The sequence below is a fragment of the Pseudomonas sp. MD330_10 genome (genome assembly GCF_042610415.1).
Classification (GTDB): Bacteria; Pseudomonadota; Gammaproteobacteria; order Pseudomonadales; family Pseudomonadaceae; genus Aquipseudomonas; species Aquipseudomonas rhodesiae.
This window is the reverse complement of record NZ_JBHGZU010000001.1, coordinates 227,377-285,047: the sequence shown is the minus strand read 5'-3', so window position 1 is coordinate 285,047 and position 57,671 is coordinate 227,377. Positions and strand designations below refer to the sequence as shown.

The following is a 57,671-nucleotide window of genomic DNA, read 5'->3' as shown; positions in this document are numbered from 1 at the left end:
ACCGCCGGCGACTACCCGCTCTACGACTACCCCGGCACCTATGTGCAAAGCGAAGACGGCGAGCACTACGCGCGTACCCGCATCGAAGCGCTGCAAACCCTGCACGAACAGATCGAGTTCGCCGGCAATGCGCGCGGCCTGGGTTCGGGCCATCTGTTCAGCCTCACCGGCTTCAGCCGCCAGGACCAGAATCGCGAATACCTGATCGTTGGCATCCGCTACTACATCGTCCAGGAAAACCTCGAAAGCGGCGGCGGTTCGGCCTCGGCGCAGTTCGAAAGCAGCCTGACCTGCATCGACGCCCAGCAAAGCTTCCGCCCGTTGGCCACCACTCACCGGCCCATCGTCAAAGGCCCGCAGACTGCGCTGGTGGTCGGCCCCAAAGGCGAGGAAATCTGGACCGACCAGTACGGCCGCGTAAAGGTGCATTTCTATTGGGACCGTCACGACCAATCCAACGAAAACAGCTCGTGCTGGATTCGTGTGTCGCAGTCCTGGGCCGGCAAGAACTGGGGCTCGATGCAGATTCCGCGGATCGGCCAGGAAGTGATTGTGAGCTTTCTGGAAGGCGACCCGGACCGACCGATCATCACCGGGCGGGTGTACAACGCCGAGCAGACCGTGCCCTACGACCTGCCCGAGAACGCAACCCAGAGCGGCATGAAAAGCCGCTCCAGCAAGGGCGGCACGCCGGCCAACTTCAATGAAATCCGCATGGAGGACAAGAAGGGCCTGGAGCAGCTGTATATCCATGCCGAGCGCAACCAGGACATCGTGGTGGAGGTGGATGAGAGCCACTCCGTCGGGCACGACCGCAACAAGAGCATTGGCCATAACGAGACGGTAACCATTGGCAACAACCGCCTGCGCATCGTCAAGCAGGAAGACATCCTTTCGGTGGGCCAGCGCAAGACCGACAGCATCAGCCAGAGTTACGTGATCGAAGTGGGCGAAAACCTGCGCCTGGTCTGCGGCGAAAGCATCCTGGAGTTGAATGCCAGCGGGCAGATCAACCTCACCGGCGTAAACATCAGCTTCTATGCCAGCGGCGATGCCGAGATCAATACCAAAGGCGTGCTGCACCTCAATAACGGCGGCGGCCCTGGCGCCACGCCCGATGGACAGGGCCAGAAAACCAGCATCGACGCCAATATCAAAGCCGCGTTCCCCGCGCCGAAAAGCTCCTGACGAGACCCGTTTGCCATGACGTACCGAATCAACGAATTCCAGTTCCAACTGCCGGCGAGCGAGCTGCAGGATGCGACGATCAACATCCTCAAGTTCCCGGAGCTGGGCACATCCCTGATCGTCAGCCGCAGCCAACTGGCCGACGGCGAAACCCTGCACAGCAACTTCAATGACCAGCTCCAGCGCCTGGAAAAACAGGTGCAGGATCTGCGCTATCAACCGGGCGTGGACGTGCGCTTGGGCGCCGCGCAGGAAGTGGAAGGCATCGAGCTGCGCAGCCAGTTCAACAAGGGCAACGACAAGGTGTTCCAATACCAGCTGGCGCTGGTGATACCGGGCACGCGCAAGATGCTCGCCTTGAGTTATGTGAAGGCCGAGAAGCTTGGGGAGGCCGAAGCGGCGCATTGGGCGCTGATCAAGAACTCGCTGTCGTTCGACGCCATTTCCTAATGAGCTGCCTGCATGTCTGACGCGCTTTGGGCGGCCCGCATGGGCGATGCGCTCTCCCACACTTCGATGATGGCCGATATCCTCGGCGGTGTGCTGGAAGTGGCGGCCAACATCGCGATCACGGCGGTGGCGACGGCGGCGGTGGTTGCCGCCACCGGGATTACCGTGGCCACTGGCGGGCTCGGTTGCTTCCTGTTGGGCGCCGTGGTGGGCACGGTTGTCGGCCTGGCCATGAGCAAGACCGGCGCGGACAAAGGCTTATCGAATTTATGCGAAAGCTTCAGCAACGCCCTGTTTCCGCCCACGGTGCAGGCGAACATCCTCACCGGTTCCACCAACACCCTGACCAATAACATTCCGGCCGCTCGCGCCGCCGGGGCTATCACCTCTCACGTCGCACCCGCCGGCACTGAGCTGGAAGAGCACGCGCCCGAGCCAGAAGCCAGCTTCCTGGACATGGCCGAGAGCTTCTTCTCGCAGATGTGGCGCCCCACGGTTGCCACGCCTGCCCCAGGCGCCGAACCCAAGCCGCTGGATCAGGTGACGTGCACAAAACATCCACCGATGCCGCCGCAGTTTCTGGCCGAGGGTTCGGAAAAAGTCACCATCAATGGCCAACCGGCGGTGCGCAGCGGTGACCGCAGCACCTGCGATGCAACGGTGGTGTCGTCGGGGCTGATCTCCTCCAATGTGACCATTGGCGGCGGCTCGGTGGTGGTGCGCGAGATTCGCAGCGGCAAGACACCGGGCGTCGGGCTGGCGGTGACGGCGTTGCTGATGCTCAAGGGCGGCAAGGGCAAGTTCTTCAGCAAGTTGCCCTGCATGTTGATCGGCGGCGCGGCCTCGATGGCCGTCAGCAGTGCGATGGGGGCGATGGCCAACGCGGCGATGGGCTCGTCGAACCCGGTGCACGCGGCCACCGGCGCCAAGGTGCTGGGCGGTGACGAAGAGCTGGATTTCGTCCTGCCCGGCATCCTGCCGATTGATTGGCAGCGGTTCTACAACAGCCGTGACGAACGCACGGGCAGCCTGTTCGGCCCAGGCTGGAGCGTGCCGTATGAAGTCTGCGTCGCCATCCAGCCTCACCCCGACGGCGGTGAAACGCTGATCTACACCGATGAACAGGGTCGGCCTATCGACATGGGCAGCATCCCCCTGGGCGGCGCGGTGTTCAGCGCCGGTGAAGGGCTGGCCGTGCGCCGACATCTTAACGGGCAGTTGCTGATCGAGAGCGATGACGGCCTGTATCGTTTGTTCGAACCCTCCGCCAATCCGGCATTGCTGCGCCTCAGCCAGCTCGGCGACCGTAACGAAAACCGCATCTATGTCGATTATGACGACGCTGGGCGCCTGGTCCGACTGCGCGATACCTTCGATCTGGTGCAAGTGGAGTTGATCCGTGATCAAGGTCACGTGGTGCGGCTCGAACGGCTGTACCCGGACCAGCGCCGCGAAGTGCTGGTCAGCTATGGCTACGACGCTATCGGCAACCTGGCAGAGGTCCGCGATGCCACTGGCCAAGTGCAGCGCCGCTTCAGCTACGATGCTGGCCGGCGCATGATGGAGCACCAGCTACCGACCGGGTTGCGCTGTTTCTATGAGTGGGCCTTGGTTGAAAACGCGGAATGGCGCGTGGTCCGGCACTGGACCGACGAAGGCGACACCTACCAGTTCGACTATGACTTGCAGGCCGGTATCACGCGGATTACCGACGGCTTGCAACGCGTCAGTACCCGCCACTGGAACACCCAGCACCAGATCGTTCGGTACAGCGACAACCTCGGGCAAACCTGGCTGTTCGAGTGGAACGACGAACGCCAATTGCTCAGCGCCACCGATCCGCTGGGCGGGCGCTATACGTACAGCTACGACGATGCCGGCAACCTGATCGGCGAGACTGACCCGCTGGGCCGCAGCGACTCGACCTTGTGGCTTGAGCATTGGGCACTGCCGCTGGTGGAGACCGACGCCGCCGACAATAGCTGGGCGTATCGCTACGATCAGCGCGGCAACTGCATCGCCGAAACCGACCCGCTGGGCTATGTCACTCGCTATCGCTATGACGATCACGGCCAGCCCGTAGAAATTATCGACGCCACAGGCAAAAGCAAGAAGCTGCGCTGGAACCCGTTCGGGCAGTTGGTCGAGCACGTGGATTGCTCCGGCTACCCCACCCGCTTCAGCTACGACGAACGCGGCAATTTGCAGGTCATCACCGACGCCCTTGGCGAGCGCACCCTGTTCAGCTATGACGCCCAGGGGCGCCTGCTCAGCAGCCAATTGCCGGACGGGCGCACCGAGCAATACCAACGCAACACCAGCGGCCAACTGGTGGGTTACACCGACCCGGCCGGGCATACCACCCTGTACCAGCACAACCGTCGCGGCCAGGTGCGCCAGCGCATCGACGCCCATGGTCGGCAGGTGCAGTTCGGCTATGACAGCTATGGGCGCCTGCAAGCGCTGATCAACGAAAACGGTGAGCGTTATCGGTTTGCCTGGGACGCCGGCGATCGGTTGACCGAGCAGCAGGACCTGGATGGCAGCGCCAAGCGCTACCGCTACGATCCGCTGGACAATGTGATTGCGGTGAGCGCTGTACCGGCCCCGTATGGCAGTGGCTTGGCGGTCGTCCCCGAGACAGCGCCCGCGCCCATCGTCCATCGATTGGAGCGCGACGCCGTTGGCCGCCTGATCGCCAAGACCACCGACGATGGCCGCACGGACTACAGCTACGACGCCGTGGATCAGCTTACGGCGGTGACGTTCACCGACCTGCACGGCAACACCCAGGCCCTGAGCTTCGCCTACGACGCCCTTGGCCAGTTACTCACCGAACAGAGCTCAGCGGGCAGCCTGCACCACCACTACGACGAACTCGGCAACCTGATCCAGACCCAACTGCCCGACGGCCGCTGGCTCAACCGCCTGTACTACGGCAGCGGCCACCTGCATCAGATCAACCTCGATGGCCAGGTGATCAGCGACTTCGAACGCGACCGCCTGCACCGCGAAGTGCTGCGCACCCAAGGTCAGCTCAGCACCCGCAGCGAATACGACCGCAGCGGCCGCCTGCGCGCACGTCAACGTCGCCTGGCGGGCCAACCATCGCTGTTACCGGCAGCCGCACAAAAACAATTCGAATACGACCCCGCCGACAACCTGATCGGCAAACTCGACCAGCAGCCCGCCACACAACACCGCCAACTGCTGCACTACGACGCCACCGGCCGCATCATCGCCAGCCAGGACAACCTGCACGGCCAACGCGAAACCTTCGCCTACGACGCCGCCGCCAACCTGCTCGACGGCCCGCAGGCGGGTGCCGGGTTAGTGGTGCATAACAAGCTGCTGACTTATCAGGACAAGCGTTATCGCTATGACGCCTTTGGCCGCACAATCGAAAAACGCAGCACCGCGCGCGGCCTGCAACGCTTTGCCTACGACGCCGAAAGCCGCCTGATCGAAGTACGCAATGAAAACGGCAGCGTGGTCAGAATGACCTACGACCCGCTGGGCCGACGCATCGCGAAAACCGAGCACGGCGGTGACGGGTATCCGCTGGGGGAAACGCGTTTTGTGTGGGATGGCTTGCGGTTGTTGCAGGAGCATAGACACAGTCAGACCAGTCTTTACATCTACCAAGACGAAGGCTACGAGCCTATTGCCCGCATTGACGGCAGCGGGCCTCTGCAAAAAATCCGCTACTACCACAACGACCTGAACGGCTTGCCGGAACAACTCACCGAAGCGGATGGGCACACAGTTTGGCAGGCGACGTATCGGGTGTGGGGCAACACACTGGAAGAGGTGCGCGAGCCTTATTACATTGAAGAGCAGAACCTGCGGTTTCAGGGGCAGTATCTGGATCGGGAGACGGGGCTGCACTACAACACGTTCAGGTTTTATGATCCGGATGTGGGGCGGTTTACTACGCCGGATCCGATTGGGTTGGCGGGAGGGTTGAACCTCTATCAATATGCGCCGAATCCCTTTACTTGGATTGATCCGTGGGGATGGGCTTGCAAAAGTGCAGTCAGCGGTAATAAAGGTCGGACCAAGGCGATTCATGACTTGAAACGGAACGGGTTCAAGGTCGTAGCTGAAGAAGTCACCATGAAGGTAAACGGAAAACGTATTCGGGCTGACTTCGTCGCCAAGGACCGTAACGGTAAGTTACATGTATTTGAAGTTAAACATGGCACTGGAAAGCTAACTCCTAACCAAACAGACTCCAAGGTCTTCGACATGACCAAGCCGGCCAACACCACACAACACTTGGGAGGTGGCACGATCAAGCCCTCCGCTGGAACGAAGGGATCGTTCAAGGTTGATACCAAAGGCAAACCGGGCGTTCCGCTGGGTGGAAAAGGCGCACAGCACAACGCAACCTTCAATCTTCTAATCTACAAGTGAATAACATGAGCCTTGAAGTTCGTAAAAATATGGAAGTGGAATTACTGGCAGCGCTGAAGCAAATAACCTCTCCCCACTTCAACCTAAAGGCAAGCAAAAATAAAATTAGCCTACTGGCAGAAAAAGAAAAATTTGGAGAAATCTATCTCCAGCATTTGACAAAAGCCGATGGCTACTATGCCGGAATGGAGATCTATACGTGTGAGGCATTTAGCTTCTGTAAAAACCAGTCTCCTCCCTATCAAAGCCGGCTGTTCAACACATCATTTTTATCGAAGAGCTCTTTGTCGGAAGAAACAAAACAGTTCGGCGACGAGTTGGGCGGAATCATCAAAACTCCGTCAGCTCAGGATATAAATGCTACAGTCAAAAAAATCAGTGACCGGCTAAGTTTATATTTCCTGTCAAAGGCAGAAAACTGCATCTTGGGTACGACGAAATTAATTGATGATGTGTTGTCCGAACCCGACAGCTATGCATTCCCATTTCTAACGATCCTCTTTGTCGCACATAAAAACAATATGAGCCTGGATTCGGATGTAATGAGAAAAGTGCTCGCAATGAAATCGATCCTCGGGAACAAGAAATTCGACTTAGAGTTAGCAAATAAAATTTTATAAACCTCAGCCAGATCATTATTAAAAATAACATGAAAAGTAAATAAATCAGGGCGAATTTATTTAATAACTGCACAACCAAATAGGCAATTAAATAAATTCACTCCCTTTTTTCGAGAGAACTGGATGACTAACAACCCGCTAAAGAAACTCAAGCCTTGGCGCTGTTCATGACTGGAGGATCCCGCCGACTTTATCGGGCCGGCTGAGCAGCCTAAATATTAGTAAGGATTATTGTATGAAAGACTTGGCAGATGAGAATCCTGACCTCGCAGAAAAGATCATGAACATTATGGCGTCAGGTAATGATCTCGATGACCAGAACAAAAAATCTGAAGCCCAGGCTATGTATCAGCAGGCATGGAATTTACTTCCTGAGCCAAAGCTTGAGTGGACGCCTCTGTCATCATGGGTCACAGGTTCTTTTTTCAATCTTTACTTTGACAGCGGTGATTTCACGGCAGCTGAACAGTGGGCGCAGAAAACGTTGGATGGGCGCGAGTCCGATATTGATACGGGTCCATTGATCAATTTGGGAATGGCATTTCTAGAGTTAGAAAGAAAGGCCGATGCATTTAAGTGCTTTGATGAAGCTTATAACTTTGGTAAAGCACGAGCTTTTCAAGACCGCCCCAAAAAATATCTGAATTTCTATTTGGATGAGAAAAAGAAGGGCCATTGATTTAACCCCACAAAAAATGGGCACCCAACCCCGTCGGCGTGCCCACTTTTCCTACCACCCCGCCTCCCTTCGGACGGTACTGCGCTTACGGGTTGACGCTGTCTTTGAGCGACTTGCCCGGCTTGAACGCAACGGTATTGCTGGCCTTGATCTTCACAGGCTCGCCGGTTTGCGGGTTTTTGCCGGTGCGGGCGCCGCGGTGGCGTTGCAGGAAGGTGCCGAAGCCTACCAGGGTGACGCTGTCCTTGCGGTGCAGGGCGCCGGTGATTTCTTCGAGAATGGCGTTGAGGACGCGGTTGGCCTGCTCTTTGGTGAGATCCGCTTTTTCAGCGATGGCGGCTGCGAGTTCGGGTTTACGCATAAGTGAAGCCTCTTTGACGGTTTTTTGTTGTTATGTCCGTGCCGCTCTCTGACGGAGCGGCGCCCAAAGCGCCGCAGGCTCTACTCTGCGGCAGACGGGAGTGAGGATGGCATGCCCTCGCACGCTCCGCCAGTCTCGCGGCGACCTTTCTAGAGGGAAAAATGTGCTTATTCCGACAGAACGACCGGTATTTACGCCAGCAACGGCGGAAGTTCTTTGTTGAGCGCGAGTTTTTCCATCACGGCGGTGCCAGTCAGCGCATAGCCCAGCAGGCGGCCACTGGCGTCGCGGCACAGCGCCTTGATATCGCCACCCTGCCCTTCGACATTCCACACCCCTTCGGTGCCGCGTGGCGGTGGGGAAACCACCAACGGGCACACCGGTGTTTTTACGGTGACCGGCATCGGGCCATAGCTGACGGCGGTGGCGTTGCCGGCCAGCGTCTGGGCCAGGGCGCGCGCGCAGGTCATCAGAGGCATGACGTACAACAGATTGAGGCCGTCCACCTCGGCGCAGTCGCCCAGGGCGTAGATGTTGGCGTGGGAGGTCTTGAGGTGGCGGTCCACCATGATTCCACGGTTGACCTGCAGGCCCGCCGCGGCTGCCAGGTCGATGCGCGGGCGTAGACCGATGGCCGAGACCACCAGGTCGCAACGGATCACTTCACCGTCCGACAGATGCGCTTCCAGGCCGTCGGCCGTGCGATGTAGGCGGTTGAGCACCGGACCCAGATGGAAGCGTGCGCCAAGGCTTTCCAGGCCGGCTTGCACCGCCGCAGCCGCAGCCGGGTGCAGCAGAGTGGGCATGACTTGCTCGCACGGCGCGACCAGATCGATCTCATAACCACCCAGGATCAGGTCATTGGCGAATTCGCAGCCGATCAGGCCGGCGCCGAGCAGCAGTACGCGGCGCTTGCCGGCAGCGGCGGCGCGAAAACGTGCATAGTCTTCCAGGTCGTTGATCGGGAAAATCAGCTCGGCGGCGTCGCCCTCGACCGGTACGCGCACGGTTTCGGCGCCCCAGGCCAGGATCAGGTCACGGTAAGCCACCGCTTCCTCGCCGATCCACAGGCGCTTGTGGCCAGGGTCGATGCCGCTGACGCGGGTATGGGTGCGCACTTCGGCCTTGAGTTGCTCGGCCATGGCGCCCGGTTCAGCCATGCTCAGGCCATCGGCTTCCTTGTTCTTGCCAAAGCCGGTGGAGAGCATGGGCTTGGAGTAGGAGCGCCCGTCATCCGCGGTGATCAGCAGCAATGGGGTTTCGCTGTCGAGCTTGCGAAACTCCCGGGCCACGTTGTAGCCGGCCAATCCTGTGCCGATGATCACGACAGGTGCGTTCATTCCTTTCTCCTTGTAGTACGTTTCTTAAATTTCAGATCAGCCGATTTGGATCATTTCGAAATCCATTTTGCCCACGCCGCAATCCGGGCACAGCCAGTCTTGCGGGACGTCCTCCCAACGCGTGCCCGGCGCGATGCCATCATCAGGCCAGCCGTCTGCTTCGTTGTAGATAAGGCCGCAGACGATACATTGCCACTTCTTCATTACTTACTTCCTCAAGGTCCAGGCAAATTGGCCGGCGGTCGATGGATCCAGCATTGCCACGCGGCTCAGGGCGTTTTGTACTGACCGGGGCGTGCAGATGCAAGCGTCATCGACTCAACGGGCCGGTTGAGCCCGGCAAAAGACCGGGACGCCATGGTAAGCTCGCCGCCTCTTTTACTGCCCATACCGACTCGCCGTGCCGCACTCAATCGCCCGCCCCGCTGCTTGCCAATGGCTGCCCCAGAGCCTTCTGAACCCTGCGCCCGCGCCGTTGACCCTCGACTGGTTGTTCGACGAAGGCTCACTGACGCGGCGACTGACCGAGCTGTCCAACGAGGGCTTCAGCGTCACGCCGCTGTTCGAAGGCTGGCAGCCGCTACGCGAGGATGAGTGTGTTGCGCTGCAGCTGGCGCCGGCCAGTATCGGCTGGGTACGCGAGGTGTATTTGCGCGGGCACGGCCAACCCTGGGTGTTTGCCCGCAGCGTGGCGGCGCGCAGCGCCTTGCAGGGCGATGGGCTGCAGATGGACGAATTGGGCAGCCGTTCGCTGGGTGAGTTGCTGTTCTGCGACCGCGCGTTCACCCGCCAGGCCATTGAAGTGTGCCGCTACCCCCGGCACTGGCTGCCCGCGGCGGATCAGGCCGATGGGTTGTGGGCCCGCCGCTCACGTTTCGACCGCGGCGCATTGAGCGTGCTGGTGGCGGAAATCTTCCTGCCGAGCTTCTGGCATGCGCTGCATGATCCTTCGGAGAACCGCTGATGTATCAACGCCTGCTCCAATCCTTCAACCGCCTGAATCCCAGGGCCTGGGACTTCATTCAATTAACCCGCATGGACAAGCCCATCGGCATTTACCTGCTGCTGTGGCCGACGCTATGGGCGCTGTGGATTGCCGGCGAGGGCTCGCCGTCCTTGGCCAATATCGTGATTTTCGTGCTGGGCGTGACGCTGACGCGCGCTGCCGGCTGCGTGATCAATGACTGGGCCGACCGCAAGGTTGACGGGCACGTGAAACGCACCGCGCAACGCCCGTTGGCCAGCGGCAAAATCAGTTCCAAAGAAGCGCTGGTGTTCTTTGCGGTCCTGATGCTGATCAGTTTCCTGCTGGTATTGCTGACCAATGCCACAACCATCTGGCTGTCCCTTGGCGGCCTGGCGCTAGCGGTCAGCTATCCCTTTATGAAGCGTTACACCTATTACCCGCAGGTGGTGCTGGGGGCCGCGTTTTCCTGGGGCATGCCGATGGCATTCACCGCCGAAACCGGCCATCTGCCCGCCACCGCTTGGCTGCTGTATATCGCCAACCTGCTGTGGACGGTGGCCTATGACACTTATTACGCCATGACTGACCGGGATGACGATCTGAAAATCGGCGTTAAATCCACCGCGATTCTGTTTGGCGATGCCGACCGCGCAATCATCCTGACCTTGCAAGGTCTTTCACTGGCGTGCCTGCTGCTGGCCGGCGCGCGCTTCGAATTGGGCGGCTGGTTCCACTTGGGGCTGCTGGCGGCTGCGGGGTGTTTTGCCTGGGAGTTCTGGTACACCCGCGATCGCGATCGCCTCAAATGTTTCAAGGCGTTTTTGCACAACCACTGGGCGGGGCTGGCGATTTTTGTCGGGATTGTGGCGGATTACGGGTTTCGCTGAGTTTTGCGGTGTTTGGCAGGGACTCATCGGGGGCAAGCCCCCTCCCACATTTGACTGTATTCACACACCAAGTGGTGGGAGGGGGCTTGCCCCCGATGGCTTGAGCAGCGCCCAACGATCAGGGCTTGATCACATGCCACGCGCCACCCTTGCCATCGCCGGTCTTGTCACCGGCCTTTTTGTCATCCTTGTAGGTGTACACCGGCTTGCCTTTGTAGGCCCACTGGCTGGTCTGGTCGTCACGGGTGATGACCTTCCAATCGCCCGTCGCCGTGTCGGTGGACTCAGCCTTCAGCGGCGGCCAATTGGTCGCGCACTTGTCATTGCACACTGAATTGCCGTCGGCGTCCTTGTCGAAGGTATAGAGAGTCATGCCTTTGTGATCCACCAACATCCCACCTTGGGTCATCGCCGGCTCCGCCGCGAATGCTAGGCCGGGCAGGGTCAACGCCGCCGCTACCAACAGGGCTTTCCAGAAAACAGTGCTGTGAGTCATCGGAACCTTCCTTTTGTGGTTGTCAGGATTCGGACTCAAAGGGTAGTCCAGAGTGCCGTGAATTGCCCAAGCGACTAAATTACTGTCACACGACTGCAATAATTCCGTTATCTAATGCGGCGCAAGACAGTTAAATGACAAGAGGATTTTTGAGCATGGTTGGCAGGAGCATTCTGATTGTTGACGACGAAGCGCCCATTCGCGAAATGATCGCCGTTGCGTTGGAAATGGCCGGCTATGACTGCCTGGAGGCCGAGAACTCCCAGCAGGCCCATGCCATTATCGTCGACCGCAAGCCGGACCTGATCCTGCTCGACTGGATGCTACCCGGCACCTCCGGCATCGAGCTGGCCCGCCGCCTCAAGCGCGATGAGCTGACCGGGGATATCCCGATCATCATGCTTACCGCCAAGGGCGAAGAGGACAACAAGATCCAGGGCCTGGAAGTCGGTGCCGATGACTACATCACCAAACCCTTTTCCCCACGGGAACTGGTCGCCCGACTCAAGGCTGTGTTGCGCCGTGCCGGCCCTACCGACGGCGAAGCGCCTATTGAAGTCGGTGGCCTGCTGCTGGACCCGATCAGCCACCGCGTGACCATCGATGGCAAACCGGCCGAGATGGGCCCTACCGAATACCGTCTGCTGCAATTTTTCATGACTCACCAAGAGCGCGCCTACACCCGCGGCCAACTGTTGGACCAAGTGTGGGGCGGCAACGTATACGTGGAGGAGCGCACCGTGGACGTGCATATCCGCCGCCTGCGCAAAGCCTTGGGCGATGCTTACGAGAATCTGGTACAAACCGTGCGCGGTACCGGCTATCGGTTTTCAACCAAGGGTTGAACCGCAAGCGGTCAGCTACAAGCGGCAAGAGATGCCGCATCGCTCTAACTTGAAGCTTGCAGCTTGAAACTTGAAGCTGCCCCCCAAGGACGTATTTTCAAGTGAATTCGAATTGGCATGGCACCTTGATCCGCCACATGCTCCTGTTGGTCACCGGCTGCCTGTTGGTGGGCCTGATCAGTGGCTATTACGGCTGGAGCCTGGCCATCGGCATCGGCTTGTACTTGGGCTGGACCCTCAAACAACTCCTTCGCCTGCATGAATGGCTGCGCCAGCACAAACCCGACGAAGCGCCACCCGACGGCTATGGCCTGTGGGGCGAGGTGTTCGACAGCATCTACCACCTGCAACGCCGCGACCAGCGGGTGCGCGGGCGTCTGCAAGCGGTGATCGACCGCGTGCAGGAGTCCACCGCCGCGTTGAAAGACGCGGTAATCATGCTCGACAGCGATGGCAACCTGGAATGGTGGAACCGCGCCGCCGAGACCCTGCTGGGCCTCAAGACGCCCCAGGACAGCGGCCAGCCGGTGACCAACCTGGTGCGCCACCCGCGCTTCAAGGAATATTTCGAGCAGGACAATTACGACGAAGCGCTGGAAATCCCCTCGCCCACCAACGACCGGGTGCGCATCCAGCTATACCTGACGCGCTATGGCAACAACGAACACCTGATGCTGGTACGCGATGTCACGCGCATCCATCAGCTGGAACAGATGCGCAAGGACTTCGTCGCCAACGTCTCCCACGAGTTGCGCACACCATTGACGGTGATCTGCGGATACCTGGAGACGCTGTTGGACAACGTCGACGAGATCAATCCGCGCTGGGGCCGCGCCTTGCAACAGATGCAGCAGCAGGGCTCACGCATGCAGACCCTGCTCAACGACCTGCTGCTGCTGGCCAAGTTGGAAGCCACCGATTACCCCTCGGACAACCAGCCCGTGGCGGTCCCGAGCCTGTTGAAAACCATCAAGAATGACGCTCTGGCCCTGTCGGGCGAGCGCGGGCAGCAGATCAGCCTGGAGGCCGACCCGGCGGTGCTGCTCAAGGGCAGCGAGGGCGAGTTGCGCAGCGCGTTCTCCAACCTGGTGTTCAACGCGGTGAAATACACCCAGGACCAGGGCACCATTCGCATCCGTTGGTGGGCCGATGAGCAAGGCGCACACCTGAGCGTGCAGGACTCCGGCATCGGCATCGACGCTAAGCACCTGCCGCGCCTGACCGAACGTTTCTACCGTGTCGACTCCAGCCGCAACTCCAATACCGGCGGCACCGGGCTCGGCCTGGCGATCGTCAAACACGTTCTGCTGCGCCACCGCGCGCGCCTGGAGATCAGCAGCGTGCTGGGGCATGGCAGTACGTTCACCTGCCACTTTCCACCCGCTCAGATGACCCGTTCGCGGGCCATCGGCCTAGATGAATAACCCAAAAACGCCATAAGACTAATGTGGGAGGGGGCTTGCCCCGATGACCACAGGTATCTACACATCTTCGGCGTAAACATAACTCGAGAAAATAAGGTTGTTGTGGTGAGCAGGCTTGCCCTGCGCTGGGCTGCGAAGCAGCCCCATTCCAGGCGATGTGGTTTTATCTGGCAAAGCGAGGCGCCTGGGTTTGGGGCCGCTTCGCAGCCCAGCGCGGGGCAAGCCCGCTCTCCACAGAGTTATCTGTGAGCCTTTTAGATTTGTGTAGATACCTATGCCCCGAGGGCGGGAAGACAGTCAACTTATCCATAACTGATCCACCGCCATCGGGGGCAAGCCCCCTCACACAATGGATCTTCAGTGCCTTGGGAAGTAGATTCCACGCCCCGCCCGGCACCGAGCACTAGGCAAGCGCCCCGTCAGCCGCTACATTGGCCGACTTGCGCCTGCCTTTCAGGCCCGCCTGACACCCCTTACTGAACACACGGAACCTGCACAACTCCATCATGGACCCTTCCCCTGGTATCACCCTCGCGACACTCTTCGCCGATTTCGGCATGATCCTCTTTGCACTGATCCTGGTACTGCTCAACGGTTTCTTCGTTGCGGCCGAGTTCGCCATGGTCAAACTGCGAGCCACCCGGGTCGAGGCCATCGCCCACACGAACGGCTGGCGCGGGCAGATCCTGCGCACCGTACACAGCCAGCTCGACGCGTACCTGTCGGCCTGCCAGCTGGGTATCACCCTCGCCTCCCTGGGCCTGGGCTGGGTCGGTGAGCCGGCGTTTGCGCACATCCTGGAGCCGTTGCTGGGCGCGGTGGGCGTTGAGTCGCCGGAAGTGATCAAGGGCGTGTCGTTCTTTGCGGCATTTTTCGTGATTTCCTACCTGCACATCGTGGTCGGCGAGCTGGCGCCCAAGTCTTGGGCCATTCGCAAGCCCGAGTTGCTGTCGCTGTGGACGGCCGTGCCGCTGTATCTGTTTTACTGGGCCATGTACCCGGCTATCTATCTGCTCAACGCCAGCGCCAACGCGATCCTGCGTATCGCCGGCCAAGGCGAGCCTGGCCCGCACCACGAACACCATTACAGCCGCGAAGAACTCAAGCTGATCCTGCATTCCAGCCGTGGCCAGGACCCGAGCGACCAAGGCATGCGAGTGCTGGCCTCGGCCGTGGAAATGGGCGAGTTGGAAGTGGTGGACTGGGCCAATTCCCGCGAAGACCTGGTGACTCTGGACTTCAACGCGCCGCTCAAGGAAATCCTCGCGCAGTTCCGCCGCCACAAATTCAGCCGCTACCCGGTGTATGACGCCGAGCGCAATGAGTTCGTCGGCCTGCTGCATATCAAGGATCTGCTGCTGGAGCTGGCGGCGCTGGACCATATCCCCGAATCGTTCAACCTGGCCGAGCTGACCCGCCCGCTGGAGCGCGTATCCCGGCACATGCCGCTGTCTCAGTTGCTGGAGCAGTTCCGCAAAGGCGGCGCACACTTTGCGCTGGTGGAAGAAGCCGACGGCAAGGTCATTGGCTACCTGACCATGGAAGACGTGCTGGAGGTGCTGGTCGGCGATATCCAGGACGAACACCGCAAGGCCGAACGCGGCATCCTCGCGTATCAGCCGGGCAAGCTGCTGGTACGCGGCGATACCCCGCTGTTCAAGGTGGAACGCCTGCTGGGCGTGGACCTGGACCACATCGAAGCCGAGACCCTGGCCGGGCTGATCTACGACACGCTCAAGCGCGTGCCGGAGGAAGAGGAAGTGCTGGAGGTCGAAGGGCTGCGGATCATCATCAAGAAGATGAAAGGTCCGAAGATCGTACTGGCCAAGGTGCTGCTGCTGGATTGACCGTCAGTTGCCCAACGCAAAGTTGGGCAACGCGCCCACCGGCTGGTTGAACTCATACGGGATCGACACCAGCCCCGCTTCGGTGGCGCGTTGAACCACAAAATGCAGATGAGGCCCGCTGCTGTTGCCGGTATTGCCGGACAACCCCAGCGGGCTGCCAACCACCACACGCTGACCCACCTTCACACTGACCGAACCCTGCCGTAGATGCAGATAGACACCCTGGGTGCCGTCGTCGTGCTGGACGCGCACGAAATTGCCCGACGCATCACCGCCCCGCCCCGCCTGCTGATTTTCGGTCTTCACCACCACACCGCCCCGCGCGGCAATGATCGGCGTGCCCTCGGGCATGGCGATGTCCATGGCGTAGCGGCTCTTGGGATCGGTATGGCTGAAGCTGCCGTTAGGTCCCTGGGTCAAACGGAACGGCCCGCCACGCCACGGCAACGGGTAGCGATAAGCATGCGGGGTGTCACGAGGTATGGGCTCCTGCGGTAGCGGCCTGTGTACGCGCTCAACGCTGCGCTGCTGAATCACGAACGCCTGGGCGCCGGGGGTATGCCAGTCGCTGTAAATCACCACGCCATTGGCATCGATGGACTTATACAGCGTCATGGCCAGGGTCGACGGCGCGGCCGTTACCAGCGCGCCGCACAACAGCAGGCGAATGAACATGGCGTGCACCTGTCGGGATGACTGAACGGCAGGCTAACAAGGGTTCATGACAATCTTGTAGCCCGCTTACGACAGGTATTGCGCTGGTCCTACGGGTTACGCACCCGGCACAAAGTGCTTCTGCGCCGTGCCCCGTGCGATCAGGCGCGAGATGTAGTCCATCTTCTGCGCGTCCTGATCGATGAAGCGGAAAGTCAGTTGCAGCCAGTCGCTGTCCGGCCTCGGCTCAAAGGCGACGACGGCGTGCAGGTAGCCGTTAAGGCGCGCCACTTCGGCGTTGTCGCCTTGCTCCAGGTCCAGCACCGCGCTTTCCAGTACTTGCGGCAGGACTTCACCACGGCGCACCACCAACAGCGCTTCCTTGATGCTCAGCGCCTTGATGACGCATTGCTGGGTGCCGCTGGACAGCCGCAGTTGGCCCTGGCCACGGCCCGCTTGGGCAGATGCAGATGCAGATGCAGATGCAGCCGGGGCTTTTACCGGCTGCGTATTGAGCAGGCCGCGATTGGGCGTCGCAGCGGCCGCGGGGGCAGCCTTGATGGCTTCGGGCTTGCCGCCGGTCAGGGCGCTGAGGGAGTCGTTGCCGAAAGCCGAATTCATCTTGGTCGGCGCACTGGCGACCAACGCATCGAGGCGACCGACTTTGTGCAGGGCCTGCTTGACCTTGTTCAGCAACTGCTCGTTGGTGAACGGTTTGCTGACGTACCCGGACACACCGGCCTGGATCGCCTGGACCACGTTTTCCTTATCGCCACGGCTGGTCACCATCACGAACGGCATGGCTTTGAGATGGGTCTGTTCGCGGCACCAGGTCAGCAGCTCCAAGCCGGACATTTCCGGCATTTCCCAGTCGCACAGCACCAGGTCGAAGGTCTCGCGCATCAGAATGGCCTGGGCCTTTTTGCCGTTCACCGCATCTTCAATCTTGATCCCAGGGAAGTAGTTGCGCAGGCACTTCTTCACCAGGTCGCGAATAAACGAGGCGTCATCCACCACCAATACACTGACTTTACTCATCGACCCTTTATCCTATAAAAACCGCGGCACGCAGAACGCCTAACTGATGGCATTTTGCCAAAACTCTGTAGTCACGTCGGGACTTTCTTTCACCCGCCGCGCAAATAATTCAGCTGCCACAAACAAAAACGCCCGACCAAAGGCCGGGCGTTAATTTCTCGGGCAACCTTACTTATCGTCAGTTTCGCCCGGAACATTAGGTATTTGATCGGTTGAGCCTTCAACTTCGGCTTTCATGCGTTTGAGCCCCATGTGCCGCACGTCGGTACCGCGCACCAGGTAAATCACCAGCTCCGAGATGTTGCGCGCGTGGTCGCCGATGCGCTCCAGCGAACGCAGCACCCAGATAATGCTCAAGACCCGCGAGATAGAGCGCGGGTCTTCCATCATGTAGGTGGCCAGCTCACGCAGCGCGGTTTTGTACTCGCGGTCGATGACTTTGTCGTACTGGGCCACGGACAGCGCCAGCTCGGCGTCGAAACGGGCAAAGGCGTCGAGGGCATCACGCACCATGTTGCGCACCTGGTCGCCAATGTGGCGAACTTCCACGTAACCGCGCGGCGCTTCGCCTTCTTCGCAGAGTTGGATGGCACGGCGCGCGATCTTGGTGGCTTCGTCGCCGATCCGCTCAAGATCGATCACGGATTTGGAAATGCTGATGATCAATCGCAGGTCGGATGCCGCCGGCTGTCGACGGGCCAGAATGCGCAGGCATTCTTCGTCGATGTTGCGCTCCATCTGGTTGATCTGGTCGTCGATTTCACGCACTTGCTGGGCCAGGCCCGAGTCGGCCTCGATCAGGGCGGTGACGGCGTCGTTGACTTGCTTCTCCACCAGCCCGCCCATCGCCAGGAGGTGGCTGCGCACTTCCTCAAGCTCGGCGTTGAACTGCGCGGAGATGTGATGGGTAAGGCCTTCTTTGCTAATCATGTTGGCGTCCTTGGAGCGTCCGGTAAGGTGCGGAGAACCGCAGCGTCAGTGCAATGAGAACCACAGCGTCCTAGCCATAGCGACCGGTGATGTAGTCTTCGGTCTGTTTCTTTGCCGGATTGGTGAACAGGGTATCGGTGTCGCCGAACTCCACCAGCTTGCCCATGTACATGAACGCGGTGTAATCGGAAACCCGCGCCGCCTGCTGCATGTTGTGGGTCACGATGACGATGGTGAACTTGGATTTAAGCTCGTAGATCAGTTCTTCCACTTTCAGCGTCGAGATCGGGTCCAGCGCCGAGCAGGGTTCGTCGAGCAACAACACTTCCGGCTCCACGGCGATGGTCCGCGCGATCACCAGACGTTGTTGCTGGCCGCCGGACAAACCGAGCGCCGAATCGTGCAGGCGGTCCTTGACCTCATCCCACAGCGCCGCGCCCTTGAGTGCCCACTCGACCGCTTCGTCAAGAATGCGCTTCTTGTTGATGCCCTGGATGCGCAGGCCGTAGACCACGTTTTCGTAGATGGTCTTGGGGAACGGGTTGGGCTTCTGGAATACCATGCCCACCCGGCGACGCAGCTCGGCCACGTCCTCGCCCTTGCGGTAGATGTTGCTGCCATAGAGGTTGATGGCACCTTCCACGCGGCAGCCGTCCACCAGGTCGTTCATGCGGTTGAAGGTGCGCAGCAGGGTGGACTTGCCGCAGCCCGACGGGCCGATGAAGGCGGTCACGCGCTGCTTGGGAATGTTCATGCTGACGTCGAACAGCGCCTGCTTTTCACCGTAGTACAGGCTCAGGCCCGGCACTTCGATGGCCACGGTTTCTTGAGCCAGGCTCAGGCTCTGCTTGTCGCGACCCAAGGCAGACATGTTGATGCCGTGGGAATGGGTTTCATGTTGCATGGGATGCTCCCTGTGCTGTTGTGTGGGAGGGGGCTTGCCCCCGATAGCGGTGCATCAGGAACATGTGTGCTGGCTGGCACACCGCAATCGGGGGCAAGCCCCCTCCCACAAATAAGTCCGCGTTCAATTCAGATCAGCTGTCCAACGCCTTGTACTTCTCGCGCAGGTGGTTACGAATCCACACCGCCGACAGGTTGAGCGTGGCGATCACCAGTACCAGCAGCAGCGCGGTGGCGTACACCAGCGGTCGCGCGGCTTCGACGTTGGGGCTCTGGAAGCCGACGTCATAAATATGGAAGCCCAGGTGCATGATCTTTTGATCCAGGTGCAAGTACGGGTAGTTGCCGTCCAGCGGCAGCGACGGCGCCAGTTTCACCACACCTACCAGCATCAGCGGCGCCACTTCACCGGCGGCACGGGCCACGGCGAGGATCATGCCGGTCATCATGGCCGGGCTGGCCATCGGCAGTACGATTTTCCACAGCGTTTCCGCCTTCGTCGCGCCCAGGGCCAGGGACCCTTCGCGCACTGTCCGCGGGATCCGCGCCAGGCCTTCCTCGGTGGCTACGATCACCACCGGCACCGCCAGCAGCGCCAGGGTCAGCGAGGCCCACAACAGGCCCGGGGTGCCGAAGGTCGGCGCCGGCAGGGCTTCGGCGAAGAACAGCCGGTCAACCGAACCCCCCAATACATACACGAAGAAGCCCAGGCCGAACACGCCGTAGACGATGGCCGGTACACCGGCCAGGTTGTTCACGGCGATCCGGATAATGCGGGTCAGGGTGTTCTGCTTGGCGTACTCGCGCAGATACACCGCTGCCAGCACACCGAACGGGGTCACGATCATCGCCATGATCAGCGTCATCATCACGGTGCCGAAGATAGCCGGGAAGATCCCGCCTTCGGTGTTGGCTTCCCGTGGGTCATCGCTGAGGAATTCCCAGACCTTGCTGAAGTAGAAGCCGATCTTGGTCATGGTGCCCATGGCGTTCGGCTGGTAAGCGTGCACCACTTTGCCGATGCCGATTTCCACTTCCTTGCCGTTGGCGTCACGGGCCGTCAGCGCATCGCGGTTGAACTGGGCGTGCAGGTCGGCCAGGCGTGCTTCGATGTCTTGGTAGCGCGCATTCAGCTCGGCGCGGTCGGCGTCCATGTCGGCCTGGGCGGCGGCGTCGAGCTTGCCTTCCAGTTCCAGTTTACGGCCGTGCAGGCGGATACGTTCCAGGCCGGCGTTGATTGCGCCGATGTCGGTTTTTTCCAGGCTCTTGAGCTGAGCGGCCAGCTTGTTGACGCGGTCGACCCGGGCCTGCAGCTCCGGCCACGCGGCCTCGCCTTCTGCGATGACCTTGCCGTCCTGCTTGACGTTGACCAGGGTGCCGTAGAAGTTGCCCCACTCACGACGCTCAATCGCCATCAGCTCTTTAGGCTTGGTCTGGTCCTTCAACCACTCGCCGACGATCCAGGTGAAGTCGTTGCCGTTCAGGTCGCGGTTACCGACCTTGATCAGCTCGCGGGTCATGAACTCCGGGCCTTCGTCGGGCACCGGCAGACCGGCGCTTTTAAGGCGCTCGCGCGGCACTTCTTCTTTCTGCACCACTTCGCCTATGACGATGTGGTTGGCCTGGCCAGGCACGCTGTAGTTGGCCTGGATCAGGTCGGCCGGCCAGAAGTGGCCCAGGCCCCGCACCGCGATCACGGCCAACAGGCCAATGGTCATGATGACCGCGATGGACACCGCGCCACCGCTGATCCAGACGCCAGGGGCGCCGCTCTTGAACCATCCATTCAGGGAGTTCTGTTTCACAGACTTCTACCTTTCTTAAAGCGACGAGTATTTCTTGCGCAGACGCTGACGAATCAGCTCCGCGAGGGTGTTCATGATGAAGGTGAACAGCAGCAGTACCAGCGCCGAGAGGAACAGCACACGGTAGTGACTGCCGCCCACTTCCGACTCGGGCATTTCCACCGCGACGTTGGCCGCCAGGGTGCGCAGGCCTTCGAACAGGTTCATCTCCATCACCGGGGTGTTGCCGGTGGCCATCAGCACGATCATGGTCTCGCCGACGGCGCGGCCCATGCCGATCATCAGCGCCGAGAAGATGCCCGGGCTAGCGGTGAGGATCACCACGCGAGTCATGGTCTGCCACGGCGTGGCGCCCAGGGCCAGGGAGCCCAGGGTCAGCCCGCGCGGCACGCTGAACACGGCGTCTTCGGCGATGGAGTAGATGTTCGGAATCACCGCAAAACCCATGGCCAAGCCCACCACCAGAGCGTTGCGCTGGTCGTAGGTGATGCCCAGGTCGTGGGAGATCCACATGCGCATGTCGCCGCCGAAGAACCAGGTTTCCAGGTACGGGCTCATGTACAGCGACAGCCAGCCCACGAACAGGATCACCGGGATCAGGATCGCGCTTTCCCAACCGTCGGGTACACGCAGACGCAGGGATTCAGGCAGGCGACTGAAGATAAAACCAGCCACCAGGATGCCAATCGGCAACAACATCAGCAGGCTGAAAATCCCCGGTAGATGCCCTTCGACATACGGCGCCAGGAACAGACCGGCGAAGAAGCCCAGGATCACCGTCGGCATTGCTTCCATCAGCTCGATCACCGGCTTGACCTTGCGACGCAGGCTCGGCGCCATGAAGTAGGCGGTGTAGATCGCCGCCGCAACGGCCAGCGGCGCGGCCAGCAGCATGGCGTAGAACGCAGCCTTGAGCGTGCCGAAAGTCAGCGGCGCCAGGCTCATCTTGGGTTCGAAATCGGTGTTGGCGGCGGTCGATTGCCAGACGTACTTAGGCTCGTCGTAGTTCTCGTACCAGACCTTGCTCCACAACGCGCTCCAGGAGACTTCCGGGTGCGGGTTATCCAGCAGCAGCGGTTGCAGCTTGCCGCCGGCTTCCACGATCACGCGGTTGGCCCGTGGCGACATACCGAACAGGCCTTGGCCGTCGACTACCGGGTCCACCAGCAGGGTGCGGTGCGCGGTGCTGTGGAACACACCGAACTTGCCGGAAGCATCCAGGGCGGTGAAGCCCTTACGACGTTCTTCGGCGGTGATTTCCACAATCGGCGCGCTGCCCATCTGGAAGGTACGGATCTGCTTGAAGCGCTGCTCGCCGTCCGGGTCGCGGGCCATGAACCACTGGGCCAGGCCGCCCTTGGAGTTACCGAAGATCAGCGAAATGCCGCCCACCAACTGCGTGCTGGCGGTGATTTCGGCGTTGCCATCTTCCAACAATTTGTATCGACCGTTGAGGCTCTTGTCGCGCAGGCTGAACACGTCGGCCAGGGCGCGGCCGTTGATCACGTACAACCACTGCTGGCGTGGGTCGATAAAGATCGCCTTCACCGGCTCGGTCATTTGCGGCAGCTCGATACGCTTCTGCTCGCTGGTGACTTCACCGGTCATCATGTTTTCTTCGCGGCTCAGGGTCAGCACGTTCAAGTACGAACCGGACGAACCAGCGGCCACCAACGAGGAGTCGGTGGCGTTGAGCGCGACATGCTCCAGTGGGCGACCGGCCTCGTCCAGCACGATCGGAGTTTCACCGTAGGGGTATTCGATCGCGGGGGTGATGGTTTTCTTACCGTCCGGGTAGGACACCTTATAGGTGTGGCGGAACACCATGGCCTGGCCATTGGACAAACCGAGGATCACCAACGGGCTGCCCGGTTGATCCTTACCGATGGACGCCACGCTCACACCGGCCGGCAGCGGCAGGTCGATGCGCTTGAGTTCGGCACCGGTGTCCACTTCAAAGAACAACGCCTGGCCTTTGTCGGAAACCCGCATGGCGACTTGATTCTGTTCTTCCAGAGAGATCAGCAACGGCTTGCCAGCGTCTTGCATCCACGCGGGCGTGAGCGCGTCTTCCTTGGTCAGCGAAGCACCTTGGAACAACGGCGCTACCACGTAGGCCAGGAAGAAGAAGATCAGGGTAATGGCGGCCAGCACGGCAAGGCCGCCGACCAGCACATACCAGCGAGTGAAGCGATCTTTGAGCGCGCGGATGCGGCGCTTGCGTTGCAGCTCAGGCGTATTGAAATCAATGCGCTTGGGAGGAGAAGTCGTCGTCATGGTGGAATTGGCCAGATCATTCATGCGCACACCCTAGCGATCCTGTATGACAGAAAGATGACAATGCAGTGACGCAGGAAATCCGCCGCGTAGCAGGGCTGGCAGCGGACTAGAAATTAGGAGGCGAGGTCCAGCTCCTTCGGACCTGCCCGGGCCTTGAACCCAGCCAAGCGGCGGGTTCAAGGCGATTTGACCGGTGGCTTACTTGCCGCCTTCTTTCAGACCCAGATCAGCCAGTGCCTTGGCGGCAACTTTGGCTGGCAGTGGGATGTAACCGTCTTTGACCACCACTTCCTGGCCCTGCTTGGACAGCACCAGCTTCACGAACTCAGCTTCCAGCGGAGCCAGAGGCTTGTTCGGGGCCTTGTTGACGTACACGTAGAGGAAGCGCGACAGCGGGTATTTGCCGTTCAGGGCGTTTTCTTCGCTGTCTTCGATGAACTCAGTGCTGCCTTTTTTGGCCAACGGTACGGTTTTCACGCTGGCGGTCTTGTAGCCGATGCCCGAGTAACCGATGCCGTTCAGCGAGGAACTGATCGACTGCACAACCGACGCCGAGCCTGGTTGCTCGTTCACGTTAGGCTTGTAGTCGCCTTTGCACAGGGCTTCTTCTTTGAAGTAGCCGTAGGTACCGGATACCGAGTTACGACCGAACAGCTGCACCGGCTTGTTGGCCAGGTCGCCGGTCACACCCAGGTCGCCCCAGGTTTTCACGTCGGCTTTGGCACCGCACAGGCGAGTCGAGGAGAAGATCGCGTCGACTTGTTCCATGGTCAGGTGCTGGATCGGGTTGTCCTTGTGCACGAACACGGCCAGGGCATCCACGGCCACCGGGATAGCGGTTGGCTTGTAGCCGTACTTCTGCTCGAAGGCCGCCAGTTCGGTGTCCTTCATCTTGCGGCTCATCGGGCCCAGGTTGGAGGTGCCTTCAGTCAGCGCAGGTGGCGCAGTGGCGGAACCGGCAGCTTGAATCTGGATGTTGACGTTCGGGTATTCCTTTTTGTAACCCTCAGCCCACAGGGTCATCAGGTTGGCCAGGGTGTCAGAACCGACGCTGGACAAGTTGCCCGACACACCAGTGGTCTTCACATACGCCGGAATTGCCGGGTCAACACCAGCGGCCACCGCGTTGGCGGTCGCAACGCCAGCAGCGACAAACGTCATTGCCGCCATCAAACGTTTCAGTTTCATGCCTTGCTCCTAGCAGATAGGGATAGTTGGATCGGGGCCAAGTATCGGTAGGCCGTGTGAACACTCTATGTCTGGAATGTGACAATTAGATGAAAGGCCAGTATGGAACGAGGAGATCGAGCGCGGCGTGCAAGCCCCCTGAATACGGGGAATGTAAGGCGAGGGGTTAAGCAAGCGGACGGTTTTGAAATACCCTGTAATCGTTGTAACAATCAAACCCTGTGGCGAGCGTGCTCCCTCGCCACAGGTTATCGGTGCATATCAGCAGGGATCAGCGCCCACGCTTCCACAGATACCCACCCACCCAAATCCCCATCACACACAGCACGGCCACGTAGTACGCCGGGCCCATCGGGCTTTCCTTCATCAGCAGCGACACCACCAACGGCGTCAGCCCGCCGAACACTGCGTAGGCCACGTTGTAGGAGAACGACAGGCCGCTGAAGCGCACCACCGGTGGGAACGCTTTGACCATCACGTAAGGCACCACGCCGATGGTGCCGACGAACAGGCCGGTCAGGGCGTACAGCGGGAACAGCCAGTCGGGGTGGTCGAGAAGGCTGTGGTAGAGCGTCCAGGAGGTCGCCAGCAGCAACGCGCAACCGGCGGTCAGCACGCGCCCGGCGCCGAAGCGGTCGGCCAGGGCGCCGGAGGCGATGCAGCCCAGGCTCAGGGTCACGATGGCCAGGCTGTTGGCTTGCAGCGCCACGGTGGGGCTGAAGTGATATATGGTCTGCAGCACGGTCGGCGTCATCAGGATGACCACCACCACGCCGGCCGACAGCAGCCAGGTCAGCAGCATCGACAGCACGATGGCGCCACGGTGATCGCGCAGCACCGCGCGCAACGGCAACTCGGCGGCCAGGGTCTTGCGTTGCTGCATCTCGGCAAAAATCGGCGTTTCATGCAACCAGCGACGCAGGTACACCGACAACAGGCCGAACACACCGCCGAGCAGGAACGGGATACGCCAGGCGTAATCCGACACCTGTTCCGGGCTATACAGAGTGTTGATGGCAGTGGCCACCAGCGACCCCAGCAGAATACCGGCGGTCAGGCCGCTGGTCAGGGTGCCGCAGGCATAGCCGATATGCCGTGGCGGCACGTGCTCGGACACAAATACCCATGCTCCCGGCACCTCCCCGCCGATTGCCGCGCCTTGGATGATGCGCATCAGCAGCAATAACAGCGGCGCCCACAAACCGATCTGCGCGTAGGTCGGCAGCAAGCCCATGATCAAGGTCGGCACGGCCATCATGAAGATGCTCAAGGTGAACATCTTCTTGCGCCCCAGCAGGTCGCCGAAGTGCGCCATGATGATGCCCCCCAGCGGACGCGCCAGGTAGCCGGCGGCGAAGATGCCGAAGGTCTGCATCATGCGCAGCCATTCGGGCATGTCGACCGGAAAGAAGAGTTTTCCGACCACGGTGGCGAAAAACACAAAAATGATGAAGTCGTAGAACTCCAGCGCCCCGCCCAAGGCGGACAGCGACAGGGTTTTGTAGTCGTTGCGGGTCAGCGGGCGCGAGGGTTGCGCACTGCTTGCGGGCACGGAGGACATGGCAAGGCTTCTCTTATTAGTCAGAACGGCAGAACCCAAGTGCTGGCTGCGCCAGGACGGGTTCGGCAAGATAGCAAATCGCCTGGAAAAGCACATCAGAAGCACAGTTGACGGAAAAAGCCGCATTACAGCCGCTAAATGCCGACCAAATGAGCGCCGGGAGGTCGTCGCGGCGCATGGGTGTCGATATACTCGGCCCTTGCACGCGCCAGACCCGCAGTCTTGAGGGCTGCTGTGCCAAAACGACGTTGGCGCCACCCAGCCGCTTTGGCAGAGTTTCCCTTTAGTACGCCTTACGAGAAACGCATCAGGCGGGGTATGGTGCTGAAACGTTTTTCCAGAAGACGGCTATCCACTTGAAACACCCATGAAGCGTCACGGGTCAGAGGCACCCTCGGCATGATCGAACTCGAACAAGAAGATCCTATCCCGCAAGGCGATCTCGCCCTGCAAATCACTGCGCTCCCGCGTGAAACCAACGGCTTTGGCGACATCTTCGGCGGCTGGCTAGTCGCACAGATGGACCTGGCCGGCACCGCCATGGCCAGCAAGGTCGCTGGCGGGCGTGTGGCCACGGTAGCCATCGATCGTATGGCGTTCCTGGTGCCGGTGGCGGTGGGCGCGCAATTGTCCTTTTATACACAGGCCCTGGAAATCGGCCGCAGCTCGATCCAGATGATGGTCGAAGTGTGGAGCGACGACCCTCTGTCCAGCGAATGGCGCAAGGTGACCGAGGCGGTCTTCGTGTTCGTCGCCATCGACGGCAGCGGCCGCACGCGTTCGGTACCGTCGCGCGCGCGTTAAACCTCATCGGGTTTTGACGGTCAATTGCCCCATTACCTGCCATTGAGAGTGCTTCGTATGCCTACGCCCCACGTTGAAACCGTGACGATCGACGAGCTGGACTGCTGGCGCATCCGCCATAACGGCGCCGAGCTGCAGGTGGCCCGGCAGGGTGCGCATATCTTCAGATACCAGCGCGATGGTGAGCAGCCGTTGATCTGGCCGAACCCCGAAGCGGTATTCAAGCAGGGCAAAGGCATTCGTACCGGCGTGCCGGTGTGTTGGCCATGGTTTGGCGTTTTCGACCGTAACCCGGACAGCGTCAAAGCGATGCGCCAGAGTGACCAACCGGCCGGCGCTCACGGGTTTGCGCGCACCGCACGCTGGGAGTTGGCCGGAGCCGAGCTTGAAGGCGACGCCTTGCGCATCGACCTGGTGCTACCGGTACCTGCGGGCGGCTTCCCCGGCTGGCCCCATCAGGTCGATCTCACCCTGAGCCTGCTGCTGGACGAGCAACTGCACATCCGCCTGACCAGCCACAACCGTGGCACCGACACCGTCACTCTGAGCCAGGCGCTGCATACCTACTTCGCCGTCAGCGATGTGCGTCAGGTTCAGGTTGAAGGCCTGGACGGCACGACATACATCGACACCGCCGACGGCTGGACCAGTAAGACCCAGTCCGGCCCGCTGCGCTTCAATGCCGAGACCGACCGCATCTACCTCGACACGCCCGCGCAGGTGAGCATCGTCGACAAAGACTGGCAGCGCCGCATCCAACTCACGGCCCAGGGCTCTAAATCGACAGTGATCTGGAACCCCTGGACCGAGCGGGCCAAAGCCTTCGACGATATGGCCGATGACGGCTGGCAAAACATGCTGTGCATCGAGACGGCGAACGTGCGGGACGATGTGGTAACGCTGGCGCCGAACGAACGCCATACCCTGGGCGTAAGCATCACCGGCATCGCCCTGTAGATAAAGAACCCATTGTGGGAGGGGCAAACCCCCTCCCACATTGATTGGTGTTGAGGCTTAGAGATCGGATTCCTTGACTACTCGCACCTTGCCCGCATCCAGCGCATAGGCCGCGTCGGCCAAATCGTTATTCACCGTCTCCACCTTCAACGTGCCGGTCACCCACAGCGGCGTGTAGATGTCGTCCAGCTTCAACCCTTTGGGATAACGCACCAGCACCAGTTGGTTGGGCGGCGGTGGCGGTACGTGAATGCAGGCGCCTGGGTACGGCACCAGAAAGAACAGCGTGCTGCGGCCTTTGGCGTCGGTTTCCAGCGGAACCGGGTAACCGCCGATGCGGATATTCTTGCCGTTCATGGCGGCCACGGTCTTGGTGGAATACATCACCGCCGGCAAGCCTTTGCTCTGCTTCAAGCCGCCTTTGTCGGTAAAGGTGCCCTGGGCTTCGGGGGAGTTGTGATCGATCTCGGGCATGGCCTCAAGGGCCTTTTGGTCCGACAGCGGCATGAGGTCGAGCCAGTCGGTTTCCGGCAGTTCGCCGGCGTGTGCCAGGCCAGTGCCCAGCAGGAGAAAAATCAATAGAAAACGGCGCATGGAGAGGCTCGGCAAGTACAAGTGCCGAGCATTCTAGCCCTCTGCGCCTGCGCAGCGCAGAGGACTTTGTCGGCTGATTACTTCTTTTTGATCAGGCCGTAGATCACCAGCAAGACGATTGCGCCGACCAGCGCACCGATGAAGCCAGCACCTTGACCTGCCTGATAGATACCCAGCGCCTGGCCACCGTAAGTCGCGGCCAGGGAGCCGGCGATACCCAGCAGGATGGTCATGATCCAGCCCATGCTGTCGTCGCCTGGCTTGAGGAAACGCGCGAGCAGACCGACGATCAGGCCGATAAAAATGGTTCCGATGATACCCATGGCATTTCCCTCTGAATGAATGTGTGTCATGGCAAAGCCTAGCCAGGCTTTACCATCCTGCATTCAGAGAGACGGCGGGCCCCAATGGTTCCCGCCGTGCCGAGGCTTATTGCTCGGCGATCAGCGCTTCGACCTTGAGGATCTGCGCCTGCAGCGTCGCGCGGTCCTGGCAACGCAGGTTGGCGTGGCCGACCTTGCGCCCGGCCTTGAAGGCCTTGCCGTAGTGGTGCAGGTGGCAGTCGTCGATCGCAATCACGCGCTCTACCGGCGGGACCACGCCGATGAAATTGAGCATCGCGCTCTCGCCCACCTTGGCCGTGGAGCCCAGCGGCAAGCCCGCTACCGCCCGCAGGTGGTTCTCGAACTGGCTGCACTCGGCGCCTTCGGTGGTCCAGTGCCCGGAGTTGTGAACGCGTGGGGCGATCTCGTTGGCCTTGAGGCCACCGTCGACTTCAAAGAACTCGAACGCCATCACGCCGACGTAATCCAGTTGCTTGAGCACACGGCTGGAATAGTCTTCGGCCAGGGCCTGCAATGGGTGATCGGTGCTGGCTACCGACAGCTTGAGGATGCCGCTGTCGTGGGTGTTGTGCACCAGCGGGTAAAAACGGGTTTCGCCATCGCGGGCGCGCACAGCGATCAGCGAGACCTCGCCGGTGAAGGGCACAAAGCCTTCCAGCAGGCAGGCAACGCTGCCCAGTTCAGCGAAGGTGCCAATCACATCCGCTTCGGTGCGCAGCACTTTCTGGCCCTTGCCGTCGTAACCCAGGGTGCGGGTTTTCAGCACGGCCGGCAGGCCGATGCGGGCGACGGCGGCTTCCAGGTCCGCTTGGGACTGGATATCGGCGAAGTCCGGGGTCGGGATGCCCAGGTCCTTAAACATGCTTTTCTCGAACCAACGGTCGCGGGCGATGCGCAAGGCTTCGGCGCTCGGGTACACGGGCACGAATTGCGACAGGAAGGCCACGGTTTCAGCCGGGACGCTTTCGAACTCGAAGGTCACCAGGTCCACTTCGTCGGCCAGTTGACGCAGGTGATCCGGGTCGCTGTAGTCAGCGCGCAGATGCTCACCCAAGGCCGCGGCGCAGGCGTCCGGCGCCGGGTCCAGGAAAGCGAAGTTCATCCCCAGCGGGGTGCCCGCCAGGGCGAGCATGCGGCCCAGCTGGCCGCCACCGATTACACCGATCTTCATGGTCTACAACCTCAGGCGATGCGTGGGTCTGGATTGTCCAGCACGCTGTCTGTCTGTTCAGCACGGAATTTTTTCAGCACCGCGTGGAACTGCGGGTGCTTGGCGCCCAGGATGCTGGCAGACAGCAACGCGGCGTTGATCGCGCCGGCTTTGCCGATCGCCAGGGTCGCCACCGGGATGCCGGCCGGCATCTGCACAATGGACAACAGCGAATCCACGCCCGAGAGCATCGACGATTGCACCGGCACGCCGAGCACCGGCAGGTGGGTCTTGGCCGCACACATGCCGGGAAGGTGCGCTGCGCCGCCGGCGCCAGCGATGATCACCTCGATGCCTCGGGATTCTGCTTCATCGGCATACTGGAACAGCAGGTCCGGGGTGCGGTGGGCAGAGACCACCTTCACTTCGTACGGAATGCCGAGTTTTTCCAGCATATCGGCGGTGTGGCTAAGGGTGGACCAATCGGACTTGGAGCCCATGATCACGCCAACCAATGCACTCATCGTCGTGCCTCTTCTCTCTGGGCGCCCGCAGGCGCGTCAAAAAACAACAAGCCACGCGGGAAATCCGGCGTGGCTTGTTGTACGAATGGTGGCCGGTTGGACCGGCCGAAGGCCGCGCAGTATACCGTAATAATTCAGATAAACAGCCCCTGGAACGACCATCTGTCCAGTGGCGCAAACCGGCGGTTTTATTGACTTTCAGGTCAGCGAAAACACTACAAACCCTGTGGGAGCCGGCTTGCCTGCGATGGCGGAAGGTCAGTGCCTGAAATGTCGGCTGATACACCACTATCGCAGGCAAGCCAGCTCCCACATTTGATCTGTGTTGGCTCAAGTATTCTGCGCGGCCCCACCTTCCAACTTACGCCACAACAACCGCACATTCGCCTTACGCACTAACGCACAGCGGTACAAACGAATTTCCAGCGGCACATGCCATTGCGGCCCGCCGCAGACCACCAACTCGCCGCGGGCCAGTTCGGCACGCACGCTCAGTTGCGGCACCCACGCAATACCCAAGCCTTCCAGCGCCATGCTTTTGAGGCTGTCGGCCATGGCGGTTTCGTACACAGTGGTAAAGCGCAAGGCGCGCTGGCGCAGCAGCAAATGCACCGAGCGGCCCAGGAAGGCACCGGCGCTGTAGGCCAGCAACGGCACGCTGCCCTCGCCTTCCAGATCGAACAGCGGCTTGCCATCCGCATCGGCGGCGCACACCGGCAGCATTTCGGTGTTGCCCAGGTGCAGGGACGGGAAGATCTCGGCGTCCATCTGCATCGCTGCGTCCGGGTCGTAGAACGCCAGCATCAAATCACAGCCACCTTCACGCAGGGCATGCACGGCATCGCCGACGTTGGTGGCCACCAGCCGCGTGGCGATGTTCAGGCCTTCGTTGCGCAGTTGCGCGATCCAGCGTGGGAAGAACCCCAGCGCCAGGGAGTGGGCGGCCGCCACCTGCATGACTTCGCCCTGCCCGCCTTCCAAGTGATGCAAATGGCGCAGCACTTCGCCGAGTTGCTCGACCACGGTGCGCGCGGTGACCAGGAACAACTGCCCCGCCGCCGTCAGTTCCACGGGGGTGCGCGAGCGGTTGACCAGGGTCAGGCCCAACGCGGCTTCCAGGCTGCGGATGCGTCGGCTGAACGCCGGCTGGGTGACGAAGCGCCGCTCCGCCGCCTGGGAAAAGCTGCGGGTCGCCGCCAGGGCACTGAAGTCTTCCAGCCATTTGCTCTCAAGGTTCATCACTTCCTCCCACGGATATGCACCATTTTGGCACACACGCCCGCCACGTTAGCCGGGTCACACGCTCATTATGCCGTTTGTGCATAGGATAGTGTTTAACAGCATTGGCCCTGAAACGTCCAGAAGCCTAGGATTCACAGCGTTCCGGCTTAGCCCGGGTCCATATCGAGATGATTTCCGTCATGTCCTCCGCTGCATCATTCCGCACAGAAAAAGACCTGCTTGGCGTACTCGAAGTACCCGCTCAAGCGTATTACGGCATCCAGACCCTGCGAGCGGTGAACAACTTCCGCCTCTCGGGCGTTCCGATTTCGCATTACCCGAAATTGGTGGTCGGCCTGGCAATGGTCAAGCAAGCCGCCGCTGATGCCAACCGCGAGTTGGGCCAGCTCAGCGAAGCCAAGCACGCTGCCATCAGCGAAGCCTGTGCCCGTCTGATCCGCGGCGATTTCCACGAAGAATTCGTGGTGGACATGATTCAAGGCGGCGCCGGCACTTCAACCAACATGAATGCCAACGAAGTCATCGCCAACATCGCGCTGGAGGCCATGGGCCACCAGAAGGGCGAATACCAGTACCTGCACCCCAACAACGACGTGAACATGGCGCAGTCGACCAACGACGCCTACCCGACCGCGATCCGCCTGGGTCTGCTGCTGGGCCATGACGCGCTGCTGGCCAGCCTCGACAGCCTGATTCAGGCGTTCGCCGCCAAGGGCGAAGAGTTCAGCCACGTACTGAAAATGGGCCGCACCCAACTGCAAGACGCCGTGCCGATGACCCTCGGCCAGGAATTCCGCGCCTTCGCCACCACCCTCGGTGAAGACCTGGCCCGCCTGAAAACCCTGGCGCCAGAGTTGCTGACCGAAGTGAACCTGGGCGGCACCGCCATCGGCACCGGCATCAACGCCGACCCGCGCTACCAGGCCCTGGCCGTACAGCGCCTGGCCGTCATCAGCGGCCAGCCCGTGGTTCCAGCGGCCGACCTGATCGAAGCCACTTCCGACATGGGCGCCTTCGTGCTGTTCTCCGGCATGCTCAAGCGTACCGCGGTGAAGCTGTCGAAGATCTGCAACGACCTGCGTCTGCTGTCCAGCGGCCCACGCACCGGCATCAACGAGATCAACCTGCCGGCACGCCAGCCAGGCAGCTCGATCATGCCCGGCAAGGTCAACCCGGTGATTCCGGAAGCGGTCAACCAGGTGGCGTTCCAAGTCATCGGCAACGACCTGGCCCTGACCATGGCGGCCGAAGGCGGCCAGCTGCAACTGAACGTGATGGAGCCGCTGATCGCTTTCAAGATCTTCGACTCGATCCGCCTGCTGCAACGCGCCATGGACATGCTGCGCGAGCACTGCATCGTCGGCATCACTGCTAACGAAGCACGCTGCCGCGAACTGGTGGAGCACTCCATCGGTCTGGTCACCGCGCTGAACCCGTACATCGGCTACGAAAACGCCACCCGCATTGCGCGTATCGCCCTGGAAAGCGGCCGCGGTGTGCTGGAACTGGTGCGCGAAGAAGGCTTGCTCGACGACGCCATGCTCGACGACATCCTGCGCCCCGAAAACATGATTGCCCCACGCTTGGTCCCGCTGAAGGCCTAAGCGTTAGATGCACCGCTCACCAGGTTGAGGGACTAGACACCTCTCACCTTTTGAGGGCCTGAAGGCTCGTTCTTCAGGCCCTTTTTTTTGCCTCAAGGTTGTGAAATGAAGCCCATAAAAAATCCAATATCGCCCTGCAAACTCACCTTGCCTGCAACAGCTTGGCTGAAACCTTTAATCAGGCCGAGCAGACGGATCACGTTCGCCTAGGTATAGTGCCGCCCCTCTTCGCGTCTGCGGCTGTCGGTAACGACGCCCGGAAACCCGCGAAACCGCATGAATAACAACCCGCAAAAGGATTGGGGTCGAACCGTCGCGCACTGCCTGGTGCGATGCGACGTCTTTGAGCCGTCCTGCGTTTGCCATTAGAAAAATCAGCGAGGAACACTCCATGCTCGAAGTCATCAACGACTTCCTCTCAGGGAAAGTACTGATCGTGCTCATTGTCGGGCTCGGCGGTTATTTCACGATCCGCTCGCGTTTCGTACAACTGCGCCACTTTTTCCACATGTTTTCGGTGTTTCGCGACAGCCTCAAGAGCAGCGCCGGCCAGCTCAGCTCGTTCCAGGCACTGATGCTCAGCCTCGCCGGGCGCGTGGGTGCCGGCAACATCGCCGGTGTCGGCATTGCCGTTACCCTCGGCGGCCCGGGTGCCGTGTTCTGGATGTGGGTCACCGCATTGGTGGGCATGTCTTCGAGCTTTATCGAGTGCTCCCTCGGCCAGTTGTACAAGCGTACCGACGCGGAAGGCACCTTCCGTGGCGGCCCGGCTTATTACATCCAGCACGGTCTGCACAAACGCTGGCTGGGCATGGTCATGGCGTTCCTGTTGTTGGTGACCTTCGGTTTTGCCTTCAACGGCCTGCAAGCCCATGCCGTGACCCACTCGCTGAACAACGCCTTCGGCCTGGACACCACCTACACCGGCCTGGCGCTGGCGGTATTGCTGGGCCTGGTGTTTATCGGCGGGATCAAGCGCATCGCGTCGATCGCCGACCTGCTGGTGCCGGTCAAGACCCTGGTCTACATCGCCGTGACTCTGTACGTGATCGTGCTGCAATTCGACCACGTACCGGCCATGCTCGCGACCATCGTCAAGAGCGCCTTCGGCCTCGACCAAGCCTTCGGCGGCCTGGTGGGCAGCGCGATCATCATGGGTGTGAAACGCGGCGTGTTCGCCAACGAAGCCGGTTTGGGCAGTGCGCCTAACGTGGCGGCAGTTGCCTCGGTTGAGCACCCGATCGCCCAAGGCGTGGTTCAGGCGTTCAGCGTGTTCCTCGACACTTTCGTGATCTGCACCTGCACCGCGCTGCTGATCCTGCTCTCCGGTTTCTACACCCCAGGCTTTGAAGGCGACGGCATTGCCCTGACCCAGAACTCCCTGGCGGCAGTGGTCGGCGATTGGGGCCGCATGTTCATCTCGGTGGCCCTGGCGTTGTTCGTGTTCACCTCGATCATGTACAACTACTACCTCGGCGAGAGCAACCTGCGCTTCCTGGTGGGCAACAACCGCAAAGTGCTGATGGGCTACCGCACTTTGGTACTGGTGCTGATTTTCTGGGGTTCGATCGAGAACCTGAGCACCGTGTTCGCCTTCGCTGACATCACCATGACCATGCTGGCGTTCGTCAACCTGTTCGCCCTGGCGTTCCTGTTCAAGATCGCCATGCGCATCCTCAAGGACTACGACGACCAGCGCGCAGCGGGCATCAAGACCCCGGTGTTCGACTCCAGCCAGTTCCCGGACCTGGACCTGGACCGCAAGGCCTGGCCGGCCAACCCGGTCAAGTCCGAGCCAGCCGCTCAAGCGAGCGCTGAACTGAACGCTCAAACGCAACGTTGAGCGTAGGTAGATGACACGCCGCCCGGCCTTGGGCATGCTCGGGGCCCGGCGGCGTTTTTCGTTCAGGAGAATTCTCGATGTCCCCAGCCAACAACATCATGGTGCTCTACACCGGCGGCACCATCGGCATGCAGGCCAGCGCCAACGGCCTGGCGCCCGCGTCGGGTTTCGAAGCGCGCATGCGCGAACAGTTTGCCGATGTGAAGGTGCCCACCTGGCGTTTCCGTGAAATGTCCCCGCTGATCGACAGCGCCAACATGACCCCGACCTACTGGCAGCACCTGCGCTGCGCCGTGGTCGAGGCCGTGGACGACGGCTGCGACGCGGTGCTGATCCTGCACGGCACCGACACCCTGGCCTACAGCGCGGCGGCCATGGCGTTCCAACTGCTGGGCCTGCCGGCGCCGGTGGTGTTCACCGGTTCCATGCTGCCGGCGGGCGTGCCCGACAGCGATGCCTGGGAAAACGTCCGCGGCGCCCTGCTGGCGCTGGGCGCGGGCCTGGCACCGGGCGTGCATTTGTACTTCCACGGCGCGCTGATGGCGCCGACCCGCTGCGCGAAAATCCGCAGCTTCGGCCGTCACCCTTTCGCCGCGCTACAGCGTCAGGGCGGCGCAGCCAAGGTCGATGCCATTGCCGATACCTTGGGCTATCGCCAGCCCAAGGCGCTGGCGAACGTCGGCGTGCTGCCTCTGGTGCCCGGTCTTTCGGCGGCGCTGCTCGACAGCCTGATCGACAGCGGCATCCAAGCGCTGATCCTGGAATGCTACGGCAGCGGCACCGGGCCCAGCGACAATCCGGCCTTCCTCGCCAGCCTGCAGCGCGCACAGAATCAAGGCGTGGTGGTGGTGGCCATCACCCAATGCCATGAAGGCGGCGTAGAACTGGACGTGTATGAAGCTGGCAGCCGCTTGCGCGGCGTCGGTGTGCTGTCCGGTGGCGGCATGACCCGTGAGGCGGCGTTCGGCAAGCTCAACGCCCTGCTCGGGGCGAGGCTGCCCACTGCCGAGGTCCGTCGTCTGGTCGAACTGGACCTGTGCGGCGAACTGAGCTGACGTCCGATACATAGTCACTCCCGCCGCTGACCTGGCGGTGCCTAGCATGGAAAACCCGAGCCCTCGCTCGGGTTTTTTCCATCAGCCGGCACCACAGGAATGCCCCCATGACCTCTTCAACCTCCACTTCCACGCAACAGCCCACGGGCAATGACCCCAGCCTGGAGCTGATCGCGCAGTTCTACGCAGGCCCCTCCTTCCGCGAAGCCGCCACCGCAACGTTGCGCCAGGCGCTGAACGAACACTATCCGAACCTGAACATCGACCCCGGCAGCACCCTGATGGGGTCGCCAACCTGGACCCTGGTAGGCGATGAACTTGTGGCCGGGCCGCCCGACTATCACGCGCTGAGCGATCTGCTGGCGCGCCAGGCAGTGCTTGCCGTACCGGCGCAGTGTATCGAGGGCGAACATTTTCTCACCCGCCAACCGGTGACCGACCCGCCGGTGCATTTGCCCGTGCGCATGACCGACATCGCAAAAATCCTCAACACCCGCGCCCCGGTGATGCTCAGTGTGTTTCAGGAATACCTGGTCGATTACTGGAACGAAAGCAATACCCTGGGCCCGCGCTGGCAGGAACTGTCCAGCACCCTGCGCAATGGCTGGAATGTGCAAAACGTCGAAGGCTGGGACGAGACCGACCACGCCATGGCACGTCGGCTGTTCCGCTTGCCCGAGCGCGCCACTCGGCAGGTCGACGACCCGTACACCAGCACCGCCAGCATCGTGGAGGTCCAGCAGTTGCATGGCGAATCGGCACAGGGGTTCACTGCGCTGATGTTCGCGGTGCTGTCGGGGCAGGTTCAAGGGCGCCCGGTCATCCTCAGTTACTCCCTGCTCAAGGGCTATGAGAAGTTCGACTCTTTGCAGCAGTTAGGCCAGTCATTGGCCGATCACGTTGGGCCACAGGCGCAGCTGTCAGGGTTGCAATGGCGCCTGTATGAGCCCGACGGTCACTTTTTCGATTACCTGGCCTGCACCTTCATCGCTCAACAGGTGGACGCCGTTGGCGCGATGGATTTCTCCGATCTGCGCCAGGGCAGCCCCAGCCGAATTAACAGCGCGTTGAACTCAACCCCTGGCGCGGATGATGCGGCGGCGCAGAAAGGCCCAGGCTTGGAGTGGTATCGCGATGCCCTGCCCGACTGGCTGAGCGCCGGCTCCACCGGTGACTTGAACAACTACGCGCGGCATCTCAAAGACCTCGCGGCCCTTAATAGCCAGCATGCCGGCCAGTCCTACCTCGATGGCATCCCCGGCATCGAGGAGTACGCCCTGGCCCAGCTCAGGCAACAGGTGCTGATCGACCACCCGGACGCCCAGCATCTGCCCTTGGACAAAGTCGTGGTGAGGGTGCAAAGCGTCGTCACCTGGGGCACGTTCATCGTGCCCGGCGCCACCGAGACCACCACCTTTACCCTGGTGGAGCTGGCGCTGCAGAACTTGATCGCACTGCCCCTGGGCACCAAGACGGTTCAACTGCCCAACGGCGCACAGCTGCCCGCCTGGCTGACCGTCGATTACGTGGAGCAACTGATCCAAGAGGTGGATATCGGCAAGAACTACCCCGAGCTGATCAAAGCCCAACTGGTGGATATTCGCCAGGAAGCCACGCGGCGCAGGAATCTGTACACCGAACAGATGCGTATCCAACTGCCGCTGATGGCGCTGCAAAGCAAACTTCGCCAACAGAACGGAATCGACGAGCAAGGCTACCGTTACATCGCCGCGCTGATGAATGCCGAGGCCCACGAGCGCAAAGTCGATAACCAGACGATTGTCATGCGCCCGTTGGCGTTCGCGCCCAAACGCCGCACGGATGGCACGTATGACACGGTGGAGAATATGTACGTGATCGGCCCGCAAAGCCTCACGGCCGGCCCCTGCCTGCTGTATCGCCCACTGTTCGACCCACCGCTGGTTCAATACGCCTCGCCCGCCAACCTGATCTATGCGATCGCGCAATCGGAATCGCTGCGCAACTCGGTCCTGGCCTGGCTGCCCGACGCGGTGCGCGAGGACTACGCCAACTACGTATTCCCAGGGGACCTGCCGTCGCCGTGGGCGGTTGCCGAGTACCTGGTCGAGCCCGATAAACTCTGGACCCTGAGCGGCCCTATGACCCTGGCCAACACCGTGTTGGACGGCGACCTGCTGGGGACGTTGTTCAATGCCAACGCGCAGGCACTGATCGCCCTGGCGGACCGCACGTCGGTGTCCAACGCCGAAAGCCGCTGGGCAACGTTCAAGCAGGCCGGCTGGACCCTGCTCAATGCCGTGCTGCCCTTTCTCAGCCCGACGCTTGGCACCGCGGCGTGGATTTGGCAGATCCTCGATCAACTCAAGCAATTGGCCGAGGCCGAACAGCAACACGACACCGCGACGCAACAAGCCACCCTCACCGATGTGCTGCTCAACCTCGGCCTGGCGATTACCCTGCACATCGCCACACGCCATTCGCGTACAGGCCCGACGCTGGCAGCGCGCCGGGGGCCGGAGGCGGAACCGCCAGTCAAGAAACTCGTCATCCAACAAGTGCTTGCCACCCCGACGAGCGACCCGTTGACCGAACGTGGATCCCCGCTGAACATCCTCGGCGCCGTCAATCGCCTGCCCGAAAAACTCGGCACCGTCCTGGACCGCTTCAAAGTGGATAAGCCCTCAGACCTGAATGCTCCCATCACCGAAGCCGGTACGTATCAGCACCTCTACCGTTCAGGGCAGCACTATTACGTGCCCGTGGGCGCACGCTGGTTTCAGGTCTCGGCTCAACCGGACGAGCCGGTGCACATCATCGATCCGAAACAACCGGAACGTAGCGGGCCGATGCTGGTGCACAATGCCGCCGGCCAATGGTTTATCGATACCCGCTTGCGCCTGCGCGGTGGTGGCCCCAAACGGGCGATCAAGCGAGCCAGCCTTGAAGCCGCGGTAAGAGCCAAGCAACTGCGCGACAAACTGCAAGCCTTCGAGAAAGCCAAAAAAACCGCACAGGTGCAATTGCAGCAAGCGCACACAGCCATGACCGATGCCCCCGGCACCTCGACCGAGGCCAAGCGCCAGCTTTACCTGCAAAAGCTCGCCAGCCAGCGCGCGGACTATGAAACCGCACTGCAACAGCTCAAAGAACTGAACGTGTTTGACCCCTTGCCCGATTACCAGCCCAGGGCCATGGCCTACCTCAAGGCACAGCTGGATTTATCCGAAGCCAGCATCAGCGAGACCCAGCGCAGCTTTACCCCGGTGTTCCGCCGCGTGTTGGACCAGATCGAACAGCAGGCTCATGCACCCCAAGAGCGGCATATCGAAGACGCTCGAACCCTCACCGAAATGAACCGAGACATGATCGAACGCCTGGACTACGTGCAGTCGCGCTTCGAACAGTTACGCCAATTGCCCTCCGAAGGGCTGCGCCAGATCCAGGAACGAAAAAAACGCCTGCCCGCCTACAACAGCAGCGATCTACGGGCCATGCAAGTGACCATGGCGCGCAACCTGTGCATGCGTGAAGCCTCGCTAAGCAGCGCGCCCGATGCGTGGGAGGCCTTGGACCAGATCGTCAATGCCGCCGATATCGCGATCCAGGCCCTGCGCGACACCTTGCACGAACGCAGCGAAACACGCCTGGATGAGCGCATCGAGGCGCTGGGGAGTCTGATTGAACAATTTGCCGTGATCGATGAACGCCTCGAAGACCTGCCGCAAGATTTTGCCGACGCCATCATTCCCGAGCAGTTGGCCAGTTTGCGCAGCAAAATACGCCAATACTCACAAGACACGCAGGTGCAACTGGCCCTCCTGCACCTGGACCGCGATGCCCTCAGGAGCCGCCCCACGCCGCCGCCCACGCCGCCCAAGCCCAAGATGAAATTCATCCACACCCGCTACAACGGCGTATTGATCGGCGAACCGCGCTTGACGCCGGTCGGGCTGGAAACCGGCCTGGTGGATATCAAGTCGCCGATCACACAGCAGGTGATCGCGACCTATCACCAGAAAGGTCAGGATGTGTACGTGCAGCGCATCAGCACACCGACGCCAACGCTGCCCGCCGTGCCGGATATCCAGGTTGCCCTCGATAAAGCCAAGGGGTTTCTCGACGATTTGCACAGCTTCAAGACCCTCGCCGACGAACAGGCGGCCAAGCCCACCCGCACCGCAATGGGCATTGAGTACCTGTACCACCAGCACGCCCTGCGGCTGGAAGAGACCGACCAGGCCATCGAGCATGGCTTGGCGTCGGCCAGCCTTACCGCCGACCAGCACCGCGCCGCCGCGATTCTCAGCCGCAAACTCAAAGAGGCCACCGCCGAACTCTACCAAGAGGCCACGCAACATATGCTGCGCATGATCCGCGAAAAGCCGCCGACCATTGCCGGTGTGGATTGGCTGCTGCAACGCCACAAAGTCACCTTGAAGAAAACCATGAGCCGCCGCCGACTCAAGAGCGCCAGGCCCGATTATCTGGATGAATACACCGTCGCCGATCGCACCACCCATGAAGTGCTCTGGTACGCCCACTTCCACTACTCAACGTCATGGACGCCGGCCAAGGCGTTTATTTCCGCTCGGTTGAAAACCCCGGCCGAGCGCCGTCTGGGGCTGGCCGCCGACACCGTCAATGGGCTGAACGCTCAGCAGCGGCTGGATTACTACCGCAGCGAAATCAATCTGGAGCAAGCCCGTCGGTTGTTCTTTAACCTCTGATCAGGCATTGCACGCGGCATGGGAATTGCTCGCTTCTGGCAATCGTCCCAGGGACTTACCCAATGCTGCACTCGCACCTGACCACCCTCAACGCCGTTTCGCTGGTACTCGACGCCTTCAGCGCCGACGGCATCCATCAGCAGGTGCTGCTGGCCGGCAGCGGCATTGCGAGCGCGGACCTGCACCAGCCCGACACGCGAATCACCACGCGTCAGGAGATGCGGGTCTGCGCCAATGCCGTAGCGCTGCGCCGCGACCTGGGGCTGGACCTGGGCCAGCGCATGCACGTGTCGTCCTACGGCATGCTGGGCTATGCGCTGCTCACCAGTGCCACCTTCGGTGACGCTTTGCGCCTGGCGCTGCGCTACCCCGCGTTGCTGGGAACACTTTTCGAGCTGAGCCTTGAAGAGGACGGCCAACGGATCTGGTTCACCGCCAGTGATTATCGGGAAGACCCTGCGCTGGCCGCGTTCAATATCGAGCTGTGCCTGGTGTCGCTCAAAGTCATCTGCGACGACCTGCTCGGCCAGCCGCTGCCACTGTTGGGGGCGCGCTTCGACTATCCGGCGCCGGCCTATCAGGCACGCTACCGCGAACGTTTCACCTGCCCGTTGCAGTTCCAGGCCGCCGGCAACGCGTTTGCCTTCGACCGTCACTGGCTCGATCAACCGTTGCCGCTGGCCGATGCCATCACCCATCGCGCCATGGCCGAACGCTGCCGCAAACAGAACACCGAATTCACCGGGCGCCAGGCGTGGCTGGGGCGTGTGCGCCAGTTACTGGCCTCGCAACTGCACGCCGCGCCGGGGCTGGATCGGCTGGCCGAACAGCTGAACTGCTCGTCACGCACCTTGCGGCGGCACCTGCACGATCTAGGCAGCAGCTACCAGGAGTTGCTCGACGAATTGCGGTTCGAGCGCGCCAAGCAATGGTTGGCAGAGGATGCGATGCCGATCCATTGCATCGCCGAGCAGTTGGGTTTCAGTGAAACCGCGAGTTTCCGGCATGCCTTCGTGCGCTGGAGCGGGGTCGCGCCGAGCCAGTTCCGGCCATGAAGGGGGCAAAAGAGGCCAGACTGGACAGCGCGCCTGGCCATATTTATCCCCTTTTGGCCGCTCCTGTCGTTCTCTTGCCGCGCCGGCCCGGCAACACTGCAAGGCATCACCCTCAGCCCGCGAGAACAACAACATGCTGACGATCTACTCGGACGATCATCACCTGCACCACGGCCGCTGCGAACTGATGGATGGGCAACTGATGCCCTGTTTCGAAATGCCCTCCCGCGCCGACCATGTATTACAGCGAGTCCAGCAACGCGAACTCGGCCCGGTGCAGGCGCCCCACGACTTTGGCCTGGCACCCCTGGCACGCATTCATGACCCGGCCTACCTGGAATTCTTCAAAGGCGCGTGGGCACGCTGGGCCCTGTCGGGTCAGGAGGGCGACTTGCTGCCCTACACCTGGCCCGCCCGCACGTTGCGCCAGGTAATGCCCACCAGCCTGCACGGGCAATTGGGCTATTACAGCTTCGACGGCGGCGCGCCGATCACCGCCGGCACCTGGCAGGCGGCGTACAGTGCGGCTCAGGTAGCGCTCACCGCGCAGCAGGCGATCCAAAACGGTGCCCACAGTGCGTTTGCCTTGTGCCGCCCGCCCGGACACCACGCCGCCGCCGACCTCATGGGCGGTTATTGCTATCTCAATAACGCGGCCATTGCCGCCCAGGCGTTCCTCGACCAGGGCCATCGCAAAGTCGCGATCCTCGATGTGGATTACCACCACGGCAATGGCACCCAATCGATTTTCTACGCCCGCAACGACGTGCTCTTCGCCTCCATCCACGGCGACCCGCAAGCCGAGTTCCCGTTTTTCCTCGGGTATGCCGATGAGCGCGGCGAAGGCGCCGGCGAAGGCTTCAACTTCAATTACCCGTTGCCGGCCGGCACCGGCTGGGCGCGTTGGAGCGCTGCACTGGACAGCGCTTGCGCCGAGATCGAAGGCTATGGCGCCGATATTGTGGTGGTGTCGCTGGGGGTCGATACGTTCAAAGACGACCCGATCTCACAGTTCAAGCTCGACAGCCCGGACTACCTGGCCATGGGGCAACGTATCGCCCAACTCGGCAAGCCGACGCTGTTCGTGATGGAAGGCGGTTATGCGGTGGAAGAAATCGGCATCAATGCCGTCAACGTTCTCGAAGGTTTTGAGGGGTCAGCCGAATGAACATATTCAGGTCTCTGTTGCTCTGCGCCGCCGTGGCGAGCAGCGCCGTGCACGCCGAAGAAAAAACCCTGCGGGTCTACAACTGGTTCGACTACATCACGCCCAAGGCGCTGGATGACTTCAAGGCCGCCAACCCGGCGATCAAGCTGATCTACGACATCTTCGATACCAACGAAGCCCTGGAAGCCAAGCTGCTGACCGGCAACTCCGGCTATGACGTGGTGGTACCGTCCAACGTATTCCTGGCCAAACAGATCGAAGCCGGCGTGTTCCAGCCTCTGGACCGCAGCCAGTTACCCAACTGGAACCACTTGGACCCCAAGCTGATGAAGCTGATCGAGGCCAACGACCCCGGCAACAAATTCGCCGTGCCCTACATGTACGGCACCATCTTGATCGGCTTCAACCCGGCCAAGGTCAAGGCGGCGTTGGGCGACGATGCGCCGGTGGACAGCTGGGACTTGATCTTCAAGCCGGAAAACATCAGCAAGCTCAAGCAGTGCGGCGTCGCCCTGCTCGACTCGCCTTCGGAAATCCTGCCCCTGGCCCTGCAACACCTGGGCCTGGACCCCAACAGCCAGAACCCCAAGGACTATGAAAAGGCCGAAGCGCTGCTGCTGAAAATCCGCCCCTACATCACCTACTTCCATTCCTCCAAATACATGGCCGACATCGCCAATGGCGACATCTGCGTGGCCGTGGGTTACTCCGGTAGCTTTTCCCAGGCCGCCAACCGCGCCAAGGAAGCCAATAACGGCGTGACCGTGGACATGCGCCTGCCCAAGGAAGGCGCACCGATCTGGTTCGACATGCTGGCCATTCCCAAAGGCGCGAAAAACCCGCAGGACGCCTACACCTTTATCAACTACCTGCTGCAACCCCAGGTGATCGCGCCAATCAGCGATTTCGTCGGTTACCCCAACCCGAACAAGGACGCCACCGAGCAGGTCGACCCGGCGATCCGCAACAACCCCAACCTTTATCCCACTGAGGCGGCGATGGCCACGCTCTATACCTTGAAACCCCTCGACAGTAAGGCCGAGCGCGCCAGGACGCGGGCCTGGACCAAGATCAAGTCCGGCACCTGAGCCGGCCGCCACCTGGGCAATGTGCGAACTGTCCTTTACTGAAGTTCGCCACAGTCATAACCAGGCTTTACGCAGTCGCATCAAGGCCTGGGCGATGGCCGCCTCGGGCACGGCGGCGAACCCCAGCACCAGGCCGGCGCGCTGATCCGGCGCAATGGCCGAGTGCGGCAGCCAATAGCTGCTCAGGCCATTGACCTCGACATCCACCGCGCGGGCCTGTGCCAACAATTGTTGCTCCCGGGCGAGGCTGTCCACCCGCACGGTCAGGTGCAGGCCCGCAGCCACCGAGGGCAACTCGCCTACCCCCGGCAGCGCCGCCGGCCAGCCCGCCAGCAAGGTGTTGCGCCGACTCAGCGCGGCGCGGCGCATGCGGCGGATATGCCGTTGAAAGTGCCCCGCCGCCATGAATTCGGCCATGACTGCCTGGGTACTGACTTCCGAGTGGCGCATGTCCACGGCGCGGCGCCGCGAGAACGCATCCACCAGCCCCGGCGGCAACACTAGGTAGCCCAAGCGCAAAGCCGGAAATGCGACTTTGCCGAACGTGCCGACGTACAGCACCCGGCCGCTACGATCCAGCGCCGCCAGGGGCGACAGCGGTGCACCGCTGTAGCGGTACTCGCCATCGTAGTCGTCCTCGATAATCCAGCCGCCCGTGCGCTCGGCCCAGGCCAGCAGTTCCAGGCGCCGCGCCAGGCTCATTACCACCCCGAGCGGGTACTGATGGGACGGCGTGACATAGGCCACGCGGCAGTCAGTCAAGGTATCGAGCACCTCACACTCAATGCCGTCGGCATCCACCGGCACACCATGCAGGTGCGCACCGGCCAGGGCGAAGGCATGGCCCGCGGCGCGATAGCCCGGATTTTCCACCGCCACGCCGTCACCGGGCTCCACCAGCAGCTGTGCACAAAGGCTGATGGCCTGCTGCGCGCCACTGGTGATCACTATTTGCTCAGCGCAGCACTGCATGCCCCGCGAACTGCGCAGGTACGCCGCGATCAAGCCACGCAGGCGACCGTCTCCGGCAGGATCGCCGTAGCACAACTGCTCAAGGTTCGGCTTGCGCCAGAAAGCCCCGTTGAGCTTGGCCCATACCTCAAACGGGAACAGATCGAACGCCGGCACGCCGACACGAAACGCCTTCGGCGGGCCAGCCGGCGGTGGCGGCAAATGGTTGTTTTCCAGACGATCCAATCCCGCCTTGTGGATAACTTTGGGGAGCGAATTAACCGGTAAATCCAGCCAATTTGTGGATAAGGCTGGGGCTAAGCCTGGTGATAACCCTGTGGACAGTTTTGTGGATAGTTTTTCAGCGGTCGGCAATTGGGCAACATAGGTGCCGTCTCCCACCCGCCCTTCGATAAAGCCTTCGGCATACAGCTGATCGTAGGCGCGCACCACGCTGTTACGGGAAATCGCCAAGGCCGCCGCCAGATCGCGGCTGGCGGGCAAGCGCGTGCCGCCAACCAAGCGCCCATCCAATACACGCTGGCGCAGGGCGTCGTAGAGCTGGCGGGTCAGGCCCTGGCGGCGGTCCAGTTCGATACCGGCGGGGTTGAATGACAAAGGTGGTGCGATGGGCGACATATTGGACCTATGAAATTGGCCACAGATGGCTCTTACAACAGACCATTAGCCTGCCTAGGATGCAGCCATTCGCCAAGGAAAATAATCATGTATACACCGCGCGCCTTTGCCCTCGACGACTTGCCAGAAATCCAGCAATTGATCCAGCACACCCGGCTGGCGCAATTGGTCAGCGTCGGCGAGCACGGCTTGCAAGCCAGCCACCTGCCGCTGTTGCTCAACCCCGATGAGGGCGCCAATGGCACGTTGTACGGGCATATGGCCAAGGCCAATCCACAGTGGCGCGACTTGCAAAACGGCGCTGAAGCCTTGGTGATCTTTGCCGGCGCCGACGCCTACGTCAGCCCCGCGTTCTACCCGGCCAAGGCCGAACACGGCAAAGTCGTGCCCACTTGGAATTACCTGGCAGTGCACGCCTACGGCAAGGCCGAGGTGTTCACCGATGCCGAGCGCTTGCTGGCCGTGGTCAGCGCTTTGACCGATCGCCACGAAGGCGGCCGCCAGCAGCCGTGGGCCGTCAGCGATGCGCCGGCCGATTACATTGACGGCATGCTCAAGGCCATCGTTGGCTTCGCCCTGCCCATCGAGCGCCTGATCGGCAAACGCAAGCTCAGCCAGAACCGCAGCGAGGCCGACATCAACGGCGTGCGTAACGGCCTGGCGGCCAGCGAAGACGTACGCGACCAGACCCTCGCCCGCTTTATTCCCCAAGGAGTTGCTGAATGAGCCAGATCGACATCCGCCCAGTCACCGCCGCCGACCACGCCGCCTGGCTGCCGCTGTGGCAGGCGTACTTGAAGTTCTACAACACCGAACTGCCGGACGCCGTCACCCAAAGCACCTGGCAGCGCCTGATCGACCCCAGCGAACCGACCCATTCGGCGCTGGCCTGGCAGGACCGCAAGGCGGTGGGCATGGTCAACTTCATCTACCATCGCTCCAACTGGAGCATCGAGAATTCCTGCTACCTGCAGGATCTGTTGGTGGACCCCGCCCAACGCGGCACCGGCGTGGGTCGCAAACTGATCGAATTCGTCTACGCCACCGCCAAGGCCGACGGTTGCTGCAAGGTGCACTGGCTGACCCACGAAACCAATGCCACTGCGATCCAACTGTATGAACGCATCGCCGAACGTCCGGGTTTCATTCAATTTCGCCAAGGTCTTTAAGGAGCGCAGCATGCCCACTTCCCTCGCCGACTGGAAAGGTGCCCCGGCCCCCTCCGCTCAACTGCTCGAAGGGCGCTTTATCCGCCTGGAAAAACTCGACCCCGCACGCCACGCTGAGCAACTGTGGCAAGCCCTCGAAGGCCCCGGCGCCGACCCCAAACTGTGGGATTACTTGCCCTATGGCCCGTTTACCGAGCGCACCGCGTTCGATGCCTGGCTGAACAACCACGCGGCCAACAGCGACCCGTATTTCTTCAGCGTGATCGACCGCGCCAGCGGCGAGGTGCAAGGTATCCTCAGCCTGATGTCGATCGTGCCGGCCCAGGGCCGCATCGAAATCGGCCACGTCACCTTTGGCGCACCGATGCAGCGTTCGCCGAAAAGCACCGAAGCGGTGTACCTGCTGGCCAAGTATGCCTTCGAGCAGGGTTATCGCCGCCTGGAGTGGAAATGCAACAACGGCAACGCCCGCTCCAAGTACGCGGCCGAACGGTTGGGGTTCAGTTTTGAAGGGGTGTTCCGCCAGCACATGGTGGTCAAGGGGCAGAACCGGGACACGGCGTGGTATTCGATTTTGGACGGGGAATGGCCGGTGGTGGGGGCGGCTTTTGAGCAATGGTTATCGGAGGCCAATCAGACCGCTTCGGGGCAGCTCAAGAGCCTGGCGGAGTGCCGCCAGGCGCTTTAAACGTCAGTTCAGCTTCTGCGCCAGCACCGCAATATGCTCCGGTCCGATCCCGCAGCAGCCGCCCAGGTGACTGGCGCCACGGGCCTGCCAGTCGGCCGCCCATTGCAGGTAGCCCGGCGGGTCGAGGTCTTCGCGCAGCGGGTCCAGGCCGTCGTTGGCCGTGGCTTCCTTGGGTTGCGGCGGGAAGGCATTGGCGTAGGCGCCGATCTGGATCTGCACGCCCAGGCGTTCGAAGGTCTGACGCGCCGCATCGATCGCCGCACCAATCACTTCAGGCTGGCTGCAGTTGAACAGCAACACCTGTACACCCAATTGCGCCGCCGCCTCGGCCGCGTCCGCCACCGGCTCGCCGGAACGCAGGCGCGGCACTTCATCGGTGTCTTCGTCTTTCAAAGTGAAGGACAGCCAGAATGGCTTGCCGTCCTTTGGCAGACCGGCGTGGATCGCCCGCGCCTCGGCGATGGAGCTCTGGGTTTCCGCCAGCCACAGGTCGACATGGGGCGCCAGGCCCTGCACCAAGGGCGTGAGCAATTCGGACACTCGCGCCGGCTCGAACAGATCCGGCCTATACGAGCCGAATAACGGCGGCAACGACCCCGCCACGCGCACGGCTTTGCCCGAGGCGTCCGCTGCGCGGCGCGCCAACTCACCCGCCAACGCTGCCAGGGCCTGGCCTTCGGCGACAAAGCGCGCTTCGCCGATATGGAACGGCACCACGGCGTAGCTGTTGCTGGTGATCACGTCGGCGCCGCTGTCGATGTAGGCCGCGTGCACCGCCTCTACCGCTTGCGGGGCCTCGCTCAGGGCCAGTGCCGACCACTCCGGCTGCCGGAAGGGCGCGCCGCGCCGTTGCAGTTCACGGCCCATGCCGCCGTCGAGAATTACTGTGCTTTTAGCGCCCATATAGCTTTTACTCATATGCTTATGAAAATAACTCACTATGAGAGTCGTTCTTATAACTATTTAATGCGTACCAATCGGTTAATAACAACTTCTTTTTTATTCAGGTGTTCATTTTGAAACTCAAACCGCTATTGGCCCTGGGCCTGACGATGCTGGCCGCTTCAACCCAAGCCTTTGGCGGCGCCACGCTGGATCGGATCGAACAGAAAAAAGAACTGGTGGGCGTGCTGATGGAAAGCTACCCGCCGTTTTCGTTTCTCAACGATCAGAACCAGCTCGACGGCTTCGACGTCGACGTGGCCAAGGCCGTGGCGCAGAAATTGGGCGTGAAGCTGCGCCTGGAAACGCCGTCCTGGGACGTGATCGCCGCCGGCCGTTGGAGCGGGCGCTATGACATCTGCATCTGCTCCATGACCCCGAGCAAGGCGCGCGCCGAGGTGTTTGACTTCCCGGTGGAGTACTACGCCTCGCCTGCGGTGATTGTGGTCAACGCCAAGGATGAGCGCATCCACGGCGCCAAGGACCTGAGCGGCAAAAAGGTCGGCCTGACCAGTGCCTCCAGCTATGAAAGCTACCTGAATAAAAATCTGGTGATCGAAGGCGCTGAGGACACGCAGTTGCAGTACCCGTTCGAAGACGTGCAAATCGCACCGTACGACACCGACAACGTGGCATTCCAGGACCTCGGCCTGGGCGCGGGCGTACGCCTGGATGCGATCCTCACCAACCTGGTCACTGCCCAGCCGCGCCTGAATCAAGACAAGCGCTTCAAGCTGGCTGGCGAGCCCCTGTATGCCGAACCCAATTCGGTAGCCATCGAAAAAGGCGACCCGCAGTGGGACAGCAAAGTGCGTGAAGTCTTCGCGCAGTTGAAACAGGACGGCACCTTGAGCAAGCTGTCGCAAAAATGGATCGGTGCCGACATCAGCCAATGAGTCATCTCCCCAAACCTGCGCGCGGGCTGTTCGGTTTTCGCACGCGCCTGTACCTGACCTGGGCAGCATTGTTCGCCCTGTTCGCCAGCTTCTTCCTGAGCTTTGACCTGAAGTTCTCGATCATCCTCGACAAGCTGCCCAACCTAGTCGGCGTGCACCTGGCGCCCAATGGCTTCCTGCAGGGCGCGGCGCTGACACTGTTTCTGTGTCTGTGCTCGATGCTGGCGTCGTCGGTGCTGGGCTTTATCACCGCTCTGGGGCGCCTGTCGAAAAGCGCCGTGGCCTTTGGCATTGCCAGTTTCTATGCCTCGTTCTTCCGCGGCACGCCGCTGCTGATTCAGATCCTGCTGATCTACCTGGGCCTGCCGCAGCTGGGGCTGGTGCCGGGCGCAATCGTCGCCGGGATCATCGCGCTGTCGCTGAACTACGGCGCCTACCTGAGCGAGATTTTCCGCGCCGGCATCCTTGGCGTCCCCCAGGGCCAACGGGAAGCCGCCCTGGCCCTGGGCATGCGCGACCGTGAGATCTTTTGGCACGTCACCCTGCCCCAGGCCATGCGCACGATCATCCCGCCGGCCACCAACCAGTTCATCTCGATGCTCAAGGACTCGTCACTGATCTCGGTGATGGGCGTATGGGAAGTGATGTTCCTGGCGCAGTCCTACGGCCGTTCGAGCTACCGCTACATCGAGATGCTCACCACCGCCGCGATCATCTACTGGGTGATGTCCCTGGGCCTGGAACTGATCCAGGCACGCATGGAGCGGTACTACGGCAAGGGCTATGCGGGGCGGGGGTGAAGGGTGTCGATCGCGACCGATCCACCGTGCACTCAATGCTGTGCAGATTTAACGAATTGTTTTATCGCAACGGACTAGAGACATCTCCCGCAAACCCGCAGCAACCGGCCTGACAGTTATCCCCCAGACACCTCGCTAAATTCCCCGCCTCATACATCACGAGGTGGGTTTACATGCCGCTCATACACAAGCAATTCGCACTCGCCATCACCTTGGCATTGGGTGCAATCGGGGCTCAACATGCACAGGCTCGCGGCGATATGGCGCCAGAGGATGAAGTGCTGCAGCCACTTAGAATGAGCAGCACCAAACACCCTTATCAGCCGGTGACACCCGCACCGGAAGACTTTTATTTCGCCGACCGTGCCCTCAGCCGCAACGGCCTGAGCGTGGCCCGTGTGCTGGATGCGGCGGTAGACGATCTGCTGGCATCGGATGAATTCGGCCCACGGGAGAAATATCACCTGAAACATTACGCGCAGTATCTCGCCAGCCTCGAACCCGGTCGCCTGGGGGTTTGGCTTGAGCAACTGGCGGGCAGCCATAACGCCAACCTGGGCACGGCCACGCAAGCCAGCTTGGAGCCTTTGAACGCCAGCCTGCTTTCGGCCATCCGCCAGTTGGATAACGACACCGACGAGGCAGGCCGCGTGTGGCTGCAGGCCTTTGGAAGCAGCGGCAATCTCGACGCACACCACGGCAGCGCCGGTTTGAAACAGCGTCGCCAAGGCGTGTTGCTGGGTGCCGACTGGTCCCTCGATCACGCTTGGCGGATCGGCCTGGTGGGCGGCAAATCCGCTAGCGACCTCAGCGCCGGTCGTTTCAAGGGCGACGTGGACAGCTGGCACTTGGGCGCTTACGCGGCACGTCAGGACGGGCCGATTGCACTGCGCCTGGGTGCGCTGTACAGCCGCCACGCGGGGCAAAACAAGCGCGAGGTCGATTTCAATTTCATCGATTACCGCGAACACCTCACCGGCCAATACAAGGCCGTCAGCCAAAACGTATTTGCCGAATTGGGCTATCGATTGGACACCGGCGACCTACGCGCCGAACCGTTTGCTGGTATCGGCTTCGCGCGTTATCAGCGTCAGAGTTTTCAGGAAAAAGGCGGCTACAGCGCGCTGAATGTCGGGGCTCAGACTCAACAAAACCTCAGCAGCACCTTGGGTCTGCGAGTGGCCAAGAACTTTACGCTGGATAACCAGATGACCCTCAAACCGAACCTGAGCGCCAGTTGGAAACACCTGTATGGCGACGTCAGCAGTCGCGTGCGTCAGTCGTTCGTTGAGGAGAAACGCGAAGACTTCAACAGCGAGTTCATCATCGGCGGCACGCCCCTGGACCGAGATAACCTGACCCTGCGCACCGGCCTGGATCTGGCACTGTCGGCCAAACACAGCGTGGGCCTGACTTACACCGCCGCCTTCGGCAGCCACAGTCGCAACCAAGGCTTGATGGGGCAATGGGCGATGGCGTTCTAGGGCGTCAAATCCGGCGCAAAAAAAAGGGGAGCACCTGCTCCCCCGAGGATTAAGCGGTTGTATCGAAGGCTGTATCAGCCTTCGATTTCAATCAGGATTTCGCCAGGGTTGACCCGATCGCCCTTGGCCACATGCACGGCTGTCACCTTACCGGCAATGGCGGCCTGCACTTCGGTCTCCATCTTCATGGCTTCGGTGATCAACACAGCCTGACCGGCTTTGACCATGTCGCCTTCCTTGACCAGTACATCGACGATATTGCCCGGCATCGCGGTGCTCACATGACCCGGCGCCGTGGCTTGCTTGCGCTGGTTACCGCCGCTGCTGACGAACTCATTGAGCGGTTCGAACACCACTTCTTCCGGCATGCCGTCGATGGACAGGTAGAAGTGGCGCTTGCCTTCGGCCTTCACGCCCACACCAGTGATGTCGACGCGGTAGCTTTCGCCGTGCACGTCAATGACGAACTCGGTCGGCACCCCTTCGCCACCGGCACGGGCCACGCCGCCGGCTTCTGGGATCGGCAACAGCACTTCCGGCGCCAGCGTCCCGGCTTCGCGCTCTTCAAGAAACTTGCGCCCGATGTCTGGGAACATGGCGTAGGTCAGCACGTCTTCTTCAGACTTGGCCAGCCCACCGATTTCCCCACGCAGCTTGGTCATTTCTGGCTTGAGCAGGTCAGCCGGGCGCACGTCGATCACGTCTTCGCTGCCAATGGCCTGACGGCGCAGTTTTTCGTTCACCACGCCCGGCGCTTTGCCGTAGCCACCTTGCAGGTACAACTTCACTTCGTTGGTGATGGTCTTGTAGCGCTCACCGGCCAGCACGTTGAAGAACGCCTGGGTGCCGACGATTTGCGAGGTCGGGGTCACCAACGGTGGGAAACCGAGGTCTTCGCGTACTCGCGGGATTTCCGCCAGCACTTCGCTCATGCGGTTGAGGGCGCCCTGCTCTTTGAGCTGGTTGGCCAGGTTGGAAATCATGCCGCCAGGCACCTGGTTGACTTGCACCCGGGTGTCGACCGCGGTGAATTCGCTCTCGAACTGGTGATACTTCTTACGCACCGCGTAGAAGTACAGGCCGATCTCTTGCAGCAGCTCCAGATCGAGGCCGGTGTCGAACTCGCTGCCCTTGAGGGCGGCGACCATCGATTCAGTGCCCGGGTGGCTGGTGCCCCAGGCGAAGCTGGAGATGGCGGTGTCGATATGGTCGGCACCGTTTTCGATGGCCTTGAGTTGGCACATCGCAGCCAGGCCGGCGGTGTCGTGGGAGTGGATAAACACCGGCAGGCTCTGCTCGGCTTTCAGCGCCTTGACCAGTTCGCCGGTGGCGTACGGCGTCAGCAGGCCAGCCATGTCCTTGATCGCGATGGAGTCGCAGCCCATGGATTCCAACTGCTTGGCCTGGGCGACGAATGCCTCGACGGTGTGCACGGGGCTGGTGGTGTAGGCGATGGTGCCTTGGGCATGTTTGCCGGCGGCCTTCACCGCTTCGATGGCCACGCGCAGGTTACGCACGTCGTTCATCGCATCGAAAATGCGGAATACGTCGATGCCATTTACAGCCGCCTTGGCCACGAAGGCTTTGACCACGTCATCGCTGTAGTGGCGGTAGCCCAGCAGGTTCTGGCCGCGCAACAGCATTTGCAGGCGCGTGTTGGGCAACGCGGCGCGCAGTTTACGCAGGCGCTCCCATGGGTCTTCCTTGAGGAAGCGCACGCAGGCGTCGAAGGTTGCGCCGCCCCAGACTTCCAGGGACCAGTAGCCGACTTTGTCGAGCTTGTCGCAGATCGGCAGCATGTCGTCGGTGCGCATGCGGGTGGCCAGCAACGATTGGTGGGCGTCACGCAGGATGGTGTCGGTTACGAAGATTTTCTTAGACATTGGAATGTTCCTCACAGGCCTGCGTGGGCGGCAATGGCGGCGGCGATGGCCAGGGCCAGCTCTTCGGGTTTGCGCTTGATCGAGTAGTTGGTCAGCTCAGGGTGGCTTTCCACAAAACTGGTGTTGAACTGGCCGCTACGGAATTCCGGGTTGCGCAGGATTTCCTGATAGTAGGCGGCGGTGGTCTTCACGCCTTGCAGGCGCATGTCGTCCAGGGCACGCAGGCCGCGGTCCATGGCTTCTTCCCAGGTCAACGCCCAGACCACCAGTTTCAGGCACATGGAGTCGTAGAACGGCGGGATGGTGTAACCGGTGTAGATCGCCGTGTCGGTGCGCACGCCGGGGCCGCCGGGGGCGTAGTAACGGGTGATCTTGCCGAAGCTGGGCAGGAAATTGTTTTTCGGGTCTTCGGCGTTGATACGGAACTGCAACGCAAAGCCACGGTGCTGGATGTCTTCCTGTTTCACCGACAACGGCAGGCCCGAGGCGATGCGGATCTGCTCACGAACGATGTCGATCCCGGTGATTTCTTCAGTGATGGTGTGTTCCACCTGCACCCGGGTGTTCATCTCCATGAAGTACACCTCGCCCTCGGCGAGCAGGAACTCCACGGTGCCGGCGTTCTCGTAACCCACGGCTTTGGCCGCGCGCACCGACAGGTCGCCGATGTAGGCGCGCTGTTCGGGGGTCAGCTGCGGGCTGGGGGCAATCTCGATTAACTTCTGGTTGCGGCGCTGGATCGAGCAATCGCGCTCGAACAAATGCACCACGTTGCCAAAGCTATCCCCGAGGATCTGCGCCTCGATGTGCTTAGGGTTGACGATGCATTTTTCCAGGAACACTTCCGCCGAACCGAAAGCTTTGGTGGCTTCGGAGATGACGCGGGGGAAGGCTTGTTCGAGTTCTTCGCGGCTGTTGCAGCGACGGATGCCGCGACCGCCACCACCGGACGTGGCCTTGAGCATCACCGGGTAACCGATACGGTCGCCTTCGGTGAGCGCTTCGTGGATGTCGGCCACGTTGCCTTCGGTGCCGGGGGTGACCGGCACGCCGGCCTTGATCATGCTGCGGCGCGCTTCGGTCTTGTCGCCCATGCGGCGGATCACTTCAGCGGCGGGGCCGATGAACTTGATCCCACGTTCGGCACAGATATCCGCCAATTCAGCGTTTTCCGACAGGAAACCATAGCCAGGGTGCAGGGCATCGCAACCGGTTTCCACCGCCAGGTTCACCAGCTTGCGCGGGTTGAGGTAGCCCGCCAGAGGCTCGGCGCCGATGCTGTGGGCTTCGTCGGCCCGTTTGACGTGCAACGCGTGGCGGTCGGCATCGGAATAGACCGCGACCGAACGGATACCCATCTCGGCGCACGCCCGGACGATGCGGACGGCAATTTCACCGCGGTTGGCGATCAGGATCTTTTTTATCACTTGGAAATTCCCTTGAGCCGATTGCTGCATTCTTCGACCCGCTGAAGCCGGGTCGACGCGTGACCAAATGTTTCAGGTCAGTCGCGAGACACACACTAAGCCGCGCAAGGGATTAACAAAAATCAATAATTATTGGGTCGTGCATAAGTAAAGACTTATAGTTGGCCGGACGGCCTTGGGCGAAAGGAATGGAATAATGCGTAAGTCATTGATGCGTATGACGTTGCGTCAATTGCAAATCTTCAATGAAGTGTGCGATTTGCGTTCTTACAGCCGCGCCGCCGAGGAAATGTCTCTGACACAACCGGCGGTCAGCCTGCAAATCCGCCAGCTCGAAGAGCTGATCGGCCAGCCGCTGTTCGACTATGTCGGCAAGAAACTCTATATGACCGAGGCCGCCGAGGCTCTGCAACGGGCCAGCCGCGATATCTTCGGGCGCCTGGAAAACCTCGATATGCAGTTGTCGGACATGCAGGGCTCGCTGCAAGGCCAGTTGAAGCTGGCGGTGGAGTCCAGCGCCAAGTACTTCGTGCCGCACCTGTTCGCCGCCTTCAAGCGCCAGCATCCGGAGGTGCAACTGCAACTGACCGTGGTCAACCGCGCCCAGGTGATCCGCCGCCTCTCGGACAACCGGGACGACCTGGTGATCATGTCCATGGTGCCCCAGGACATGGGCCTGGAATTCCTGCCTTTCCTGAATAACCCCATCGTCGCCGTGGCGTTGCCGGATCATCCGCTGAGCCTGCAAGGCCCACTGCGCCTGCAAGACCTGGAACCCTACACCCTGCTGCTGCGCGAACCCGGCTCCGGTACACGGCTGGCCTGCGAAGAGTACTTCAAGGAAAAACGTGTGCACTTCACCCAGACGGTAGAAGTGGCCTCGGCCGAAGCACAGCGCGAATGCGTGGTGGCCGGCCTGGGCATCGCCCTGCTGACCCGCCACGCCCTGAACCTGGAACTGGCCACCGGCGGGCTCAAAGAGCTGCCGGTGGAAGAGCTGCCGCTTTACCGCAGTTGGTGCCTGGTGCAGGCCAAGGCCAAGCGCCTGTCACCGGTGGCCCATGCGTTCCTGGGCTTTATCCGCAGCGAACGGGTGCAGATCAGCGCGCTGGCTGAACGCTTCGCTGGGCGGCCGCGGGTGCCTGCCAATGAAGTTCCGGGTAGTCACTGATGCTCTGGAGCAATTGGCGCTCCTCACAACGGTCTTCGATTGCGCGACGAAACGCCATGCGGCGCTGGTCTTCCTGCTGACGACGGGTCTTGACGGCGCTGTTGCTGTCTTCGTAGGGACGTGCCATTTGGAATCTCCCAATGCGAGTACGGGAGTTCAGGATGGCCTTGGGGGATGACGGGGCGATGACAGCCTGATGAAGATTCTGGACACACAGGACAATCCAATGTCGGAGAGGGCAAGCCCCTTCCGCATTTGCCTGTATTTACAGCGTTCAGTCGTCGAGGGCTTTGACGGATTTGGGCGAGAGACGCAGGCTGCGCAAGCTGCGCTTCACGCTCTTGAGGTGATTGACCAGGCTCGGCCCGCGCGCCATGGCCACGCCCATGGCCAACACATCGATCACCACCAGATGGGCAATGCGCGAGGTCAGCGGGGTGTAGATCTCAGTGTCTTCGTGCACATCGATGGCCAGATTGACCGTGGACAGTTCCGCCAACGGTGTCTGGCTCGGGCACAGGGTGATCAACGACGCACCGCTTTCACGCACCAGGTTGGCGGTGATCAGCAGGTCCTTGGAGCGGCCCGACTGAGAAATGCAGATCGCCACGTCGGTCGGCTTCAAGGTCACGGCCGACATCGCCTGCATATGCGGGTCGCTGTAGGCCGCCGCCGTGAGCAATAGACGGAAGAATTTGTGCTGGGCATCGGCCGCTACCGCACCGGAGGCGCCAAAACCGTAAAACTCCACACGCTGGGCCTGAGACATGGCCGTCACGGCTTTTTGCAGCGCCACCGGGTCGAGCTTTTCGCGCACTTCCATCAGGGTGTGCAAGGTGGTGTCGAAGATTTTCAGGCTGTAGTCGGCGACGGAATCGTCTTCGTGAATCGCGAACTGACCAAAGCTGGCGCCAGCAGCCAGGCTTTGGGCCAGTTTGAGTTTTAAGTCCTGGAACCCGGAGCAACCGATGGCGCGGCAAAAACGCACGATGGTCGGTTCGCTGATGCCCACGCTGTGGGCCAGGTCGGCCATGGAACTGTGCATCACAGCCGCAGGGTCAAGCAGCACATGATCGGCAACCTTGAGTTCCGATTTGCGTAACAGGTGGCGCGACTGGGCGATATGTTGCAACAGGTTCAAAGGGCAGGACTCTTGTTATTGGCAGGGCCAGGGGATGTAGCAAGCTTGTAGTTATACTACAAGAATTGCGCTTTTGCCCGTCCAACACGTCACTAAATCGCCCTGCTGCCCTCTGATTCAAAGGGCAGACGCTTTGTAGCCACAACGGCGCCCTCGGTGTCCCTAAGAAAAATCCGCATTTTTTCGTAACAAATCCGCCATGCCATCGGCCTGCATCGGCCGACTGATCAGATAGCCCTGCACCTCGTCGCACTGCTCTGCGCGCAGGAAATCCAACTGCTGGTGATCTTCTACCCCTTCGGCCACCACTTTGAGCGCCAAGCCGTGGGCCATGGCGATAATCGCCCGGGTAATCGCCGCGTCTTCGCGACCTTGGCCCAGGCCGCGAATAAACGTTTGATCGATCTTCACGTAATCCACCGGAATGCGCTTGAGGTAACTGAGGGACGAATACCCCGTGCCAA

At 61.2% G+C, this 57,671-nt stretch carries 50 protein-coding genes (2 of these 50 only partly in view); 26 read left to right on the top strand and 24 right to left on the bottom strand.

Annotation, left to right across the window (positions count from 1 at the left end; genetic code table 11):
• The 5 genes from ACFZPT_RS01285 to ACFZPT_RS01265 all read left to right on the top strand — a co-directional run.
• Window positions 1-1,188 carry the 3' portion of a type VI secretion system Vgr family protein gene (locus ACFZPT_RS01285; protein WP_034101511.1) on the top strand. The gene continues 753 nt to the left of window position 1, outside the view, so the window shows 1,188 of its 1,941 coding nt (coding positions 754-1,941); its start codon lies beyond the left edge, outside the window; the stop codon is at window positions 1,186-1,188.
• Window positions 1,189-1,203: 15 nt separating this feature from the next.
• Complete coding sequence (locus ACFZPT_RS01280; RefSeq protein WP_034101512.1) at window positions 1,204-1,638, top strand: DcrB-related protein; 435 nt, start codon at window positions 1,204-1,206, stop codon at window positions 1,636-1,638.
• A gap of 12 nt (window positions 1,639-1,650) precedes the next feature.
• Window positions 1,651-6,054, top strand: coding sequence for an RHS repeat-associated core domain-containing protein (locus tag ACFZPT_RS01275; RefSeq protein WP_379554927.1), 4,404 nt, complete (start codon window positions 1,651-1,653; stop codon window positions 6,052-6,054).
• Window positions 6,055-6,059: 5 nt separating this feature from the next.
• Entirely contained in the window at window positions 6,060-6,674 is a 615-nt protein-coding gene (locus ACFZPT_RS01270; RefSeq protein WP_047881784.1) for a hypothetical protein, read from the top strand.
• A gap of 235 nt (window positions 6,675-6,909) precedes the next feature.
• On the top strand, window positions 6,910-7,353 hold the full coding sequence (locus tag ACFZPT_RS01265) for a hypothetical protein (RefSeq protein ID WP_099312928.1): 444 nt from the start codon (window positions 6,910-6,912) through the stop codon (window positions 7,351-7,353).
• An 85-nt stretch (window positions 7,354-7,438) separates the two neighbouring features.
• Here the strand turns inward: ACFZPT_RS01265 and ACFZPT_RS01260 are convergent, their stop codons facing one another.
• The 3 genes from ACFZPT_RS01260 to ACFZPT_RS01250 form a co-directional block, all read right to left on the bottom strand.
• Window positions 7,439-7,714, bottom strand: coding sequence for an HU family DNA-binding protein (locus ACFZPT_RS01260; protein ID WP_011064269.1), 276 nt, complete (start codon window positions 7,712-7,714; stop codon window positions 7,439-7,441).
• A 191-nt stretch (window positions 7,715-7,905) separates the two neighbouring features.
• Entirely contained in the window at window positions 7,906-9,054 is a 1,149-nt protein-coding gene (locus ACFZPT_RS01255; protein WP_099312929.1) for an NAD(P)/FAD-dependent oxidoreductase, read from the bottom strand.
• Window positions 9,055-9,090: 36 nt separating this feature from the next.
• Window positions 9,091-9,258, bottom strand: a complete 168-nt coding sequence (locus ACFZPT_RS01250) for a rubredoxin (protein WP_034101514.1) — start codon at window positions 9,256-9,258, stop codon at window positions 9,091-9,093.
• 196 nt (window positions 9,259-9,454) lie between these two features.
• Here ACFZPT_RS01250 and ACFZPT_RS01245 point away from each other — a divergent pair, with 196 nt between their 5' ends.
• Together ACFZPT_RS01245 and ubiA are read left to right on the top strand one after the other, a co-directional pair.
• Window positions 9,455-10,018, top strand: a complete 564-nt coding sequence (locus tag ACFZPT_RS01245) for a chorismate lyase (RefSeq protein WP_099312930.1) — start codon at window positions 9,455-9,457, stop codon at window positions 10,016-10,018.
• Window positions 10,018-10,908 carry a 4-hydroxybenzoate octaprenyltransferase gene (gene ubiA / locus ACFZPT_RS01240; RefSeq protein ID WP_099312931.1) on the top strand — a complete coding sequence of 297 codons (891 nt, stop codon included), beginning with the start codon at window positions 10,018-10,020 and terminating at the stop codon, window positions 10,906-10,908. Before ACFZPT_RS01245 ends, ubiA begins: the two co-directional genes overlap by 1 nt.
• Before the next feature lie 118 nt (window positions 10,909-11,026).
• Here the strand turns inward: ubiA and ACFZPT_RS01235 are convergent, their stop codons facing one another.
• The gene (locus ACFZPT_RS01235) at window positions 11,027-11,404 is read right to left on the bottom strand and encodes a hypothetical protein (RefSeq protein ID WP_099312932.1); all 378 of its coding nucleotides are present in this window, start codon (window positions 11,402-11,404) and stop codon (window positions 11,027-11,029) included.
• Window positions 11,405-11,559: 155 nt separating this feature from the next.
• Here ACFZPT_RS01235 and phoB point away from each other — a divergent pair, with 155 nt between their 5' ends.
• The 3 genes from phoB to ACFZPT_RS01220 all read left to right on the top strand — a co-directional run bounded on the left by phoB (window position 11,560) and on the right by ACFZPT_RS01220 (window position 15,520).
• Window positions 11,560-12,249, top strand: coding sequence for a phosphate regulon transcriptional regulator PhoB (gene phoB, locus ACFZPT_RS01230; protein WP_003176964.1), 690 nt, complete (start codon window positions 11,560-11,562; stop codon window positions 12,247-12,249).
• 137 nt (window positions 12,250-12,386) lie between these two features.
• The gene (gene phoR / locus ACFZPT_RS01225) at window positions 12,387-13,673 is read left to right on the top strand and encodes a phosphate regulon sensor histidine kinase PhoR (RefSeq protein ID WP_187696792.1); all 1,287 of its coding nucleotides are present in this window, start codon (window positions 12,387-12,389) and stop codon (window positions 13,671-13,673) included.
• Between the two features lie 506 nt (window positions 13,674-14,179).
• A complete protein-coding gene (locus ACFZPT_RS01220) occupies window positions 14,180-15,520 on the top strand; it encodes a hemolysin family protein (RefSeq protein WP_034101519.1) in 1,341 nt (446 codons plus the stop codon).
• A gap of 3 nt (window positions 15,521-15,523) precedes the next feature.
• On the opposite strand, the gene ACFZPT_RS01215 is transcribed toward ACFZPT_RS01220, so the two are convergent.
• The 8 genes from ACFZPT_RS01215 to ACFZPT_RS01180 form a co-directional block, all read right to left on the bottom strand.
• Entirely contained in the window at window positions 15,524-16,195 is a 672-nt protein-coding gene (locus ACFZPT_RS01215) for a peptidoglycan DD-metalloendopeptidase family protein (RefSeq protein WP_099312933.1), read from the bottom strand.
• 96 nt (window positions 16,196-16,291) lie between these two features.
• A complete protein-coding gene (locus tag ACFZPT_RS01210; protein WP_379554928.1) occupies window positions 16,292-17,212 on the bottom strand; it encodes a response regulator in 921 nt (306 codons plus the stop codon).
• Window positions 17,213-17,380: 168 nt separating this feature from the next.
• Window positions 17,381-18,142: a phosphate signaling complex protein PhoU gene (gene phoU, locus ACFZPT_RS01205; protein WP_034115469.1), complete on the bottom strand. Its 762-nt coding sequence runs from the start codon at window positions 18,140-18,142 to the stop codon at window positions 17,381-17,383.
• A gap of 70 nt (window positions 18,143-18,212) precedes the next feature.
• Entirely contained in the window at window positions 18,213-19,046 is an 834-nt protein-coding gene (gene pstB / locus ACFZPT_RS01200; RefSeq protein WP_016971675.1) for a phosphate ABC transporter ATP-binding protein PstB, read from the bottom strand.
• 133 nt (window positions 19,047-19,179) lie between these two features.
• Window positions 19,180-20,850 carry a phosphate ABC transporter permease PstA gene (pstA, locus tag ACFZPT_RS01195; RefSeq protein WP_034101523.1) on the bottom strand — a complete coding sequence of 557 codons (1,671 nt, stop codon included), beginning with the start codon at window positions 20,848-20,850 and terminating at the stop codon, window positions 19,180-19,182.
• 15 nt (window positions 20,851-20,865) lie between these two features.
• Complete coding sequence (locus ACFZPT_RS01190) at window positions 20,866-22,899, bottom strand: ABC transporter permease subunit (protein ID WP_169867694.1); 2,034 nt, start codon at window positions 22,897-22,899, stop codon at window positions 20,866-20,868.
• A gap of 429 nt (window positions 22,900-23,328) precedes the next feature.
• Window positions 23,329-24,318 (bottom strand): phosphate ABC transporter substrate-binding protein PstS, encoded by a 990-nt coding sequence (locus ACFZPT_RS01185; protein WP_034101525.1) that lies wholly within the window; start codon window positions 24,316-24,318, stop codon window positions 23,329-23,331.
• Between the two features lie 271 nt (window positions 24,319-24,589).
• On the bottom strand, window positions 24,590-25,879 hold the full coding sequence (locus tag ACFZPT_RS01180) for an MFS transporter (protein WP_099312934.1): 1,290 nt from the start codon (window positions 25,877-25,879) through the stop codon (window positions 24,590-24,592).
• Window positions 25,880-26,278: 399 nt separating this feature from the next.
• On the opposite strand from ACFZPT_RS01180, the gene ACFZPT_RS01175 reads away from it, so the two are divergent.
• A complete protein-coding gene (locus ACFZPT_RS01175; protein WP_003176975.1) occupies window positions 26,279-26,683 on the top strand; it encodes an acyl-CoA thioesterase in 405 nt (134 codons plus the stop codon).
• Window positions 26,684-26,740: 57 nt separating this feature from the next.
• The gene (locus ACFZPT_RS01170) at window positions 26,741-27,640 is read left to right on the top strand and encodes a D-hexose-6-phosphate mutarotase (protein ID WP_099312935.1); all 900 of its coding nucleotides are present in this window, start codon (window positions 26,741-26,743) and stop codon (window positions 27,638-27,640) included.
• 57 nt (window positions 27,641-27,697) lie between these two features.
• Here ACFZPT_RS01170 and ACFZPT_RS01165 read toward each other — a convergent pair whose 3' ends face one another.
• The 5 genes from ACFZPT_RS01165 to ACFZPT_RS01145 form a co-directional block, all read right to left on the bottom strand.
• A complete protein-coding gene (locus ACFZPT_RS01165; RefSeq protein WP_034101528.1) occupies window positions 27,698-28,234 on the bottom strand; it encodes a DUF3299 domain-containing protein in 537 nt (178 codons plus the stop codon).
• A 77-nt stretch (window positions 28,235-28,311) separates the two neighbouring features.
• On the bottom strand, window positions 28,312-28,557 hold the full coding sequence (locus ACFZPT_RS01160) for a GlsB/YeaQ/YmgE family stress response membrane protein (RefSeq protein ID WP_005792540.1): 246 nt from the start codon (window positions 28,555-28,557) through the stop codon (window positions 28,312-28,314).
• 106 nt (window positions 28,558-28,663) lie between these two features.
• Window positions 28,664-29,749, bottom strand: a complete 1,086-nt coding sequence (locus ACFZPT_RS01155) for a 5-(carboxyamino)imidazole ribonucleotide synthase (protein WP_034139848.1) — start codon at window positions 29,747-29,749, stop codon at window positions 28,664-28,666.
• An 11-nt stretch (window positions 29,750-29,760) separates the two neighbouring features.
• Window positions 29,761-30,252, bottom strand: coding sequence for a 5-(carboxyamino)imidazole ribonucleotide mutase (purE, locus tag ACFZPT_RS01150; protein WP_003195648.1), 492 nt, complete (start codon window positions 30,250-30,252; stop codon window positions 29,761-29,763).
• Window positions 30,253-30,582: 330 nt separating this feature from the next.
• Window positions 30,583-31,491, bottom strand: a complete 909-nt coding sequence (locus ACFZPT_RS01145) for a LysR substrate-binding domain-containing protein (protein ID WP_010566930.1) — start codon at window positions 31,489-31,491, stop codon at window positions 30,583-30,585.
• Between the two features lie 182 nt (window positions 31,492-31,673).
• On the opposite strand from ACFZPT_RS01145, the gene aspA reads away from it, so the two are divergent.
• From aspA to ACFZPT_RS01110, 7 genes are all read left to right on the top strand, one after another.
• The gene (gene aspA, locus ACFZPT_RS01140; protein ID WP_034101530.1) at window positions 31,674-33,098 is read left to right on the top strand and encodes an aspartate ammonia-lyase; all 1,425 of its coding nucleotides are present in this window, start codon (window positions 31,674-31,676) and stop codon (window positions 33,096-33,098) included.
• Between the two features lie 391 nt (window positions 33,099-33,489).
• On the top strand, window positions 33,490-34,941 hold the full coding sequence (locus ACFZPT_RS01135; protein ID WP_034101531.1) for a sodium:alanine symporter family protein: 1,452 nt from the start codon (window positions 33,490-33,492) through the stop codon (window positions 34,939-34,941).
• Between the two features lie 77 nt (window positions 34,942-35,018).
• Window positions 35,019-35,996, top strand: a complete 978-nt coding sequence (locus tag ACFZPT_RS01130; RefSeq protein WP_034101532.1) for an asparaginase — start codon at window positions 35,019-35,021, stop codon at window positions 35,994-35,996.
• A 107-nt stretch (window positions 35,997-36,103) separates the two neighbouring features.
• The gene (locus ACFZPT_RS01125) at window positions 36,104-40,705 is read left to right on the top strand and encodes a hypothetical protein (RefSeq protein WP_312830510.1); all 4,602 of its coding nucleotides are present in this window, start codon (window positions 36,104-36,106) and stop codon (window positions 40,703-40,705) included.
• A 62-nt stretch (window positions 40,706-40,767) separates the two neighbouring features.
• Window positions 40,768-41,760, top strand: a complete 993-nt coding sequence (locus ACFZPT_RS01120; protein ID WP_034101534.1) for an AraC family transcriptional regulator — start codon at window positions 40,768-40,770, stop codon at window positions 41,758-41,760.
• 133 nt (window positions 41,761-41,893) lie between these two features.
• Window positions 41,894-42,928 (top strand): histone deacetylase family protein, encoded by a 1,035-nt coding sequence (locus ACFZPT_RS01115; RefSeq protein WP_034115476.1) that lies wholly within the window; start codon window positions 41,894-41,896, stop codon window positions 42,926-42,928.
• A complete protein-coding gene (locus tag ACFZPT_RS01110) occupies window positions 42,925-44,016 on the top strand; it encodes a polyamine ABC transporter substrate-binding protein (protein WP_034101536.1) in 1,092 nt (363 codons plus the stop codon). Before ACFZPT_RS01115 ends, ACFZPT_RS01110 begins: the two co-directional genes overlap by 4 nt.
• Window positions 44,017-44,070: 54 nt before the next feature.
• Here the strand turns inward: ACFZPT_RS01110 and ACFZPT_RS01105 are convergent, their stop codons facing one another.
• Window positions 44,071-45,606, bottom strand: coding sequence for a PLP-dependent aminotransferase family protein (locus ACFZPT_RS01105; RefSeq protein WP_379554929.1), 1,536 nt, complete (start codon window positions 45,604-45,606; stop codon window positions 44,071-44,073).
• An 87-nt stretch (window positions 45,607-45,693) separates the two neighbouring features.
• Between ACFZPT_RS01105 and ACFZPT_RS01100 the strand changes: the two genes are divergently transcribed.
• From ACFZPT_RS01100 to ACFZPT_RS01090, 3 genes are read left to right on the top strand one after another with little or no spacing between them, the layout of a single operon-like run.
• On the top strand, window positions 45,694-46,332 hold the full coding sequence (locus ACFZPT_RS01100) for an FMN-binding negative transcriptional regulator (RefSeq protein WP_099312937.1): 639 nt from the start codon (window positions 45,694-45,696) through the stop codon (window positions 46,330-46,332).
• Window positions 46,329-46,775 (top strand): GNAT family N-acetyltransferase, encoded by a 447-nt coding sequence (locus ACFZPT_RS01095; RefSeq protein ID WP_099312938.1) that lies wholly within the window; start codon window positions 46,329-46,331, stop codon window positions 46,773-46,775. Before ACFZPT_RS01100 ends, ACFZPT_RS01095 begins: the two co-directional genes overlap by 4 nt.
• 10 nt (window positions 46,776-46,785) lie before the next feature.
• The gene (locus ACFZPT_RS01090; protein ID WP_034115480.1) at window positions 46,786-47,463 is read left to right on the top strand and encodes a GNAT family N-acetyltransferase; all 678 of its coding nucleotides are present in this window, start codon (window positions 46,786-46,788) and stop codon (window positions 47,461-47,463) included.
• 3 nt (window positions 47,464-47,466) lie between these two features.
• Here ACFZPT_RS01090 and ACFZPT_RS01085 read toward each other — a convergent pair whose 3' ends face one another.
• The gene (locus ACFZPT_RS01085) at window positions 47,467-48,366 is read right to left on the bottom strand and encodes a homocysteine S-methyltransferase family protein (RefSeq protein ID WP_220698652.1); all 900 of its coding nucleotides are present in this window, start codon (window positions 48,364-48,366) and stop codon (window positions 47,467-47,469) included.
• A 113-nt stretch (window positions 48,367-48,479) separates the two neighbouring features.
• Between ACFZPT_RS01085 and ACFZPT_RS01080 the strand changes: the two genes are divergently transcribed.
• The 3 genes from ACFZPT_RS01080 to ACFZPT_RS01070 all read left to right on the top strand — a co-directional run bounded on the left by ACFZPT_RS01080 (window position 48,480) and on the right by ACFZPT_RS01070 (window position 51,585).
• The gene (locus ACFZPT_RS01080) at window positions 48,480-49,301 is read left to right on the top strand and encodes an ABC transporter substrate-binding protein (RefSeq protein ID WP_034101542.1); all 822 of its coding nucleotides are present in this window, start codon (window positions 48,480-48,482) and stop codon (window positions 49,299-49,301) included.
• Window positions 49,298-50,101 (top strand): amino acid ABC transporter permease, encoded by an 804-nt coding sequence (locus ACFZPT_RS01075; RefSeq protein WP_040266691.1) that lies wholly within the window; start codon window positions 49,298-49,300, stop codon window positions 50,099-50,101. The genes ACFZPT_RS01080 and ACFZPT_RS01075 overlap by 4 nt, the downstream gene beginning before the upstream one ends.
• A gap of 173 nt (window positions 50,102-50,274) precedes the next feature.
• Window positions 50,275-51,585, top strand: coding sequence for an autotransporter domain-containing protein (locus ACFZPT_RS01070; RefSeq protein ID WP_099312940.1), 1,311 nt, complete (start codon window positions 50,275-50,277; stop codon window positions 51,583-51,585).
• Window positions 51,586-51,659: 74 nt separating this feature from the next.
• On the opposite strand, the gene oadA is transcribed toward ACFZPT_RS01070, so the two are convergent.
• Both oadA and ACFZPT_RS01060 read right to left on the bottom strand, forming a co-directional pair.
• Window positions 51,660-53,468, bottom strand: coding sequence for a sodium-extruding oxaloacetate decarboxylase subunit alpha (oadA, locus tag ACFZPT_RS01065; protein ID WP_034115484.1), 1,809 nt, complete (start codon window positions 53,466-53,468; stop codon window positions 51,660-51,662).
• 11 nt (window positions 53,469-53,479) lie between these two features.
• Window positions 53,480-54,895: an acetyl-CoA carboxylase biotin carboxylase subunit gene (locus ACFZPT_RS01060; RefSeq protein ID WP_034101546.1), complete on the bottom strand. Its 1,416-nt coding sequence runs from the start codon at window positions 54,893-54,895 to the stop codon at window positions 53,480-53,482.
• 196 nt (window positions 54,896-55,091) lie between these two features.
• On the opposite strand from ACFZPT_RS01060, the gene ACFZPT_RS01055 reads away from it, so the two are divergent.
• Window positions 55,092-56,066: a LysR family transcriptional regulator gene (locus ACFZPT_RS01055; protein WP_034101547.1), complete on the top strand. Its 975-nt coding sequence runs from the start codon at window positions 55,092-55,094 to the stop codon at window positions 56,064-56,066.
• Here ACFZPT_RS01055 and ACFZPT_RS01050 read toward each other — a convergent pair.
• The 3 genes from ACFZPT_RS01050 to ACFZPT_RS01040 form a co-directional block, all read right to left on the bottom strand.
• Window positions 55,996-56,193 (bottom strand): PA3496 family putative envelope integrity protein, encoded by a 198-nt coding sequence (locus tag ACFZPT_RS01050; RefSeq protein WP_080758807.1) that lies wholly within the window; start codon window positions 56,191-56,193, stop codon window positions 55,996-55,998. The genes ACFZPT_RS01055 and ACFZPT_RS01050 overlap by 71 nt on opposite strands.
• A 147-nt stretch (window positions 56,194-56,340) precedes the next feature.
• Window positions 56,341-57,207: a transcriptional regulator HexR gene (hexR, locus tag ACFZPT_RS01045; protein ID WP_003187110.1), complete on the bottom strand. Its 867-nt coding sequence runs from the start codon at window positions 57,205-57,207 to the stop codon at window positions 56,341-56,343.
• Between the two features lie 162 nt (window positions 57,208-57,369).
• Window positions 57,370-57,671, bottom strand: the 3' end of a protein-coding gene (locus ACFZPT_RS01040; RefSeq protein WP_099312941.1) for a GGDEF domain-containing phosphodiesterase. The gene runs 2,578 nt beyond the window's last position; 302 of the gene's 2,880 nt are visible here — the last part of the coding sequence; its start codon lies beyond the right edge, outside the window; the stop codon is at window positions 57,370-57,372.

Coding starts and splice junctions, on each gene's coding strand:
- ACFZPT_RS01280 (WP_034101512.1), top strand. CDS start 1,204: ATGACGTACCGAATCAACGAATTCCAGTTCCAACTGCCGGCGAGCGAG.
- ACFZPT_RS01275 (WP_379554927.1), top strand. CDS start 1,651: ATGTCTGACGCGCTTTGGGCGGCCCGCATGGGCGATGCGCTCTCCCAC.
- ACFZPT_RS01270 (WP_047881784.1), top strand. CDS start 6,060: ATGAGCCTTGAAGTTCGTAAAAATATGGAAGTGGAATTACTGGCAGCG.
- ACFZPT_RS01265 (WP_099312928.1), top strand. CDS start 6,910: ATGAAAGACTTGGCAGATGAGAATCCTGACCTCGCAGAAAAGATCATG.
- ACFZPT_RS01260 (WP_011064269.1), bottom strand. CDS start 7,714: ATGCGTAAACCCGAACTCGCAGCCGCCATCGCTGAAAAAGCGGATCTC.
- ACFZPT_RS01255 (WP_099312929.1), bottom strand. CDS start 9,054: ATGAACGCACCTGTCGTGATCATCGGCACAGGATTGGCCGGCTACAAC.
- ACFZPT_RS01250 (WP_034101514.1), bottom strand. CDS start 9,258: ATGAAGAAGTGGCAATGTATCGTCTGCGGCCTTATCTACAACGAAGCA.
- ubiA (WP_099312931.1), top strand. CDS start 10,018: ATGTATCAACGCCTGCTCCAATCCTTCAACCGCCTGAATCCCAGGGCC.
- ACFZPT_RS01235 (WP_099312932.1), bottom strand. CDS start 11,404: ATGACTCACAGCACTGTTTTCTGGAAAGCCCTGTTGGTAGCGGCGGCG.
- phoB (WP_003176964.1), top strand. CDS start 11,560: ATGGTTGGCAGGAGCATTCTGATTGTTGACGACGAAGCGCCCATTCGC.
- phoR (WP_187696792.1), top strand. CDS start 12,387: ATGCTCCTGTTGGTCACCGGCTGCCTGTTGGTGGGCCTGATCAGTGGC.
- ACFZPT_RS01220 (WP_034101519.1), top strand. CDS start 14,180: ATGGACCCTTCCCCTGGTATCACCCTCGCGACACTCTTCGCCGATTTC.
- ACFZPT_RS01215 (WP_099312933.1), bottom strand. CDS start 16,195: ATGTTCATTCGCCTGCTGTTGTGCGGCGCGCTGGTAACGGCCGCGCCG.
- ACFZPT_RS01210 (WP_379554928.1), bottom strand. CDS start 17,212: ATGAGTAAAGTCAGTGTATTGGTGGTGGATGACGCCTCGTTTATTCGC.
- phoU (WP_034115469.1), bottom strand. CDS start 18,142: ATGATTAGCAAAGAAGGCCTTACCCATCACATCTCCGCGCAGTTCAAC.
- pstB (WP_016971675.1), bottom strand. CDS start 19,046: ATGCAACATGAAACCCATTCCCACGGCATCAACATGTCTGCCTTGGGT.
- ACFZPT_RS01190 (WP_169867694.1), bottom strand. CDS start 22,899: ATGCAAGACGCTGGCAAGCCGTTGCTGATCTCTCTGGAAGAACAGAAT.
- ACFZPT_RS01185 (WP_034101525.1), bottom strand. CDS start 24,318: ATGAAACTGAAACGTTTGATGGCGGCAATGACGTTTGTCGCTGCTGGC.
- ACFZPT_RS01180 (WP_099312934.1), bottom strand. CDS start 25,879: ATGTCCTCCGTGCCCGCAAGCAGTGCGCAACCCTCGCGCCCGCTGACC.
- ACFZPT_RS01175 (WP_003176975.1), top strand. CDS start 26,279: ATGATCGAACTCGAACAAGAAGATCCTATCCCGCAAGGCGATCTCGCC.
- ACFZPT_RS01170 (WP_099312935.1), top strand. CDS start 26,741: ATGCCTACGCCCCACGTTGAAACCGTGACGATCGACGAGCTGGACTGC.
- ACFZPT_RS01165 (WP_034101528.1), bottom strand. CDS start 28,234: ATGCGCCGTTTTCTATTGATTTTTCTCCTGCTGGGCACTGGCCTGGCA.
- ACFZPT_RS01160 (WP_005792540.1), bottom strand. CDS start 28,557: ATGGGTATCATCGGAACCATTTTTATCGGCCTGATCGTCGGTCTGCTC.
- ACFZPT_RS01155 (WP_034139848.1), bottom strand. CDS start 29,749: ATGAAGATCGGTGTAATCGGTGGCGGCCAGCTGGGCCGCATGCTCGCC.
- purE (WP_003195648.1), bottom strand. CDS start 30,252: ATGAGTGCATTGGTTGGCGTGATCATGGGCTCCAAGTCCGATTGGTCC.
- ACFZPT_RS01145 (WP_010566930.1), bottom strand. CDS start 31,491: ATGAACCTTGAGAGCAAATGGCTGGAAGACTTCAGTGCCCTGGCGGCG.
- aspA (WP_034101530.1), top strand. CDS start 31,674: ATGTCCTCCGCTGCATCATTCCGCACAGAAAAAGACCTGCTTGGCGTA.
- ACFZPT_RS01135 (WP_034101531.1), top strand. CDS start 33,490: ATGCTCGAAGTCATCAACGACTTCCTCTCAGGGAAAGTACTGATCGTG.
- ACFZPT_RS01130 (WP_034101532.1), top strand. CDS start 35,019: ATGTCCCCAGCCAACAACATCATGGTGCTCTACACCGGCGGCACCATC.
- ACFZPT_RS01125 (WP_312830510.1), top strand. CDS start 36,104: ATGACCTCTTCAACCTCCACTTCCACGCAACAGCCCACGGGCAATGAC.
- ACFZPT_RS01120 (WP_034101534.1), top strand. CDS start 40,768: ATGCTGCACTCGCACCTGACCACCCTCAACGCCGTTTCGCTGGTACTC.
- ACFZPT_RS01115 (WP_034115476.1), top strand. CDS start 41,894: ATGCTGACGATCTACTCGGACGATCATCACCTGCACCACGGCCGCTGC.
- ACFZPT_RS01110 (WP_034101536.1), top strand. CDS start 42,925: ATGAACATATTCAGGTCTCTGTTGCTCTGCGCCGCCGTGGCGAGCAGC.
- ACFZPT_RS01105 (WP_379554929.1), bottom strand. CDS start 45,606: ATGTCGCCCATCGCACCACCTTTGTCATTCAACCCCGCCGGTATCGAA.
- ACFZPT_RS01100 (WP_099312937.1), top strand. CDS start 45,694: ATGTATACACCGCGCGCCTTTGCCCTCGACGACTTGCCAGAAATCCAG.
- ACFZPT_RS01095 (WP_099312938.1), top strand. CDS start 46,329: ATGAGCCAGATCGACATCCGCCCAGTCACCGCCGCCGACCACGCCGCC.
- ACFZPT_RS01090 (WP_034115480.1), top strand. CDS start 46,786: ATGCCCACTTCCCTCGCCGACTGGAAAGGTGCCCCGGCCCCCTCCGCT.
- ACFZPT_RS01085 (WP_220698652.1), bottom strand. CDS start 48,366: ATGGGCGCTAAAAGCACAGTAATTCTCGACGGCGGCATGGGCCGTGAA.
- ACFZPT_RS01075 (WP_040266691.1), top strand. CDS start 49,298: ATGAGTCATCTCCCCAAACCTGCGCGCGGGCTGTTCGGTTTTCGCACG.
- ACFZPT_RS01070 (WP_099312940.1), top strand. CDS start 50,275: ATGCCGCTCATACACAAGCAATTCGCACTCGCCATCACCTTGGCATTG.
- oadA (WP_034115484.1), bottom strand. CDS start 53,468: ATGTCTAAGAAAATCTTCGTAACCGACACCATCCTGCGTGACGCCCAC.
- ACFZPT_RS01055 (WP_034101547.1), top strand. CDS start 55,092: ATGCGTAAGTCATTGATGCGTATGACGTTGCGTCAATTGCAAATCTTC.
- ACFZPT_RS01050 (WP_080758807.1), bottom strand. CDS start 56,193: ATGGCACGTCCCTACGAAGACAGCAACAGCGCCGTCAAGACCCGTCGT.